The 57,671-nt window shown below is 63.3% G+C and carries 48 protein-coding genes and 1 pseudogene (1 of these 49 running past the window's edge); 26 read left to right on the forward strand and 23 right to left on the reverse strand.

The genetic code is table 11. The annotated features are described in order from the left end of the window. Nucleotides 1-522 precede the first annotated feature (522 nt). On the reverse strand, nucleotides 523-1,755 hold the full coding sequence (locus JQ558_RS21785) for a multidrug effflux MFS transporter (RefSeq protein ID WP_212295005.1): 1,233 nt from the start codon (nucleotides 1,753-1,755) through the stop codon (nucleotides 523-525). A 245-nt stretch (nucleotides 1,756-2,000) separates the two neighbouring features. Beyond that, nucleotides 2,001-3,836, reverse strand: coding sequence for an aminopeptidase P family protein (locus tag JQ558_RS21790; protein WP_212215183.1), 1,836 nt, complete (start codon nucleotides 3,834-3,836; stop codon nucleotides 2,001-2,003). 182 nt (nucleotides 3,837-4,018) lie between these two features. Here JQ558_RS21790 and JQ558_RS21795 point away from each other — a divergent pair, with 182 nt between their 5' ends. After that, a complete protein-coding gene (locus JQ558_RS21795; protein WP_212215184.1) occupies nucleotides 4,019-4,204 on the forward strand; it encodes a hypothetical protein in 186 nt (61 codons plus the stop codon). Between the two features lie 56 nt (nucleotides 4,205-4,260). Here JQ558_RS21795 and JQ558_RS21800 read toward each other — a convergent pair whose 3' ends face one another. Continuing rightward, complete coding sequence (locus tag JQ558_RS21800; protein ID WP_212215185.1) at nucleotides 4,261-5,151, reverse strand: 50S ribosomal protein L11 methyltransferase; 891 nt, start codon at nucleotides 5,149-5,151, stop codon at nucleotides 4,261-4,263. A gap of 453 nt (nucleotides 5,152-5,604) precedes the next feature. Between JQ558_RS21800 and JQ558_RS21805 the strand changes: the two genes are divergently transcribed. Further along, nucleotides 5,605-5,769: a hypothetical protein gene (locus tag JQ558_RS21805; protein WP_212295007.1), complete on the forward strand. Its 165-nt coding sequence runs from the start codon at nucleotides 5,605-5,607 to the stop codon at nucleotides 5,767-5,769. 41 nt (nucleotides 5,770-5,810) lie between these two features. On the opposite strand, the gene JQ558_RS21810 is transcribed toward JQ558_RS21805, so the two are convergent. Continuing rightward, a complete protein-coding gene (locus tag JQ558_RS21810; RefSeq protein ID WP_212295008.1) occupies nucleotides 5,811-7,412 on the reverse strand; it encodes an NAD(P)/FAD-dependent oxidoreductase in 1,602 nt (533 codons plus the stop codon). A gap of 174 nt (nucleotides 7,413-7,586) precedes the next feature. Between JQ558_RS21810 and JQ558_RS21815 the strand changes: the two genes are divergently transcribed. From JQ558_RS21815 to JQ558_RS21825, 3 genes are all read left to right on the forward strand, one after another. Further along, a complete protein-coding gene (locus JQ558_RS21815) occupies nucleotides 7,587-9,872 on the forward strand; it encodes a spermidine synthase (protein WP_212277072.1) in 2,286 nt (761 codons plus the stop codon). Nucleotides 9,873-9,938: 66 nt separating this feature from the next. Then, complete coding sequence (locus JQ558_RS21820; protein ID WP_212295010.1) at nucleotides 9,939-10,364, forward strand: YeeE/YedE family protein; 426 nt, start codon at nucleotides 9,939-9,941, stop codon at nucleotides 10,362-10,364. A 3-nt stretch (nucleotides 10,365-10,367) separates the two neighbouring features. Then, entirely contained in the window at nucleotides 10,368-10,838 is a 471-nt protein-coding gene (locus JQ558_RS21825) for a DUF6691 family protein (protein WP_212295012.1), read from the forward strand. Nucleotide 10,839: 1 nt separating this feature from the next. Here JQ558_RS21825 and JQ558_RS21830 read toward each other — a convergent pair whose 3' ends face one another. From JQ558_RS21830 to JQ558_RS21845, 4 genes are all read right to left on the reverse strand, one after another. Next, on the reverse strand, nucleotides 10,840-11,646 hold the full coding sequence (locus JQ558_RS21830) for a L,D-transpeptidase (protein WP_212295014.1): 807 nt from the start codon (nucleotides 11,644-11,646) through the stop codon (nucleotides 10,840-10,842). 281 nt (nucleotides 11,647-11,927) lie between these two features. Beyond that, on the reverse strand, nucleotides 11,928-12,689 hold the full coding sequence (locus JQ558_RS21835; RefSeq protein ID WP_192738047.1) for an ABC transporter permease: 762 nt from the start codon (nucleotides 12,687-12,689) through the stop codon (nucleotides 11,928-11,930). Beyond that, on the reverse strand, nucleotides 12,686-13,609 hold the full coding sequence (locus JQ558_RS21840; protein ID WP_212277085.1) for an ABC transporter ATP-binding protein: 924 nt from the start codon (nucleotides 13,607-13,609) through the stop codon (nucleotides 12,686-12,688). The genes JQ558_RS21835 and JQ558_RS21840 overlap by 4 nt, the downstream gene beginning before the upstream one ends. A 151-nt stretch (nucleotides 13,610-13,760) precedes the next feature. Continuing rightward, nucleotides 13,761-14,387: an OmpA family protein gene (locus tag JQ558_RS21845; RefSeq protein ID WP_249142586.1), complete on the reverse strand. Its 627-nt coding sequence runs from the start codon at nucleotides 14,385-14,387 to the stop codon at nucleotides 13,761-13,763. 1,371 nt (nucleotides 14,388-15,758) lie between these two features. Here JQ558_RS21845 and JQ558_RS21850 point away from each other — a divergent pair. From JQ558_RS21850 to JQ558_RS21880, 7 genes are all read left to right on the forward strand, one after another. Beyond that, the gene (locus JQ558_RS21850) at nucleotides 15,759-16,568 is read left to right on the forward strand and encodes an ABC transporter permease (protein ID WP_192737218.1); all 810 of its coding nucleotides are present in this window, start codon (nucleotides 15,759-15,761) and stop codon (nucleotides 16,566-16,568) included. Nucleotides 16,569-16,632: 64 nt separating this feature from the next. After that, nucleotides 16,633-17,631 carry an ABC transporter substrate-binding protein gene (locus JQ558_RS21855; protein ID WP_212210533.1) on the forward strand — a complete coding sequence of 333 codons (999 nt, stop codon included), beginning with the start codon at nucleotides 16,633-16,635 and terminating at the stop codon, nucleotides 17,629-17,631. 121 nt (nucleotides 17,632-17,752) lie between these two features. Then, entirely contained in the window at nucleotides 17,753-18,601 is an 849-nt protein-coding gene (locus JQ558_RS21860; RefSeq protein ID WP_212276436.1) for an ABC transporter ATP-binding protein, read from the forward strand. Nucleotides 18,602-18,613: 12 nt separating this feature from the next. Further along, entirely contained in the window at nucleotides 18,614-20,017 is a 1,404-nt protein-coding gene (locus JQ558_RS21865) for a mandelate racemase/muconate lactonizing enzyme family protein (protein ID WP_212295015.1), read from the forward strand. Beyond that, nucleotides 20,014-21,165: a Gfo/Idh/MocA family protein gene (locus tag JQ558_RS21870; protein ID WP_212295017.1), complete on the forward strand. Its 1,152-nt coding sequence runs from the start codon at nucleotides 20,014-20,016 to the stop codon at nucleotides 21,163-21,165. Before JQ558_RS21865 ends, JQ558_RS21870 begins: the two co-directional genes overlap by 4 nt. A 10-nt stretch (nucleotides 21,166-21,175) precedes the next feature. Next, complete coding sequence (locus tag JQ558_RS21875; protein WP_212295019.1) at nucleotides 21,176-22,369, forward strand: dihydrodipicolinate synthase family protein; 1,194 nt, start codon at nucleotides 21,176-21,178, stop codon at nucleotides 22,367-22,369. Then, entirely contained in the window at nucleotides 22,369-23,232 is an 864-nt protein-coding gene (locus tag JQ558_RS21880; RefSeq protein ID WP_212295021.1) for a sugar phosphate isomerase/epimerase, read from the forward strand. The genes JQ558_RS21875 and JQ558_RS21880 overlap by 1 nt, the downstream gene beginning before the upstream one ends. A 161-nt stretch (nucleotides 23,233-23,393) precedes the next feature. Here JQ558_RS21880 and JQ558_RS21885 read toward each other — a convergent pair whose 3' ends face one another. Continuing rightward, nucleotides 23,394-23,882 (reverse strand): hypothetical protein, encoded by a 489-nt coding sequence (locus JQ558_RS21885; RefSeq protein ID WP_212295023.1) that lies wholly within the window; start codon nucleotides 23,880-23,882, stop codon nucleotides 23,394-23,396. Between the two features lie 182 nt (nucleotides 23,883-24,064). Then, on the reverse strand, nucleotides 24,065-24,202 hold the full coding sequence (locus JQ558_RS21890) for a hypothetical protein (RefSeq protein ID WP_211997565.1): 138 nt from the start codon (nucleotides 24,200-24,202) through the stop codon (nucleotides 24,065-24,067). 180 nt (nucleotides 24,203-24,382) lie between these two features. On the opposite strand from JQ558_RS21890, the gene JQ558_RS21895 reads away from it, so the two are divergent. Next, nucleotides 24,383-24,574: a hypothetical protein gene (locus tag JQ558_RS21895; protein WP_211997564.1), complete on the forward strand. Its 192-nt coding sequence runs from the start codon at nucleotides 24,383-24,385 to the stop codon at nucleotides 24,572-24,574. A 12-nt stretch (nucleotides 24,575-24,586) separates the two neighbouring features. Here JQ558_RS21895 and JQ558_RS21900 read toward each other — a convergent pair whose 3' ends face one another. Continuing rightward, nucleotides 24,587-25,825, reverse strand: a complete 1,239-nt coding sequence (locus JQ558_RS21900; RefSeq protein WP_212210547.1) for a cytochrome P450 — start codon at nucleotides 25,823-25,825, stop codon at nucleotides 24,587-24,589. A 373-nt stretch (nucleotides 25,826-26,198) separates the two neighbouring features. Here JQ558_RS21900 and JQ558_RS21905 point away from each other — a divergent pair, with 373 nt between their 5' ends. From JQ558_RS21905 to JQ558_RS21935, 7 genes are all read left to right on the forward strand, one after another. Further along, nucleotides 26,199-26,900, forward strand: a complete 702-nt coding sequence (locus JQ558_RS21905; RefSeq protein WP_212210549.1) for a TetR/AcrR family transcriptional regulator — start codon at nucleotides 26,199-26,201, stop codon at nucleotides 26,898-26,900. Nucleotide 26,901: 1 nt separating this feature from the next. After that, the gene (locus JQ558_RS21910; protein WP_212295025.1) at nucleotides 26,902-28,095 is read left to right on the forward strand and encodes an efflux RND transporter periplasmic adaptor subunit; all 1,194 of its coding nucleotides are present in this window, start codon (nucleotides 26,902-26,904) and stop codon (nucleotides 28,093-28,095) included. Between the two features lie 96 nt (nucleotides 28,096-28,191). After that, nucleotides 28,192-31,287 carry a MexW/MexI family multidrug efflux RND transporter permease subunit gene (locus JQ558_RS21915; RefSeq protein WP_212276443.1) on the forward strand — a complete coding sequence of 1,032 codons (3,096 nt, stop codon included), beginning with the start codon at nucleotides 28,192-28,194 and terminating at the stop codon, nucleotides 31,285-31,287. Nucleotides 31,288-31,413: 126 nt separating this feature from the next. Beyond that, nucleotides 31,414-33,996, forward strand: a complete 2,583-nt coding sequence (locus JQ558_RS21920) for an ATP-binding protein (protein ID WP_212295027.1) — start codon at nucleotides 31,414-31,416, stop codon at nucleotides 33,994-33,996. Between the two features lie 61 nt (nucleotides 33,997-34,057). Then, nucleotides 34,058-34,447 carry a response regulator gene (locus JQ558_RS21925; protein ID WP_212210558.1) on the forward strand — a complete coding sequence of 130 codons (390 nt, stop codon included), beginning with the start codon at nucleotides 34,058-34,060 and terminating at the stop codon, nucleotides 34,445-34,447. Next, a complete protein-coding gene (locus JQ558_RS21930) occupies nucleotides 34,444-35,694 on the forward strand; it encodes an adenylate/guanylate cyclase domain-containing protein (RefSeq protein WP_212276445.1) in 1,251 nt (416 codons plus the stop codon). The genes JQ558_RS21925 and JQ558_RS21930 overlap by 4 nt, the downstream gene beginning before the upstream one ends. 19 nt (nucleotides 35,695-35,713) lie before the next feature. After that, nucleotides 35,714-36,457 carry a hypothetical protein gene (locus tag JQ558_RS21935; protein ID WP_212295029.1) on the forward strand — a complete coding sequence of 248 codons (744 nt, stop codon included), beginning with the start codon at nucleotides 35,714-35,716 and terminating at the stop codon, nucleotides 36,455-36,457. A 117-nt stretch (nucleotides 36,458-36,574) separates the two neighbouring features. Here the strand turns inward: JQ558_RS21935 and JQ558_RS21940 are convergent, their stop codons facing one another. The 12 genes from JQ558_RS21940 to JQ558_RS21995 form a co-directional block, all read right to left on the reverse strand. Next, the gene (locus tag JQ558_RS21940) at nucleotides 36,575-37,462 is read right to left on the reverse strand and encodes an ABC transporter permease (RefSeq protein WP_212210564.1); all 888 of its coding nucleotides are present in this window, start codon (nucleotides 37,460-37,462) and stop codon (nucleotides 36,575-36,577) included. A gap of 3 nt (nucleotides 37,463-37,465) precedes the next feature. Then, nucleotides 37,466-38,407: an ABC transporter permease gene (locus JQ558_RS21945; protein ID WP_192737237.1), complete on the reverse strand. Its 942-nt coding sequence runs from the start codon at nucleotides 38,405-38,407 to the stop codon at nucleotides 37,466-37,468. 232 nt (nucleotides 38,408-38,639) lie between these two features. Continuing rightward, a complete protein-coding gene (locus tag JQ558_RS21950; RefSeq protein ID WP_212295030.1) occupies nucleotides 38,640-40,151 on the reverse strand; it encodes an ABC transporter substrate-binding protein in 1,512 nt (503 codons plus the stop codon). A gap of 16 nt (nucleotides 40,152-40,167) precedes the next feature. Beyond that, nucleotides 40,168-41,274, reverse strand: coding sequence for an ABC transporter ATP-binding protein (locus JQ558_RS21955; protein WP_212295032.1), 1,107 nt, complete (start codon nucleotides 41,272-41,274; stop codon nucleotides 40,168-40,170). After that, entirely contained in the window at nucleotides 41,271-42,260 is a 990-nt protein-coding gene (locus JQ558_RS21960; RefSeq protein ID WP_212210569.1) for an ABC transporter ATP-binding protein, read from the reverse strand. Before JQ558_RS21960 ends, JQ558_RS21955 begins: the two co-directional genes overlap by 4 nt. Next, the gene (locus JQ558_RS21965; RefSeq protein WP_212295034.1) at nucleotides 42,257-42,979 is read right to left on the reverse strand and encodes a DUF1028 domain-containing protein; all 723 of its coding nucleotides are present in this window, start codon (nucleotides 42,977-42,979) and stop codon (nucleotides 42,257-42,259) included. The genes JQ558_RS21960 and JQ558_RS21965 overlap by 4 nt, the downstream gene beginning before the upstream one ends. Nucleotides 42,980-42,988: 9 nt before the next feature. Next, a complete protein-coding gene (locus tag JQ558_RS21970; protein ID WP_212295036.1) occupies nucleotides 42,989-44,794 on the reverse strand; it encodes a gamma-glutamyltransferase family protein in 1,806 nt (601 codons plus the stop codon). 88 nt (nucleotides 44,795-44,882) lie between these two features. After that, nucleotides 44,883-45,881 (reverse strand): ABC transporter ATP-binding protein, encoded by a 999-nt coding sequence (locus JQ558_RS21975; RefSeq protein ID WP_212210572.1) that lies wholly within the window; start codon nucleotides 45,879-45,881, stop codon nucleotides 44,883-44,885. Continuing rightward, nucleotides 45,878-46,876, reverse strand: coding sequence for an ABC transporter ATP-binding protein (locus JQ558_RS21980; RefSeq protein WP_212276453.1), 999 nt, complete (start codon nucleotides 46,874-46,876; stop codon nucleotides 45,878-45,880). Before JQ558_RS21980 ends, JQ558_RS21975 begins: the two co-directional genes overlap by 4 nt. Next, a complete protein-coding gene (locus JQ558_RS21985) occupies nucleotides 46,873-47,844 on the reverse strand; it encodes an ABC transporter permease (protein ID WP_212295038.1) in 972 nt (323 codons plus the stop codon). Before JQ558_RS21985 ends, JQ558_RS21980 begins: the two co-directional genes overlap by 4 nt. Nucleotides 47,845-47,858: 14 nt before the next feature. Beyond that, complete coding sequence (locus JQ558_RS21990) at nucleotides 47,859-48,839, reverse strand: ABC transporter permease (protein ID WP_212295040.1); 981 nt, start codon at nucleotides 48,837-48,839, stop codon at nucleotides 47,859-47,861. Nucleotides 48,840-48,951: 112 nt separating this feature from the next. Further along, nucleotides 48,952-50,547: an ABC transporter substrate-binding protein gene (locus tag JQ558_RS21995; RefSeq protein WP_212276455.1), complete on the reverse strand. Its 1,596-nt coding sequence runs from the start codon at nucleotides 50,545-50,547 to the stop codon at nucleotides 48,952-48,954. A gap of 267 nt (nucleotides 50,548-50,814) precedes the next feature. Here JQ558_RS21995 and JQ558_RS22000 point away from each other — a divergent pair. The 6 genes and pseudogenes from JQ558_RS22000 to JQ558_RS22025 all read left to right on the forward strand — a co-directional run. Continuing rightward, nucleotides 50,815-51,027, forward strand: a pseudogene (locus tag JQ558_RS22000) (NAD(P)/FAD-dependent oxidoreductase); the annotation flags it as partial. 98 nt (nucleotides 51,028-51,125) lie between these two features. Continuing rightward, nucleotides 51,126-51,380: a DUF6489 family protein gene (locus JQ558_RS22005; RefSeq protein ID WP_209843454.1), complete on the forward strand. Its 255-nt coding sequence runs from the start codon at nucleotides 51,126-51,128 to the stop codon at nucleotides 51,378-51,380. A gap of 62 nt (nucleotides 51,381-51,442) precedes the next feature. Next, the gene (locus JQ558_RS22010) at nucleotides 51,443-52,177 is read left to right on the forward strand and encodes a triacylglycerol lipase (protein WP_249119453.1); all 735 of its coding nucleotides are present in this window, start codon (nucleotides 51,443-51,445) and stop codon (nucleotides 52,175-52,177) included. A 103-nt stretch (nucleotides 52,178-52,280) separates the two neighbouring features. Then, nucleotides 52,281-53,825: a wax ester/triacylglycerol synthase family O-acyltransferase gene (locus JQ558_RS22015; protein WP_212295043.1), complete on the forward strand. Its 1,545-nt coding sequence runs from the start codon at nucleotides 52,281-52,283 to the stop codon at nucleotides 53,823-53,825. Between the two features lie 9 nt (nucleotides 53,826-53,834). Beyond that, complete coding sequence (locus tag JQ558_RS22020; protein ID WP_212210592.1) at nucleotides 53,835-54,830, forward strand: alpha/beta fold hydrolase; 996 nt, start codon at nucleotides 53,835-53,837, stop codon at nucleotides 54,828-54,830. A gap of 190 nt (nucleotides 54,831-55,020) precedes the next feature. Beyond that, nucleotides 55,021-57,671: the 5' portion of a bifunctional cytochrome P450/NADPH--P450 reductase gene (locus JQ558_RS22025; protein WP_212295045.1), read on the forward strand. 586 nt of this gene lie beyond the right edge of the window; only the first 2,651 of its 3,237 coding nucleotides appear in the window; its start codon is at nucleotides 55,021-55,023; the stop codon falls past the right edge of the window.

Genomic DNA, 57,671 nt, shown 5'->3' on the forward strand with positions numbered 1-57,671 from the left:
AAGCGTACGGCAAAACCGTGTGGTCCTGGCACCCGTTGCAGGCGTCAAGCTGTCGGAGAAGCGCAAGCGGGAACGGCAGCGACGGAGTCAACCAAGAACTCGTCTCCGGGGAGATCACGGCATAAGCCGTAAAGCCATTGCGCAGGGAAGGCCGGGTGTTCACCGCTGCCCTGTATGCTCGTGTGCACACTTTTCTGTGCTAACCGCACACGGGACCGCGGGTGCAGCGCGCACCCGGTCTTCCCTGCGCCCTCAGTTTTCGAGGGCGGGAAGTTTCTGGCAAAGCTCGGGCGCAATGCGTCGCGAGAATGCGAAGGTGTGTTTTCCAACCACAGCTGTCATCGCCCGGCTTGACCGGGCGACCCAGTATTCCAGAGACGTCAATGATTGAACCGATAGGCCGCGGCGTACTGGATCCCCGCCTGCGCAGGGATGACACGATCAATTGGAGCTACACCATCCGTGTCATTGCGAGGAGCTCCATGGATTGCTTCGCTTCGCTCGCAAATGACGCGGAGGCGCTTACGGCCCCTTCTTTCGCGGCACGATGAAGATCATCGTCGAGGCGCAGGCGAGCGAGATCGCGAAGATCGCGGCGGTGAGTGGCAGCGTCGTGGCGGAATGGCCGCCGAGATAGGCGCCGAATTGCGACACCAGCGAGCCGATCCCCATCTGCAAAAATCCCATCGCGCCGGATGCGGTGCCGGCGGCTTCGGGGCGGACGCTGAGCGCGCCGGCGGCCGAGTTCGACATCACGAAGGCGTTGGCGAACATCACGATCATCTGGGTGCCGAACAGGATGGAAGGCGCCTGGTTGGTTCCCGCAAGACTCCATACCAGATTGAGCAGGCTGCCGCCGAGCTGCAGCGCCAGCCCGAACCAGATCAGCTTCTCCAGCTGATAGCGCGGTGCAAAGCGCACGCAGAAGAGATTGCCGACCAGATAGGCGAAGCCGGTGGTCGCAAACCACGCGCCATATTCGGCGCTGGTGCGGCCCATTTGGGTGACCACGACATAGGGCCCGCCGCCGGCGAAGGCAAAAATGATCTGCGAAGCCAGCACCTGGCACAGCGCGTAACCGATGAATGCCCGCGACGTGATCAGGCCGCCGATGTCGCGGCGAAAGCTGCTGTCGGCGCCGCGCTCGCCGCGGGTTTCCGGCAGCATGAACGCGATGACCACCGTGATGGTCAGCGATGCTGCGGTAATCAGATAGAAGATCGCGCGCCAACCGAACGCGGTTTCCAGGAGGCCGCCGGTCAGGGGGCTCAGCATCTGCGCGATCATCATGACCGCAATGACGAGGCTGATCATGGAGCTGATGCGCTCGCGGCTGTAGAGATCGCGGATAATGGCGCGGCTGACCACCATGCCGGTGGCGCCGCCCAGCGCCTGCAAGAAACGTGCGGCGATCAGTTGCGGCAGGGTTTCGGCGAAGATACAGCCCACGCTCGCCGCGACCATCAGGGCGAGCCCGCACAGCAGCACCGGGCGGCGCCCGAAGCGGTCCGACAGCGGCCCCATGATGATCTGCGAGCAGGCGATGCCGACCATGAACAGCGACACCGTCATCTGCGCGATCGAAATATCGCGCCCGAACGTCGTCGCCAGCACGGGCAGTGCCGGCACCAGCAAGTACAGCGAGATCGGCGCGACGCCCATCATCGCGACGAGCATCAGCAGCATGATCTTCGACGTCGCGACGCCGCCGGTGTCGCCAGCAGCACCGGGCGGCTTGCCCATCACGCCATGCATTCAGATCCGATCCGTTGTGTGAATTGGACTGTAGCGGGATGGCTCCCGGCGAATACGGCCGTTTCGGCATGCGGCTATGCCGGGATCGGGAGGCCACTGCTGTCATCATCCGCCCGAGTGCGCAATTGCGCACGGGGAGCGGATGATCCAGTATTCCAGAGGCCGGAGTTATATGCGGATAAGCCGCGGCGTACTGGGTCCCCCGCTTTCGCGGAGGACGACAGCCTGGGATTGGGGCATCACGCCTACAAAGGCAGCAGCGCTGCCGTCGCGTCGTCCAGCCACAGCTTGGTCGCGTTATCATCGAGGTGCGGGCGCACCTCACGGTTGACGCGCTCGTGGTAGTCGTTCAGCCATTTCAGTTCGGTCGGGCTCAGCATGTGCACGTCGATCAGGCGGCGGTCGATCGGGGCCAGCGTCAGCGTCTCGAACGCGTTGATCGGCTTTTCGGCGCCGGCAACGTCGGTGCCGACGACCAGTTCGAGATTTTCGATCCGGATGCCGTAAGCGTCGGTCTTGTAGTAGCCGGGTTCGTTGGACAGGATCATGCCGCGCTTCAGCGGCGTGGTGCCAAGCTTGGAAATCCGCGCCGGGCCCTCATGCACCGACAGATAGCTGCCGACGCCGTGGCCGGTGCCGTGCTCGAAATCGAGGCCGGCCTGCCAGAGGTACTGCCGCGCGAAACTGTCGAGCTGGGCGCCGGTGGTGCCGTCGGGGAAGACCGCGCGCGCGATCGCGATGTGGCCGCGCAGCACGCGGGTGAAGCGGTCGCGCATTTCGTCCGTCGGCTCGCCGATCGCGATGGTGCGGGTGACGTCGGTGGTGCCGTCTTCATATTGCGCGCCGGAATCGATCAGCAAGAGATCGCCGGACGAAATCCGCCGGTTGCTCTTGCGGGTGACGCGGTAATGCACGATGGCGCCGTTCGGCCCGGTGCCGGCGATGGTCGGAAAGGAAACGTCCTTCAGGGCGCAGGTCTGGCGGCGGAAGGTCTCCAGCGCCTCGACGGTGTCGATCTCGGTCAGCGCGCCCGACGGCGCCTCACGGTCGATCCAGGCCAGAAACCGCGTCATCGCCACCGCGTCGCGCTGATGCGCGGTGCGGGTGCCTTCGATCTCGGTGATGTTCTTCACCGCCTTCAAGAGACTGACAGGATCGTTGCCGCGCACCGGCTTGCCGCCGGCGGCCGCGATCATGCGGCTCAACGCATCGGCGGCGGTGGCGTTGTCGAGGGCGACTGCAGCGCCCTTTTGCGCGAGTTCGGTCAGCATCGGCGTCAGCGCGTCGGGCTCCCGGACGTCGGCGGATTGTTCGAGATGGTCGCGCGTCAGGTTCGAGAGCTTGCGGTGGTCGATGAAGATGGAGGGACGGCCGTCCTTCGGCACCAGCGCGTAGGACAACGGCAGCGGCGTGTGCGAGACGTCGGCGCCGCGGATGTTGAAGGTCCAGGCCACCGCGTGCGAATCCGACAGCACCAGCGCATCGACGCCGAGTTTTGCGATCTCCAGCCGGATGCGCTTGAGCTTCTCGGCTTCGATCTCGCCGGAAAATTGCGCGCCGTGAATCGTGACCCGGCCGAGCGGCGGGGCGGGGCGTTCGGTCCACACCGCGTGGAGCGGGTTGTTGTCCACCGCCACCAGCTCCGCGCCGGCCTTGGCGCAGGCCGCCGCCAGCCGCTCGGCTGCCGCCGACGTGTGCAGCCAGGGGTCAAAACCGAGGCGGTCGCCGGCGGCAAGATGCCTGGCCAGCCAGTGCTCCGGCGGCGGATCGGCCAAGGGCTCGATATGCCAGGCCTTGCGGTCGACCTGCTTGGCGGCCTGCAGCGTGTAGCGGCCATCGACGAAAACAGCGGCTTCCCTGGTCAGGACGGCGGCCATGCCGGCCGACCCGGTGAAGCCGGTGAGCCAGGCCAGCCGCTCTTCCGACGGCGGCACATATTCATTTTGCTGCTGATCGGCGCGGGGAATCACGAATCCCGTCAGCTTGCGCCGCGCCAGTTCCTCGCGGAAGGCGGCCAGCCGTGCCGTCAGGGCTATGCCGCTTTCGGGCTCTTCGAATGTCTGGAAATGGGCTTCGAACATCGCCGGGTTACTCAGGGGTTGGGTGCAGGTCCGCACAACATAGCCATAATTTGGCATAATCTGTGCTTCAATATCCATGTCCGCGTTAGATCGGACGGAACGGTTTGCCGGGCAAGCCGTTCACGTGAGGCTACCAGGGGAAAATCCAGGAGTGTTTCATCTCAACGAAGAGGGGATACACGATGCCTGCTTTTATGTTTGAGAAGATCTCGCCGCCCGTCCGCCGCGGCCCGGCCCCTCCGGTCGCCAACAAGAAGCAACGCGGCGTCATCGTCCAGATGCTGGACCGGTTCGCCCTGGCGCGCGTCAAACGTGAGAAGCAGGAAGAAGAAAAGGGCGTCATCGCCCGCCACAAGCCGTCTGAATAGAGCGTTTTCGAGCGAAGTGGATACCGGTTCGCGTGAAATCAAAACTAAATGAGCTGCTAGCCCGCGTTGCGCAGCAGCAGGCTGCTCCAGCCTTCGATGCGCAGATGACGCACGGGCACCAGGCCGCGCGCACGATAGGCCGCGATCACCGAAGCCGCCTGGGGCGTCAGCAGTCCCGACAGGATCACCAGCGCCGACGGTGCCAGATGCCGTGCCATCGGCGTTGCCAATTGCCGCAACGGGTTGGCGAGGATATTCGCCAGCACCAGATCGAACGGGCCGGCCTGTGCGAATTGCGGCGCCGAGAAGCCGGTGGCAGGGATCGCCTGCACCAGATGCCCGGACACGTTGAGCCGGGCGTTCTCCTGCGCAACCCGCACCGAGAGCGGGTCGATGTCGCTGGCCAGCACGTTCTCCTGCAGCGCCCTGGCCGCCGCGATCGCCAGCACGCCGGTGCCGGTGCCGAGGTCGAGCACGCGCCGCGGCCGGTACGCCTTGAGGACATGATCGAGCAGCAGCAGGCAGCCCCGCGTGGTGCCGTGGTGGCCGGTGCCGAACGCCAGCGCCGCCTCGATCTCGATGCCGATCTTGTTGGACGGCACCCGCGCGCGGTCGTGGTGGCCGTGCACGACGAAACGCCCGGCCGGGACCGGAACGAGGTCCTCGAGCGTGGCCTTGACCCAGTCCTTGGCCTCGACCGTGTCGAAAACGATGGTTTTCGCGGCTGCCTCGCCGGCCGCGTTGGTCACGAGCTGGCGCACCAGCGTCTGATCCGGCGCGACGGCAAAATGCACGGTCACATCCCAGCGGCCGCCCGGACCCTCAAACGCGGCGATGGCGGCCTGCCCCTCAAAAAAGATTTCGGTAAGTATATCGACGACCAGCTTGGCGGCGGTCTCAGTGCCGACCGCGAAAGCCGCACGGGAGGTAGCAGGGGTGGAGGTCATTGGGGAACCACGAGAAAACAGCGGAAAGCTCAAACTTGAGGAAGTTTCAGTTCGTAAGGTCGGGAGAATCTGCCACCGGCAGCGGCCGGCGGAGCTCGGTTCCATAGCCGCTCTGAAGTACCCCAATCATGGCTGATCTAGCCAGCCCCATTTCCAGCAGTTTATCGACCCTTGACGCAACGCCTTTCCACGACGTCATGCACCGGAACATACAGGAGCCTTCCACAGGCCAGCACTGCCGGTTTGAACCGCCAATGCACCGGTTTCTCCACCGGTGGTCCTACGGTTTTCCACACCTTGTCCACGGCGAAACGATCGCAATTTTCAAGGCCTGTTAGCCAATTCACCGCCGATTCACAGCGTTTGCTGATCGGCGCCGATGCGGGAACCGGGCGTTAAACCGGCGCATGCCAGGATCGGTGCCGTTAATAAATATAACAAGGGGGAATTGAAATGACCAAGATTACGGCAGTTATTGCAATCATGTGTGCGTTGTGCGCTTTCGTCAGCTATCCGTCGGCTGAGGAGCGCCATCAGTCCGCAGTGGAGACGATCTCGCCGCTGGCGATGATGCAGATCGCGCGGGTGCTTCCGACCGAAGCCTACGACGCCATCTAACCATTGAGCAGGGCGCGGCACCGGCAGCGGTGTTGCGCCCCTCACCCAAACAGCGCGCGGTGATCGCCCAGGATCACCTTGGCGGCGTTGTGGCCGGGGGCGCCGGTGACGCCGCCGCCGGGATGGGCGCCCGAGCCGCAATGGTAGAGGCCCTTCAGCGGCCCGCGGTAATCGGCATGGCCCAGCATCGGCCGCGCCGAGAACAACTGGTTCAGCGTCAGCGCGCCGTGAAAGATGTCGCCGCCGAGCAGACCGAACTGGCGCTCCAGATCGAGCGGCGACAGCACCTGTCGGCCGACGACGCTTGCCGCGAAGCCCGGCGCATATTTGTCCACCGTCGCGATCATCAGGTCGGCCACTTCCTCAGCGTGGTCATCCCACGATTTTCCGTCCGGCAATTGCGGCGCGACGTGCTGGCAGAACAGGCTCGCGACATGCTGGCCGGGCGGGCAGAGCGAATCATCGAGCGTCGAGGGGATCAGCAGCTCAACCACCGGCTCGCGGCTCCAGCCGCGCTCGCGGGCGTCGTGCCAGGCGCGATCCATGTAATCGAGACTGGGGGCGAGGATGATCCCGGCCGTGAGATGATCGCCTTCGCCCGGCAGCGCCGTGAACGAGGGCAGGGCGCTCAGCGCCACATTCATCCGGAAGGTGCCGGAACCGTTGCGCCAGTGGGTGATGCGATCGAGGAATTCCGGCGCCAGCGCTTCTCGTGGCACGAGGCGCGTGTAGAGCAGTTTCGGATTGACGCCGGAGACGACGTATTTCGCGCGCACGGTCTCGCCATTGTCGAGGACGACACCAACCGCGCGGCCGCCTTCGACGATCACTTCGCGCACGCCGGCATCGAGTTCGATGTCGGCGCCATGGCCGCGCGCCGCGCGCGCCATCGCCTGCGTGATCGCGCCCATGCCGCCGATGGCGTGGCCCCACACGCCCTTCTTGCCGTTCACCTCGCCGAACGCATGGTGCAGCATCACATAGGCGGAGCCTGCCGCATACGGGCTGGCGTAGTTGCCGACGATGGCGTCGAAGCCGAACAGCGCTTTCACCAGGTCGCTCTCGAATCGCTCGTCCAGCATCTCGCCGGCCGAGCGCGTGAACAGATCGAGCAGGCTGCGCTGCTGTTCGAGCGACAGCTTTTTCAGGATGCTTGCGGTGCCGAGCGCGTTGAAAGTCTCGCGGATCACGCCGAGGCTGAAGCCTTCGACGATGTTCGGCGGGGCGCGCAGCACCAGTTGCCGCAGTACATCCGCAATGCCTTCCAGCTCGCGGCCGAACGCGTCGATGCGATCGGCGTCGCGCGGGCTCAATCTGGTGACTGAATCCCGGGTGCGGCCTTCGCCGGTGAGGAGATAGCTGCCATCCGGCGCGGGCAGGAAATTCTGCGCGCGGCGTTCGACGATGCGCAGGCCGTGCTCGGCCAGCTTCAAATCGGTGATGATCTGCGGGTTGAGCAGGCTGACGGTATAGGCTGCCACCGAATTGCGGAATCCCGGGTGGAATTCCTCGGTCACGGCGGCGCCGCCGACCACTTTGCGGCGCTCGACCAGCTTCACGCGCAGGCCGGCCATCGCGAGATAGGCCGCGCAGGTGAGGCCGTTATGCCCCGCACCGATGATGACGACGTCCGTTTCGTTCATGTGCGCTTCAAGAAAGTTTGATTAAGCCGGGCCGTTGCGCCGCCCATGTCCCCTCAATCCACCATTTTGCGGTTCCTTGCTAGCCTTGTTGCCATATGCTCCATTAAACGTCTCTGGCGCTTCCATGCCGGAATTCCGCCCTCCGGCGCCCGCCGGGCCCATGCCGGAGCTCTCATGAGCCTTTCTGAACCGTCCGCCGCCACGGACCTGTCGTCCGATTCCCGGAACCGGATGGTTCTGGTTGTCTACACCGCGGCGATCTTCGTCAGCGCGCTGCTGCTGTTCTCGGTGCAGCCGCTGTTTACCAAGATGGTGCTGCCGCGGCTCGGCGGCTCGCCGGCGGTGTGGTCGGTGGCGATGGTGTTCTTTCAGTCGCTGCTGCTCGGCGGCTATGCCTATGCGCATTTCCTGATGCAGCTCCGCAACCGCGCCGTCCCTGTGGCCGTGCATCTGGTGCTGCTGGTCGTTGCCATGCTGACGCTGCCGCTCTCGATCTCGAGCGGCTGGGGCGAGCCGCCGAGTTCGGGCTATGCGGTCTGGCTACTGGGTCTGTTTGCGGTGTCGATCGGGCTGCCGTTCTTTGCTCTCGCCGCCAACAACCCGCTGCTGCAGGCCTGGTTCGTCCGCACCGGCCATCCCAGCGGGCCGGATCCTTACTTTCTTTATGCGTCCTCGAACATCGGCAGTTTCCTGGCGCTGTTGTCCTATCCGGTGCTGCTGGAGCCGATGTTCACGCTGCGCACGCAAAACCTGATCTGGACCGGCGGGTATGGCCTGCTGATCGTGCTGATCGCAAGCTGCGGCATCATGCTGCTGCGCTCGCCGGCGAAAGCGGCCGAACTCAACATGCCCGCCGACGACATTAATGTGCCGGCGCCGTCGTGGATCCTGCGGGCCCGCTGGATATTCCTCGCTGCCGTACCCTCCGGCCTGCTGATCGCGGTGACCGCGCATATTTCGACCGACGTCGCCGCCGCGCCCCTGCTATGGGTGCTGCCGTTGTCGCTGTATCTGCTGACCTGGGTGCTGGTGTTTCAGTCGCGGCCGCTGCTGCCGCACAAATGGATGTTGCTGGCGCAGCCCTTGGCGATCGCCGGCGTCGTCGTGCTGCTCGCCTTTGGCGGTGAGCAGAATTTGCTGCTGACGCTCGGCGGGCACCAATTGTGTTTCTTCGTCATCGCGATGGCCTGCCATGGTGAACTGGCGCGGACGCGCCCGGCCGCCAAATATCTCACCGGCTTTTATGTCGCGCTGTCGTTCGGCGGCATGGTCGGCGGTCTCTTCGCAGGCCTGATCGCGCCCTTCACCTTTTCCTGGATCGCCGAATACCCGATCCTGCTGGCGCTGGCGGCATTGTGCCGGCCGACGGGCAACGAACGGTTGCCGCGCTGGAGCAATTGGTACTGGCCGCTCCTTGCGGCGCTGGCGGTAGCGCTGATCGCGCCGACCTGGTCGCCTGGCACGGTCATGCACTGGCTCGACGAGCGCCGGGTCTGGATGATCGGCGCGGTCGGAGTCCTTTCCGCCCTGCTGGCACTTGGCCTCAACGCCAGCCGCTGGAAGATCTTTGCCACCGTGGTGGTGGCGCTGGTGCTGCTGCGCGCTTACCCATCCGACGACGGCCGGGTGGAAACCGTGCGCAGCTTCTTCGGCGTCCACAAGATCGTGGTGACGTCGAACGGCCAGTATCATGTGCTGATGCACGGCACCACGATCCATGGCGCCGAAAAATTCAAGAACGATGATGGCACGCCGGTAACCGGCCGGCCCGAGCCGATCACCTATTACCACAAGGATGGCGGCATCGGGCAGGCGATCACGGCGGTGCGCGAGCGGAAAGGAGCGGCGCTGCGGGTTGCGGTGATCGGGCTTGGCTCCGGCACGCTGACCTGCGCCTCGTTGCCAGGCGAGGACTGGAAGTTCTTCGAGATCGACCAGACGATGGTCGATACCGCACGCGATCCGAAATATTTCACCTATATCAGCAAGTGCGAGCCGGACCTGAAGCCGGTGATCGGCGATGCGCGGCTGACCTTCGCGCGCGAGCCGAACGGTGTCTACGACCTGATCATCGTCGATGCCTATTCGTCGGATGCGATCCCGATTCATCTGGCGACCGAAGAGGCGATGGAGATCTACAAGGAAAAGCTCGCGCCGCAGGGTGTGGTCGCGATGCACGTCTCCAACCGGCATCTCGAGCTGTCCAGTGTCGTCGTCGGCATTGCGGATGCCAACGACCTGAAGAGCTGGGTCTACAGCGAGGATTCCGGCCGCGACGCTGAATACATCTTCTCGACCTCGGTGGTGGTGTCGGCGCGGCACGAGGCGGATGTTGGCGCGCTCGCCTCGTCGGACAAGTGGGCCGAGACCGAAGCCGAAGACCATCAGCGGGTCTGGACCGACGATTACTCCAACGTGCTGGGGGCCGTTTGGCGCCGGATGCGCGACGGCGACCAATAGGCCCATTGCGATAATTCGTTGCGGGTCTATGGTTTGGCACGTCCGCAACAGCAACGGAATTTCGCGATGGCCAATTTCACTCCGGTGTCGGCTGCGATCGGCGGGGCCCTGATCGGCTTTTCCGCCGTGCTGATGATGCTGCTGACCGGGCGGATCGCGGGCGTCAGCGGCATCTTCGCAGGGCTCCTGAATTTTCGCAGCGAGGACAAGGCCTGGCGCATCGCCTTCATCGCGGGGCTGATGCTGATTCCCGTCATTGCCGGATGGATCGGCTACGGCATGGCGCCGCCCAAGCTGCCGGCCAACTGGGCCGTCATCGTGGTGGCGGGATTATTGGTCGGCTTCGGCGCGCGGCTCGGCGGCGGCTGCACTTCCGGACACGGCATTTGCGGCATCGGACGGCTGTCGCCGCGCTCGATCGCGGCGACCATCGTCTTCATGGCGACCGCGGTGATCACCGTCGCCGTCACCCGCCACGTGCTGGGAGGCTGAGCGATGGACCTCATATCGCGGATCATCGCGCCATTGTTGTGTGGCCTGATCTTCGGAGCCGGCTTGCTCGTCTCGGGAATGGTGCAGCCGACCAAAGTGCTCGCCTTCCTCGATATCTTTGGCGCGTGGGATCCAAGCCTGGCCGTGGTGATGGCGGCGGCATTGGCTGTCGCCACTCCCGGCTTCATGCTGACAAGGCAGCGCGCGCGGCCGGTGCTGGCCGGGCAGTATTTCCTGCCGGGCAAATCGGAGATCGATGCGCCGCTGGTGCTGGGAGCAGGACTGTTCGGCGTAGGGTGGGGTCTCGTCGGATTGTGCCCAGGGCCGGCGCTGGAGAGCCTGGCGACGCTGTCGCCGGGCGTGGTTGTGTTCGTCGTGGCTATGGCCGGCGGGATGATTCTGCACGACAAATGGCAGGCGTCGCGGCCAATCGTTCCCCGCGACGCACCCGTTGTCCGTGCCGCGGACGGCTAAATCAATCCTGGTAGGTGAACAGCCCGCGCCGCTGGTAATAGGGTTGCGGCTGCTGCTGGTAGTAATAGCCCTGCGGCGCCGGCGCGTAGCCGCGGTTGTCATAATATTGCTGCTGCGGCTGCGGATAGGCCTGGGCGCCGTAGAGGCGGCGGTCGCGCGGCGCCGGATAACGCGCCTCGCTGGAACTGCCATCGGCCGGATAGATATAGCCGTCGTCCGCGCGACCCTGCGGCGCCATTCCAGCCTGCGGCGCCATGCCGGGCTGCGGCGTGATCACGATGGGATCACCGGCGGCGTTGCTTTGCTGCTCATATTGCTGCGCCGGAGCACGGCGTGCGACGGCGTTGGTGCGCGGCCGCGGATTGCGCGCCAATGCCACCTGGGATGAGCCGGTCAGCGTCACCGTGGTGTTGAGCACGCCTTGCTCCTGCACCAGCGCATAGAGCTTCGCGGCGTTGTCGCGCGACAGCCGCACGCAGCCGTGCGACGCCGGGGAGCCGAGCCGGTTGACGGAATCGGTGCCGTGAATGGCGTGGCCGACCTTCGTGAAGAAGATCGAATGCGGCATCGGCGCCTCGTCGAATTCCTTGGAATAATGATCCGCTTCCATGCGGAAGGCGCGGAAGCTGCCGTTCGGCGTCTCATACGATGGAAGACCGCTCGACACCGGCCAGCGATAGCGCTCGACGCCGTCGACGGCGACGGTCATCTGCTGGCTATCCTTGTCGACGGTGATGGCGACTTTGGCCTGCGCGGTGCTGGCCATGAACAGCACCAGGCAGGTAGCGGCAACGAGGAAGGAACGCATTTTACCTTTGGCCTCCAGGCCGTTTCACCAAAGCGCCATGAATGCAGGCGCCGCAGCTCTCCGTCCCCCGGCATCCAATATGCCCGGAATCCGGTCGCCGTTCCAGCGGCCTGCGGACCCATCGTTAATGCGCCCCACGGCGCAAACAAGGCGGAGAGGGGGCTGAATCCGGCTGATAGGGTTGACTTTTTCGCGAGCAGGCGGGCTCGAAGAGGCGAGCCCAGGATCTCGAGATCCCCGGTTCGCGCTAAGCGCGCCCGGGGATGACCCGCTTTCGCGGGTCAATTCTTCAACCGGTACCCCGTCCTGAAGATCCACCACACCATCACCATGCACACCGCGAGGAAGCCGAGCGTCATGCCGAGGCTCAGGGCGACGCTGACGTCGGCGATTTCGTAAAAGCTCCAGCGGAAGCCCGAGATCAGATAGACCACCGGATTGAGCAGCGTGATGGTGCGCCAGCCCGATGGCAGCATGCTCACCGAATAGAAGCTGCCGCCGAGGAAGGTCAGCGGCGTCACCACCAGCATCGGGATCATCTGCAGTTTTTCGAAACCGTCGGCCCAGATGCCGATGATGAAGCCGAACAGGCTGAAGGTCACCGCCGTCAGCACCAGGAAGGTCAGCATCCACCACGGATGCATGATGTGCAGCGGCACGAACAGCGCGGCGGTGGCGAGGATGATCAGCCCGAGGATGATCGATTTGGTAGCGGCGGCGCCGACATAACCCAGCACGATCTCGAAATACGACACCGGCGCCGACAGCAATTCATAGATCGTGCCGACGAATTTCGGAAAGTAGATGCCGAACGAGGCGTTGGCGATGCTCTGCGTAAGGACCGACAGCATCACCAGCCCCGGCACGATGAAGGTGCCGTAGCTGACGCCGTCGACCTCGGTGATGCGCGAGCCGATCGCGGCGCCGAACACCACGAAATACAGCGAGGTGGAAACGACCGGCGAGACGATGCTCTGCAGCAGCGTGCGCCAGGTGCGCGCCATTTCGAACAGGTAGATGGCTTGAACGGCGCGCCAGTTCATGGTGCCCTCACCAGGCTGACGAAGATGTCTTCGAGCGACGATTGCGTGGTGTCGAGGTCGGAGATGCGGATGCCGGCGTTGCGGAGGTCGCTCAAGAGACTGGTGATGCCGGTGCGGTCGCCCTTGGTGTCGTAATCATAGGTGATCTCGCGGCCGTCCTCGGACAGTTCGAGATTGTAGGCGGCCAGCGCTGGCGGGATCGCATCGACCTTGCTCTGCAGATACAGCTTGAGATGCTTCTTGCCGAGTTTTTGCATCAGCCCGGCCTTGTCCTCGACCAGGATGATCTCGCCCTTGTTGATGACGCCGATGCGGTCGGCCATCTCCTCAGCCTCTTCGATGTAATGCGTGGTCAGGATGATGGTGACGCCGGAGGCCTGCAGGGTGCGCACCACTTCCCACATGCCCTTGCGCAGTTCGACGTCGACACCCGCGGTCGGCTCGTCCAGGAACAGGATCTGCGGCTCGTGCGACAGCGCCTTCGCAATCATCACGCGGCGCTTCATGCCGCCGGAAAGCGTGATGATCTTTGCGTCCTTCTTGTCCCACAGCGACAGGTCCTTGAGCACCTTTTCGATATGGGCCGGATTCTTCGGCTTGCCGAACAGGCCGCGGCTGAAACTCACGGTTGCCCACACCGTTTCAAAGGAGTCGGTGTGCAGTTCCTGCGGCACCAGCCCGATCAGCGAGCGGGCGGCGCGGTAATCCTTGTTGATGTCGTGGCCGTCGACAGTGACGCGGCCTTCGCTCAAATTCGCGATGCCGCAGATGATTGATATCAGCGTGGTCTTGCCGGCGCCGTTCGGTCCCAGCAGCGCAAAAATCTCGCCGCGGCGGATATCCAGATTGATGCCGTTCAGCGCCTTGAAGCCCGAACCATAGGTCTTGGACAGGTTGGCGACGGAAATGATCGGGGACATGGAGAGCATGGTCGCAGTCTGATCTGAAATTGTGGCACGGCGCTGCGGCCGCGTTAGTGCGGGCGGGGGCAGCGGGAACTTTCAGATAGGAATGCGCTGTTCGTTTCGCAATCGGCGAATAGAATTATTATCTCTTGCTGGTGCTTTTTCTCTATTGCTTTTTCTTGGCCGGCTTTTTCGCAGCCGCGCCTTTTGCCGCCGCCGGCTCGGCCTGCTCGGGCACTTTCGCCAGCGTCATGATCTGCGTCTGCGCATTGACGGGTCCGTTGGGACGGGCGGGATCGAGCAGCTGTTCCTCACCCAGTCCGACCGACTGCAGCCGCTTCGCCGAGATCTTGAAGGTGTTGACCAGGATATCGCGGACCGCGTCGGCGCGGCGCTGGCTGAGGAAGACGTTGTGGTCGCGCCGGCCGGTCGATTCGACATGGCCGACGATCAGGAACGTGTAGTTCAGCAGTGCGGAATTGACCAGCGTATCGGCCAGCCGCCCGATGGTCTGATAGGATTCCGGCCGCACGATCGGGGTGTCGGTGTCGAACTGGATGTCGACATTGAAGCTCGGCAGCTTGTTCAGTTCGGGCGCGATCGGCGGCCTTTTGTTCGGCGGCGGCTCGTTCTTGCCCCTTAGTTTCGAGCGCTCGAGGACCTGCTGGCGCAGCGCGGGGATATCCAGCTCCAGCGGTGTTTCCAGCCCGCTGAGCCTGGTCGCGACGTCGTCCTGCGCCCGGTATCCGACATCGGCGATGGACTTGGTGCATCGCGCGCTCACGGTCGGCAACGCCAGCAGGCAATCCAGGGACTTGAAGACCTCGCGTCCCTTGCCGCCGCACTTCTTGACGACTTCGAACTCGCATTCCCGCCCGACGGTGGCGCGCGCCGCAATGCGTTTCTGGATCGCATCGAACGCCCGGGGATAATCGGTCTTGCACGCCGCCGACATCACGTCCTGGTTGCGGTAGAGGCACTCCTTCAGGCGGGTGGAGTCGATATTGACGCCGCGGCAATTGGCGGTGATGTCGGGGGCGCAGCTCTTGCCGAGGATGGCGGCCCCTTCGCCAAAGCTGATGGTCTGCGCCGACGCCAGCGACGGCGCCGTGAGCGCAAGGATCAGCAGGATGGATTTGCCCCGGAACATGGCTGCATCTCAACCGATGAATCCGCCGCTGGTCAAGGGCTTGGGCGAACGGAATGCCGTTCTGTCATGTTGTCCTTTGACCATCGTCTCTTCCTTCGCTCGGCAATTCGGCCCGGCGTGGTCCCTGGGCTGGAATATGGGGCCGGGAGGTCGAGCCCGACCGGCCCGGGGTCTCTGTGTCTCTGTGATTCGGTCTCATATGTTGGACAGCGAGAGGATGTGAATCCGCATTCTCGCGGCGCGATACGCCCGAGGTTTGCGTCCGTTGGACCCTCCGAGCAATCAGAGGGCGCAGGGAATGCCGGGTGCGCGCTGCACCCGCGGTCTCGTGTGCGAATAGTGCAAAGAAAGCTGCACACGAGCATACAGGGCAGCGGAGGCACCCGACATTCCCCGCGCAATGGCTTTACGGCTTATGCCGTGCTCTCCCCGGAGACGAGTTCTTGGTTGACTCCGTCACTGCCGTTTCCGCTTGCGCTTCTCCGACAGCTTGACACCGGCAACGGGTGCCAGGACCACACGGTTTTGCCGTACGCCTCTGTCGCGTTACGTCTTCGCAACGTCAGCGTCCACCGCAACCCGCCCAACGTCCGTGACGACGGCCGACGCCCTCTGAGTGGGACGGGATGGCGAAAGATATGCACCTGATTTTCATTCTGGTAAACAGAAATATTTTTTACTTTGGGGCTTGACGCGGTTTCCGTAAATCGGAAGTGATTTGCCCGTCGGGTCAGAATGTCGCACTCAGCCGTCATTGCGAGCGGAGCGAAGCAATCCATTCCTCGGCTGGGCGCGCCATGGATTGCCTCGCTTCGCTCGCAATGACGAGGAGAGGGCAGCGTCAAATTTGGCTGTCATTCCGTGGCTCGCGCCAAGTGGCGCGCCCTCAGATGCGCAATTCCGCATCGGGGAATGACCGCGGGACGAGCCTCAAAATGTCACAGGGAAGCCACTGGACAGTATTTATCCAACGGGTTAATTTCTCTCCGACAAAACCTGATCAGGGAGCGAGACGTGGCCGAACCGAAGGGCCCCAGCGGCGTGACCAAAGCGCTTAACGCGGCGTGGGTGCGGCCGTTTTTGTTCCTGATTTTCATCGTCGTGATCTGGGACCTGACCATCCGCGTGTTCCGGATTCCCGCCTACCAGATCCCGGCGCCCGGCGATGTCGTCGCCGTGCTGTGGACCGACTGGCCGGAACTGCTGCGGCAGGCCTGGCCCACCACCTACGCCACCATTTGCGGGTTCCTGCTCTCGGCCGTGTTCGGCATTCCCGTCGCCATGCTGATCGCGGGATCGAAGACGGTGGAAAGCTACGTCTATCCGCTGCTGGTGTTCTCCCAGTCCGTGCCGAAGATCGCGATCGCGCCGCTGTTCGTGGTCTGGTTCGGGTTCGGCATCATCCCGAAAGTGATCTCGGCGTTTCTGTTGGGATTCTTTCCGGTGGTGGTGTCGGCGGTGCAGGGCTTCAAATCGGTCGACCCTGATATGGTCGATCTGGCGCGCGCGATGCAGGGCAGCCGCTTCAGGGTATTCTGCGCCGTTAACCTGCCGCATGCGATGCCGGCGATTTTCTCCGGCCTGAAAGTGTCGATTACGCTGGCCGTGGTCGGCGCCGTGGTCGGTGAGTTCGTCGGCTCCAATTCCGGGATCGGCTATGTGCTGCAGCGCTCGATCGGCACCTTCGATCTGCCGACGATGTTCGCTGCGCTGGTGATTCTCGCGCTGATGGGCGTGATCCTGTTCTGGATCGTCGACCGGATCGAAAGCCTCGTCATTCCCTGGCATGTCAGCCAGCGCGAGGACATCATCTTTGCTTCGTAAACTGTAACCCAAAAAGAAGCGACCCATCCAAGGGCCGCAAGCCAACACCAACGGGAGGACGACAATGATACGAGCTATGACTGCGGTTTCGGCCGCGTTGATCTGGACCGCGCTTTCAGTGCTTCCCGCATCCGCCGCCGACAAGGTGGTGCTGATGCTGAACTGGTACGTCTATGGCGAGCACGCGCCGTTCTATTACGGCAAGGCCAAGGGCATCTATGCCGCCGAGGGCATCGATCTCGAAATCCAGGAAGGCCGCGGTTCGGCGGCGACCACGCAGGCCGTTGCGGCCAAGACCGCCAATTTCGGCTATGTCGACGTGCCGACCATGATGCGCGCGGCGGTCAAGGGTGCGCCGATCGTCGCTACCGGCGTGCTGCTGCAGACCAGCCCGATGTCGGCGATGGGTTTTGTCGAGAAGAACATCAAGAAGCCCGAGGACATCAAGGGCAAGACGGTGGCGATCACGCCCGCCGATTCCATGACCCAGATCTGGCCGCTGTTCCTGAAGAAGACCGGCCTGAAGGAAAGCGATTTCCAGACGGTCGCCGGCGACGGCCAGACCAAGCTCAACGCCGTCATCAACGGCCAGGCTGATTTGCTGCTCGGCTACGTCATGGACCAGTCGATGAAGATCAAGGACGCCACCGGCAAGGACGTCAACGCGATCAAGTTCGCCGACTACGGCATCAACATGGTCTGCTCGGGCGTCGTCGCCAACACCGAGTTCGTCAAGTCCAATCCCGACCTCGTCAAGCGTTTCATGTCGGCGACCACCAAGGCCGTCGAAGCCGCCGAGAAGGATGCCAAGGGTGCAGCACAATCGATCCTCGACGCCAACCCCAAGGGCGGCAAGATCGAAACGCTGACGCAGGGCTTTGAACTGACGATCCCGCTCTATCGCACGGCGGAAACCAAGGGCAAGCGGCCGTTCGAGGTGACCGACCAGAACATGACCGACACGGTCAATCTGATGGTCGAGTATGGCGGCCTCGAAGCCAAGGCCAAGGACAATCCGAAGGCGTTTTATACCAATGATTATCTGCCGAAGGGTGGGTCCTGATCTCGTCATTGCGAGCGAAGCGAAGCAATCCATGGTGCCGCAAAGCAAGTATGGATTGCTTCGTCGCTTTGCTCCTCGCAATGACGAACGGCTCCCACTGCATTCGAACGGAATTAACTGAATGAGCGCAGCCACCAAAGCAACCAACGCCGATCAGCCCGCCGCGCATCTGCGGCTGGTGTCCGATCGGGCGGGCGCGGGCACGCCGGGGATCACGCTATCGGGCGTGTCGAAGACCTACCGCTCGCGCGACGGCGATGTGCCGTCGCTGAAGCCGCTGGATTTTCATATCAACGAGGGTGAGTTCTTTGTCGTGGTCGGTCCGTCCGGCTGCGGCAAGTCCACGCTGCTGAAGATGATCTCGGGCCTGCTGGCGCCGTCGACCGGGGAAATCCTGGTCGAAGGCGAACAGGTGACAAAACCGCACGGCAATGTCGGCATCGTGTTCCAGAACGCGCTGCTGCTGCCGTGGCGCAATATCCTCGGCAACGTGATGCTGCCGATCGACATGAAGCAGCTGCCGCGCGAGGAATATCTCGTGCGCGCCAAGGCGCTGCTCAAGATGGTCGGGCTCGAAGGTTTTGAGAAGAAGCTGCCCTGGCAGCTTTCGGGTGGCATGCAGCAGCGCGCCTCGATCTGCCGGGCGCTGGTGCACGACCCAAAAATCATGCTGATGGACGAGCCGTTCGGCGCGCTCGATGCCATGACGCGCGAGAAGATGAATGTCGAACTGATGCGGATCCAGCGCGAGACCGGCAAGACCGTGCTGCTGATCACGCATTCGATACCGGAAGCGGTGTTCCTGGCCGACCGCGTGCTGGTCATGACCGAACGCCCCGGCGCGATCGCGGCGATCTACGACGTGCCGCTGCCGCGCCCGCGTTCCCTGGATTCGATGGCCGATCCCGCTTTCACCGAACTTGTGCAGCGAATCCGCAAGCACTTCTTCACCCAAAGCGCGCTGGACTAAGGGGGTACCGCCATGCCTCCTCGCATCGCCGTGCGGGATATTTCGTTCTTCGAGCGGCCGATCCCGTTCGCGAAGCCGTTCCGGTTCGGCAGCGTGGTGATCACGTCGTCGGTGCAGGTTTTCGTACGCGCCGAAATCGAGATCGAAGGCAAGGGCGCTTCGATCGGCGCCGGCGCCGAAATGATGGCCTCGAAATGGTTCGACAAGCGCGCGCATCTTTCGCCGCAACAAACCATCGACGGATTGCGCCGCGCGCTTGCGATCGCACGCGAGCTTTATCTGGCGCGATCCGGCCTTGACACCGCGTTCGGACACCACGCCGCCATCATCGCCGCGCAGGTCGAAGCCTGTGCGAATGAGGATATCCCGCCGCTCGCTGCCGGCTTTGGGCCGGCCGAGATCGACAAGGCGATCCTGGATGCGCTGCTGCGCGGGCTGGGCGCCAATTTCTTTGACGGCATGGCCGCAAATGTGGCCGGGATCGATGCGCGGCTGGCGCCCGATCTGGGGGATGACGCCATCGCGCAATTCCTGGCAGGACGCCGGCGGCTGGAGCGCGTCGCGATCCGGCACACGGTCGGCATGGACGACACGGTCGAAGGCGAGGGCGGCGTCGCCGACGCACACGAAAACGCCGGCGCGCGTTATTTCAAGCTCAAGCTGAACGGCGATCCCGCGGCGGATGCGGCCCGCTTGATCCGGATCGGCAATGAACTTGCGAAGCTGCCGTATGCGTACAAGGTGACGCTGGACGCCAACGAGCAATATGCCGATCTCGACGCGCTGGGCGCGCTGGTCGAGCGCCTCGACCGTGACAGCGCGTTGAAGCCGATCGCGGAAAAACTTCTGTATATCGAGCAGCCGATGCCGCGCGACATCACGCGGCAGTCGCCGCTCGGTGCGCTCACCGGCCGCGATTTCATCATCGACGAAGCCGACGATTCCTACGACGCCTTCCCGGCCGCCCGCGCGCTGGGCTATCGCGGTATCTCCTCGAAGTCCTGCAAGGGCATCTACAAGTCGGTCATCAACGCCGCTCGCGCGGCCAAATGGAGCGCCGACGGCGGACGGTATTTCATCTCGGGCGAGGACCTGACCTGTCAGGCCGGGCTCGGTGTCCAGCAGGATCTGGCGCTGGGAGCGCTGATCGGCGTCACCCATGCCGAGCGCAACGGCCACCATTATGTCGATGGATTTGCCGAGACGCCCGCTGCCGAGGCCGACGCGTTTCTTGTCGCGCATCCCGATCTCTACATCCGCGACGGCAATATCATCCGCCTGTCGATCCACGACGGCGACCTGTTGACGGGATCGCTGGCGGCGCCGGGCTTCGCGACATCAGTACATCCGGAGTGGTCGGAGTTGCCGCCGCTCCATCAACCAAAAGCAAGAACCTTGCAGGAGCAAGCGATATGACGACCAAACGCCTCGGCCTGATCATGAACGGTGTGACCGGCCGCATGGGGCTCAACCAGCATCTGATCCGCTCGATCGTCGCGATCCGTGACCAGGGCGGCGTGGTGCTTGGCAATGGCGACCGCATGATGCCAGACCCGATCCTGATCGGCCGTGATGCAGATAAAGTGGAACGTCTCGCCAGGCGCTTCAACGTCGAGCGCTGGTCGACCGACCTCGACAAGGCGCTGGCCGACAAGAACGACACCATCTTCTTCGACGCCGCGACCACGCAGGCGCGGCCCACGCTGCTGACCAAGGCGATCAATGCCGGCAAGCACGTCTATTGCGAAAAGCCGATCGCGACCAATCTCGATGAGGCCGTTGCGGTGCTGCGCCTCGCTGCTGCAAAAGGCGTCAAGCACGGCACGGTGCAGGACAAGCTGTTCCTGCCGGGCCTCAAGAAGCTCGCCTTCCTGCGCGACTCCGGCTTCTTCGGCCGGATGCTCTCGGTGCGCGGCGAGTTCGGCTATTGGGTGTTCGAAGGCGGCTGGCAGGAGGCGCAGCGGCCGTCCTGGAATTACCGCAGCGAGGATGGCGGCGGCATCATCCTCGACATGGTCTGCCACTGGCGTTACGTGCTCGACAATCTCTTCGGCGAGGTCGAGAGCGTGAGCTGCACCGGCACCACTGATATCCCCGAACGTTTCGACGAGAAGGGCAAGCAGTACAAGGCGACCGCCGACGATTCCGCCTACGCCACCTTCCGCCTCAAGGGCGGGGTGATTGCGCATATCAATATGTCCTGGGTGACGCGGGTCTATCGCGACGACCTCGTCACCTTCCAGGTCGACGGCACCCATGGCTCGGCGGTGGCGGGGCTGACCGATTGCGTCATCCAGGCGCGGCAGGCGACGCCGCGGCCGGTGTGGAATCCGGACGAGAAGCGCACGCATGATTTCTACGCCGACTGGCAGACGCTCCCCGAGAACGTCGTCTACGACAACGGCTTCAAGGAGCAGTGGGAAATGTTCATTCGCCACGTTTGCGAGGACGCGCCCTACAAGTATACGCTGCTGGAAGGCGCCAAGGGCGTGCAGCTTGCCGAATGCGCACTTCAGAGCTGGCGCGAACGGCGCTGGATCGACGTCGCTCCGATCAAGGTGTGAGGTTAAGGCCATGAACAAGCCGGTAATGCCTGTCTCGTCGCTGTCGCTGAAACTGCCGACCCCGAACGGCAACATCGAAAGCTATCGCCTGGCGGCGTCGCGGGTATTTCCCGCAAAACTCGAAGGCACGCTGAATCGCGTCGCGTTCTCGGCGGCGCATGTGGTGGCCGATCCCTTTGCCGACAATGATCCGTGGCTGACGGCGGCGATCGACTGGGACAAGACCATCGCGTTCCGCGAACATATCTGGGACCTCGGTCTCGGCGTTGCCGAGTCGATGGACACCGCGCAGCGTGGCATGGGACTGGACTGGCCGACCTCGCTGGAATTGATCCAGCGCTCGGTGAAGGCTGCCAGGGCGAGGGGCAATGCGCTGGTGTTTTCCGGCGCCGGCACCGACCACCTCGCGGTCGAGGATGCCAAGAGCATCGACGACGTGATCCGCGCTTACGAAGAGCAGATCGCCGCTGTTGAAAAGGCCGGCGGGCGCATCATCCTGATGGCCTCGCGCGCACTCGCAAAGATCGGCCGCAATGCCGACGATTACGGCAGGGTTTACAACCGCGTGCTGTCGCAGGTCCGCGAGCCCGTGATCATCCACTGGCTCGGTGACATGTTCGATCCGGCGCTGGCGAATTACTGGGGCACATCGAGCCTCGATGAAGCCATGGACATTGCGGTCGGCATCATCAATGCCAACGCCGCCAAGGTTGACGGCGTCAAGGTCTCGCTGCTCGACAAGCAGCGCGAGATCGACATGCGCCGCCGGCTCGACAAGAATGTGAAGATGTATACCGGCGACGACTTCAACTATGCCGAACTGATCGCCGGCGACGACAAGGGGTTTTCGCACGCGCTGCTCGGCATCTTCGATGCGATTGCGCCGGCGGCGTCCTACGCATTGTCGCGGCTGGCGGCCGGCGACGAAGCCGGCTTCCACGACGTGCTGGGGCCGACGGTGCCGTTGTCCCGGCACATCTTCAAAGCGCCGACGCGGTTCTACAAGACGGGAATCGTGTTCATGGCCTATCTCAACGGCCACCAGGATCACTTCGCCATGGTGGGCGGGCAGGAGAGCACGCGCTCGACGCTGCACCTGGCTGAATTGTTCCGGCTGGCCGACCAGGCGGGGCTGCTGGCCAATCCGGAACTGGCGACACGGCGGATGAAGACGGTGCTGGCGACACGGGGTGTCGAGCCCTGATGCGGGATTTTTCGAAGGATCACCGCTGGCTGTCGCTGAACACCGCAACGGTCCGCAAGCAGGGCGATCTCGTTGCGATCATCGAGGCCTGCGCGCGGCATGGCATCCGCGCCATCGACCCGTGGCGCGATCAGGTCGCCGCCGTCGGCCTCGAGCGTGCCGCGCGTGCGGTGCGCGACGCCGGGCTGGAACTGACAGGCTATTGCCGCGGCGGCATGTTCACATCGGATGCCGCGCATCGCATCGAGGCGCGCGACGATAACCGCCGCGCCGTCGATGAAGCCAAGGCGCTGGGCGCGCCCTGCATCGTGCTGGTCGTCGGCGGACTGCCGCAATATTCGCGGCCGGGCAGCGCGGTCTCAAAGGACATTTTGGCGGCCCGCAGCCAGGTCCACGACGGCATCGCCGAGATGATGGAATATGCTGATAGCGCCAACATGCCGCTGGCGATCGAACCGCTGCATCCCGCCTATGCCGGCGACCGCGCCTGCGTCAACACCACCAAACAGGCGCTCGATATCTGCGACGCGCTCGATCCGAAGCGATCAGGCGCGCTCGGCGTCGCGCTCGACGTCTATCACATCTGGTGGGATCCGGAATTGCTGCCACAGATCGCGCGCGCCGGCAAAGATCGGCTATTGGCGTTCCACGTCTGCGACTGGCTGGTGCCGACCAAAGACATCCTCAACGACCGCGGCATGATGGGTGACGGTGTGATCGACATCAAGTCGGTGCGATCAGCCGTCGAGGCGCAGGGCTTTGCGGGCTATTCCGAGATCGAGATTTTTTCGGAGGAGTGGTGGAGCAAGCCGATGGATGAGGTGCTGCAGACCTGCATCGAGCGGCACCGGTCGGTGGTTTAGGTTTATGTCGTCCCGGCCTAGTGCGCAATCGCGCACGGGGGCCGGGACCTATAGCCACGAATGTTGATTGTTGAGAAAGGCTGGAGCGCCAGCTTGGTCTAACCACGAAAGCCTGTGGTTATGGGTCCCGGCCTTCGCCGGGACGACAGCAGGAGAGAATCTCAAACAAGCCGCTTGCGGATCATGTCTTCGATGGCGGCGAGTTCGCGGTTGGCTTTGTGCAGCTGGGCCTCGGCGGCCTGTGCGCGGAACTCGGCGGCGATCGCATGATCCTCGGCGCTGACGATACGCTTTTCGGCCCGCTGCATGGCCTTCGCCATTTCCTCGAGCCGGGCATTGAAATCATTGATCAGTTCGCGGCGCGAGCGCTCGGAAGTGTCGCGCTGCTTTTCGGCCAGCCGCAGCCGCTCGGTGGCGCTCTTGCACAGCGACTGGGCGCGGGCTTCGGTCTCGCGGGCCTGGTTTTCGATGCCCTCGAACATCTCGGTGGCCTGCTGCATCAGGCTGAGCGCTGTCGTGCCGGGTCCTTTCGCGGGTTGCCGGGCAAAACTGACGACTTTCTCTTCTTCGTCGGGCAGCGGGGCGGGCGCGGTGGGATAGCGGTAATCCCAGATGTCCTCACGAAGCTGCTGATTTGCGCGGTACGCCATACGGGAGGCCCTTTTTCGAAACGCCGGTTGCGAAAAAAGGTACGCAAACATGGTAAACCGCGGGTTAATTACCGGCCAAGCTTGGCGACAGGGAGCAAGCGACAGGCGGGAACCCGAGCGGCGAACAGAGCCGCCCCCTTATCCCGTTCAGGATGACCCGCTTGGTCAGACGGATCGGAAAGCTATTTCTTTTTGCCCGAGGCAAAGCCCGATTGCAGGTTGCCGACGCCCTTCTGGCTCGGCGCCGCGGCGATGGTCTTGATCTTTTCCTTCTTCGGCTTCTTGGTTTCGCGATTGCTGCGTTGCTCACCCTTGGCCATGCCGGTCTCCCGTCGATTTGATGATGTTAAGCGGCTCTGAGGGTAGCGATTTGCCGAAGGATAGATACAGGGCCGCTTCGGCCAAACCCGATTTATTTCACGGAAGCGGGCTCGCCATGCCGTAAGGTCACGCAGCGATTCCCGGCAAAGCCTGATACCCCAACAGCAAAGCGAGCCCGCATGAGCGACCGACTGGACAATTTGAAGAAGGCGAGGGATCGCATGCTCGAAGACCGCGATGCGCACGCCAAGGTGCTCGCGGCGCCGTTCGACCGCGACAAGGCCGAGCGGGCGCGCGCCAAATTCCTGGAGATGCAGGTGTTGATCGATGCGATCGACCGCGCGATCGCAGGCGAACCGGCGACGGCATAAGCAGGCTGCCGCCTACGACGCCCGCGTGGTTTCGCCGACCAGACACGGCACGCTCAGAAATCCGCGGAAGCGCACCCGGCCGCCGCGCACCGGCTCGCCGTTCAGCGCATAGTCCGGAAACCGCGCCAGGAAGCGCGAGATCGCGATCGCGCCTTCTAATCGCGCCAGCGCCATCCCGGCGCATTGATGCGCCCCGGTACCGAAGGCGAGATGCCGGTTCGGCGTGCGGCCGATATCGAGGTTTTCGGGATCGGCAAACTGGGCAGGATCGCGGTTGGCGGCGCCGATGCACAGCGTCACCGGCGTGCCTGACGGCATGGCTACGCCGCCGAGCTCGACCGGCTCGACCGTCATGCGGTTGCCGAGCTGGTTCGAACTTTCGAACCGCAGCATCTCCTCGACCGCGGTCTTGATCATAGCGGGATTTTCGATCAGCCGCGTCTTCTGGTGCGGGTAATGCGACAGCGCCACCAGCCCGTTGCCGATCAGATTGGTGGTGGTCTCATGGCCGGCGTTGAGAAGGAAGATGCAATTGTGCAGCAGTTCCTTCGAGGTCAGCCGCTCGCCATTGTCCTCGCCAAAAATCAGCCGCGTCAGCACGTCGCGTTCGGGGTTGCCGGGGTTCGCGCGCCGCCGCTCGACCAGGATTTCGAGATAGCCAAGAAAATCCTTCACCGCCTCGTTGCCGCGCGCAAACACTTCCCTGCTGATCACGGGCTCCAGCGCGCCGAGAATGGCGAGCGACCAGTCGCGCAGCGGCTCGCGTTCCTCGTGCGGGACGTCGAGCAGGTTGCCGATCACTTCAATCGGGATGGCGGCGGCAAAGTCGTCGATCAGGTCGACCCTTTCCTTGGCGGCGAGACCGTCGAGCAGCCCGTCGACCAGCCCGATCAGGTCGCTCTCCATCGCGGCGATCGCGCGCGGTGACAGCGCGCCCATGATCAGCCGCCGCACCCTGGTGTGGGCGGGCGGATCGTTGAAGACGAGGCTGGTGGTGTGGTGCTCGTAGAGCAGGCTGTCGCCATATTTCGGAAGAAACTCCTTCTTCTTGTCGGACGAAAACACCTTGGTCGCCTTGTAGGCCGCGACCAGATCGTCATAGCGGGTCAGGAAGTAGGAGCCGTTGCGCAGCCGCTTGACCGGCTCGTTCTCGCGCAGGGCACGATAGGTCGGATAAGGGTTGGCATAGAAGTCCGGCGTCAGCTTCTCCAGGTCGAAATCCGCCGACAGCTCCCGTGCATCACAATTCATGGCGCGTCATGCTCTTTGCGAAGGTGGACAAGACTGGCGCGGTCGCGTCAGTTTAAATTAGTCGCAGTTGCAACTAATTTAAACTCCGTCCCCGGGCCGGGGTCAACTCCAATTGAAGCCGTTGCACGGTTTTCGCGCCTTTGGCAGGCGGCGTGCCGTGTACCGTCCAGCCCAAAGCGCTCCCGCGCCCCGAGTGAATGCGAACGCCGCGCTGAGCGACGGCTCCAATCTGGAGCGGTAGCTCCAGCCGGGATGCCGATTTCATTATCGCCTTCGCGGCGCGTTGGGATTGCAGCCGATCTGGGCCGAAATGTCCGGTTTGCGCTGCAATAAAACCTTGACTTGGTCAAGGTGAGTGATTACTCACACGCCCATGTCCAGCCTTCGCATGACGAGTGATTTACGGCGTCAATTGATATTGAGCGCCGCCAAGCGGTGCTTCGCCCGCAATGGCTTTGCCGGCACCACGACCAAGAGCGTGGCGGCGGCGGCTGCCATTTCGGAAGGGCTGCTGTTCAAGCATTTCCCCTCCAAGGCCGCGCTCTATGCGGAAATCCTGGCGGAAGAGTGCGAGGCCGACCCGGATCTGGTGCATCTGCTGGGCCAGGCGCCGTCGACCGCGACCTTGGTCGAACTGATCAAGGGCATGGTCGGGCACTTCATGCAGGTCTCTGACGGCCCCGACGAGGAAGAGGCGCAGCGGCTGCGGCTGATGACGACGAGCCATCTCGACGACGGCGAATTCGCCCGGCTGCTTTACGCCAAGGTCAGCGAGCTGATCGGCTCGGTGTTCACCGCCTCGCTCGAAAGCGCGATTGCCGCGGGGGACGCGTCGAAGATCGGCAGCGAGCCGCTCAACCTGTTCTGGTTTGCGCATCACACCGTGCTGATGGCCGCGCTGTCGCGGCTTCCTGCGGTGCCCTGTCTCACCTACGGCAACGCCGCCGATGTCGAGCGGCAGCTTTGCCAATTCATCCTTCGCGGCATCGGACTAAACGAGGCTGCAATCACCAGGCATTTGGACCACGAGCCGTCGCCGAATTCGGGACAATCGGTAACTGCAGAAAGTGCATGAAATGAATATCGTAACCGAAAGCCACCTCAAGGGTCAGCCGATCGGCGACAAGGCGCGCAAGCGTCCGGTCCGGATGGTGCGCTGGTTCATCGTCGTCGGGCTGTTGCTGAGCCTGCTGGTCGGCGGCCTGGTCTGGTTCAACTATTTCCGCGGCAAGATGATCGCGCAGTTCTTTGCCAACAACAAACCGCCGCCGACCAGCGTCAGCGTTGCCGACGCGAAGTCCGAAGTCATACCCAACCTGTTGACCGCGGTCGGCGATCTCGCCGCCGTGCATCAGGTCAATGTCACCTCGGATTTGAACGGCCGTATCACCGAGATCATGTTCACCGCGGGCACCACCGTGAAGGAAGGCACCCCGCTGGTGCAGTTGTTCGATGGTCCCGAGCAGGCCGACCTCGCCAGCTTCAAGGCGCAGGCGACGATGGCGCAGCTCTCGCTCGAGCGCGCCAAGCAACTGGCAAGCCGCCAGTTCGGGCCGCAGGCAACCGTCGACCAGGCGCAATCGGCGTTCGACCAGGCCAATGCCGGCATCGCCAAGACCCAGGCCATCATCTCGCAAAAGCAGGTGCGGGCCCCGTTCGACGGCGAACTCGGCGTTCGCAGGGTCGAGGTCGGTCAGTACCTGACGGCGGGAACGCAGATCGTTTCGTTGACCGATCTGTCGCGGCTGTTTGCCAACTTCACCGTGACGGAGAAGGACTCAGGCGCGCTCAAGGTCGGACAGATCGTTCGTATCGGGGTCGACGCCTATCCGGGCCGGAAGTTCGAGGGCAAGATCACGACCATCGAGCCGCAGATCGCTACCGACACGCGCAACATTCGCGTGCAGGCGACGATCGACAACCCCGAACGCATCCTCAAGCCGGGCATGTTCGCGACCACCACGGTGGTGCTGCCGGACAAGCCGCCGGTCATCACCATTCCCGAGACCGCGGTCGATTACACGCTCTATGGCGACTCCGTCTATCTCCTGACCGAGAAGAAAGAGGATGACGGCAAGACCAGCCTGACGGCGGTGCGCACCTTCGTGCAGACCGGCAACCGCATCGACGGGCGTGCCGAGATCCTGAAGGGGCTGAAGCCCGGCGATCGTGTCGTTGCGGTCGGACAGCTCAAGCTGCAATCGGGTGCGGCGGTGACGGTTTCGGCCGATCCGGCGCCTGTGATTCCGGCGAAGCCGCCGCGCTATTGAACGTGACGCGGCCGCAGGGCCGCGTTGCAACATCAGGATTCAGGCGTCGGTCTCGTGGAGGGACCGTGCCCATACGTTTGAACTGGATAACCAGCGATGGCCTTAACTGATATCTTCATCAAGCGCCCGGTTTTGTCGGTCGTCGTTAGTTTGCTGATCCTCTTGCTCGGTCTGCGGGCCGCCAGCGTCTTGCCGATCCGGCAGTATCCGAAGCTGTCGAACACGGTGATCAACGTCACCACCGTCTATCCGGGCGCGTCGGCGAATTTGATTCAGGGCTTCATCACGACGCCGATCGAGCAGGCGATCGCCTCCGCCGAAGGTGTCGACTACATCACGTCGTCGTCGGTGCAGGGCACGAGCACGATCCAGGTCTACATCAAGCTGAATTTCGATCCGAACCAGGCGCTGACCGAAGTTCTCGCCAAGACAAACTCGGTCAAATATCTGATCCCGAAAGAATCCAACGATCCGATCGTGACCAAGACAACCGGCCAGACAACGGCCGTGATGTATCTCGGCTTCTCCAGCGAGGAGTTGTCCGGTTCGGCGATCTCGGACTATCTGACGCGCGTGGTTCAGCCGGTGCTGTCGACCGTCGACGGCGTGGCGTCGGCCGACATTCTGGGCGGCCAGACGTTTGCGATGCGGCTGTGGCTTGATCCGGTCAAGATGGCCGGGCGCGGCGTATCGCCGAGCGATGTCCAGGCGGCGATCCAGGCCAACAACTTCCAGGCCGCCGCCGGCCAGGCCAAGGGCTACTTCATCGTCTCCAACATTACGACCAATACCGACCTGCGGAGCCTCGATCAGTTCAAGCGGATGATCGTCAAGTCCAAGGACGGCGGCTTTGTTCGGGTCGAGGATATCGCGACCGTCGAGCTGGCGGCGCAAAGCACCGACGCGAGTGTCGCGTTCAGCGGCGAGCGCGCGATCTTCATCGGCGTGCAGGCGACCCCGCAAGGCAATCCGTTGACGCTGGTCAAGGGCGTGCGTGCGCTGTTTCCGGAACTGGAACGCAACTTGCCGCCTTCGATGAAGATGAAGGTGGCCTACGATTCCACCAAGTTCATTCAGTCATCGATCGACGAGGTGCAGAACACGCTGATCGAGGCGATGCTGATCGTCGTGGTCGTGATCTTCCTGTTCCTGGCCTCGTTCCGTTCGGTCATCATTCCCGTCGTCACAATTCCGCTGTCGCTGATCGGCGTCTGCAGCCTGATGCTGGCGCTGGGCTTCAGCTTCAACCTGCTGACGCTGCTGGCGATGGTGCTCGCCATCGGGCTCGTGGTCGACGATGCCATCGTGGTGGTCGAGAACATCCATCGCCATCTGGAAGAGGGAAAAACACCGGTACAGGCATCACTGCAGGGTGCGCGCGAAATCGTCGGTCCCGTGATCTCGATGACGATCACGCTGGCGGCCGTGTATGCACCGATCGGATTCCTCGGCGGCTTGACCGGCTCGCTGTTCCGCGAATTCGCCTTCACGCTCGCGGGCTCGGTGATCGTGTCCGGCGTGATTGCGCTGACGCTGTCGCCGATGATGTGCTCGGTGCTGCTCAAGAGCGCTGAAGAGGGGCGTTTCGCCAGGATCGTCAACCGGGTGTTCGGCGCGATGACGCGCTGGTACGGAAGGCAACTCGATCGCTCGCTCGACTATCGTCCGATCACCGGCGTGTTCGCGCTGACGATCCTCGGTCTGGTCGGGTTCCTCTATATGAACACGGCCAAGGAACTCGCGCCCGAAGAGGATCAGGGCATCGTGTTCTCGGTGACCAAGGCGCCGAAATACGCCAACATCGACTATGTCGACTTCTACGGCGACAAGCTCGACAAGGCGTTTGCCAAATTTCCCGAAACCGACCTGCGCTTCGTCCTGAATGGCATCAATGGGCCGCAGGGCGGCATCGCCGGCATGCTGCTCAAGCCGTGGGACGAGCGTGAACGTTCCTCGATCAAGCTGAAGCCGCTGGTACAGGCGGAGATCAGCAAGATCGAAGGTGTCCAGGCGTTCGCGTTCAACCTGCCGCCGCTCCCGGGCGGGCCCGGCGGCTTGCCGATACAGATGGTGATCAATTCGACCGCCGGCTTCCAGGCCGTCTATGAGGAGATGAACAAGCTAAAGGACGCGGCGCGCAAGAGCGGCCTGTTCATCGTCTCCGACAGCGACCTCGACTTCAATCAGCCGGTGGTGCGGGTCAACATCGACCGTTCCAAGGCAAGCGATCTCGGCATCAACATGGCGCAGGTTGGCGCCACGTTGCAGACTCTGCTCGGCGGCAATTACGTCAATCGCTTCAACCTCGAGGGGCGCTCGTATCAGGTGATCCCGCAGGTGCCCCGCGGCATGCGGCTGTCGCCGGAATCGCTCGGCGGTTACTACGTCCCGACCAACACCGGGCAATTGGTGCCGCTGTCGACCATCGTGTCGATCGAGACCGCGACCGATCCAAATTCGCTGACGCATTACAACCAGCTGAACTCCGCGACCTTCCAGGCGGTGCCGATGCCGGGTGTGACGGTTGGGCAGGCGGTGGACTTCCTCGAAGGTGAAGCCAAGAAGCTGCCCGCCGGCTTCGGTCACGACTATCTGGCCGATTCCCGCCAATATGTGCAGGAAGGCAACCAGCTCGCGATCACCTTCGGTTTCGCGCTGATCATCATCTTCCTGGTGCTGGCGGCGCAGTTCGAAAGCCTGCGCGATCCGCTGGTGATCATGATCAGCGTTCCAATGGCGATCGTCGGCGCGCTGATCCCGCTGTTCTTCGGCGTAGCGACGATCAACATCTACACCCAGGTCGGATTGCTGACCTTGGTCGGCCTGATCACCAAGCACGGCATCCTGATGGTGGAGTTCGCCAACGAACTGCAGCTCAAGGAAGGCCTCGACAAGCGTTCGGCGATCGAGATGGCGGCCCGGATCCGGCTGCGTCCGATCCTGATGACGACGGCGGCGATGGTCACCGGCCTGATCCCGCTGCTGACCGCAACGGGCGCAGGTGCGGCGAGCCGCTTCTCGATTGGTCTCGTCGTGGTCTCCGGCATGTCGATCGGTACGCTGTTCACGCTGTTCGTGCTGCCGGCGGTCTATGTCTGGATGGCGACCGACCACCAGGCCAAGGCCGGCTCGCAGCGGACGAAGGAAATCGCGGATTTCGATCTGGGAACGCCTGGGCTCAAACCGACCTGAGCATGGCGGGCGAATAGGACGAAGTCGGCGGCGGTCCTGATCGCCGCCGTTTTCGTTATGAGCTCCGGCCGGTTTGCCGCGGTGCGGCAAGGGACAAGCTCAAGGCTTCTTGATAGCTTGGCCGGCATGAGCATTTCCCTGCATCCCGGCACCCCAGAGGGGCGCACGCTGGCGGCTGCTTCGCCCGCGGAGAATGCTGTGCCCGCGCAGGGGGCGCCCGGGACCAGAACCCGCAACCGGCTGTTCACCAAATACGTCGCGCTGTTCGTTGCCGTGGTGGGCGTCGCGCTGCTTTCCAACGGGATTTTCGAGGTTTTCTTCTACTATCGGGAGCACAAAACTTCCCTGATCCGGATCCAGCACGAGCAGGCCGAAGCCGCCGCGGCCAAGATCGGCCAGTTCATCAAGGAAATCGAAAGCCAGCTGGGTTGGACCACCCAGTTGCCCTGGTCGGCCGGATCGCTGCAGGATCGCCGGTTCGACGCGCTCCGCCTGCTGCGGCAGGTGCCGGCGATCACCGAACTGTCGCAGATCGATTCCACCGGCAAGGAACGCCTGCGGGTGTCGCGGCTGGCAATGGATGTCGTCGACTCCGGCCTCGACCTTTCCAAAGACCCGAAATTCACGGAAGCCGTCGCCAACAAGGTGTTTTACGGGCCGGTGTATTTTCGCCGGGAGTCCGAGCCCTACATGACGCTATCGCTGGCCGGCACCCGCAAGGATGCCGGTGTCAGCATCGCCGAGGTCAATCTGAAGCTGATCTGGGACGTGGTCTCGCAGATCAAGGTCGGCGAACGCGGCCACGCCTATGTCGTCGGCCCGACGGGACGCCTGATTGCCCATCCCGATATCAGCCTGGTGCTGCGCAACACCGACATGTCGAAGCTCAGCCAAGTGCAGGCCGCCCGCACCGGCAGAACCAGCGAAGCCGTTGAATTGCAGGGCGCGCTGAACATCCAGGGGCAGGAGGTGCTGACGGCATCCGCGCCGATCGCCCCGCTGGGATGGACGATGTTCGTCGAACTGCCGGTCAAGGAAGCCTACGCCTCGCTGTACCAGGCGCTGCAGCGGCTTGCCTTGCTGCTCGCGGCGGCATCGATCCTTGCGGTGCTCGCCGGAATCTTCCTGGCACGCCGCATGGTCGGCCCGATCCAGGCATTGCGGGCCGGCGCCGAACGCATCGGCGGCGGCGATTTCGCCCAGCGCATCACCATCAAGACCGGCGACGAACTCGAAGGCCTCGCCAACCAGTTCAACGACATGGGCGCGCGGCTGCAGGAGTCCTATGCGGATTTGGAGAAGAAGGTCGAATTGCGGACCGCGGAACTGAGAGAGACGCTCGAACAGCAAACCGCGACATCGGAAGTATTGGAAGTCATCAGCTCATCTCCGGGCGAACTGGATCCGGTGTTCCAGAAGATGCTCGAAAACGCCACCCATATCTGCGGCGCGCATTTTGGCACGATGAATCAGTACGACGGCAACTGCTTCCGCAACGTTGCACTCTTCAACGTACCGCAAGCATATGTCGCGCAGGCGGATGAGCCGATCTATCCGCATCCGAAGAGCGGTCTTGGCATGATTGTAAGAACGCATCAGGCGGTCCAGATCGAGGATCTTCGGACACAACAGCCCTATCTCGAAGGCCATCCAGCCGTTGTTGCGATGTCCGATCTTGCGGGGGCCAGAACCATTGTCATCGTTCCGCTGCTCAAGGAAAACGAGTTGATCGGAACGATTGCGATCTATCGCCAGGAGGTCCGGCCGTTTACCGACAAGCAGATCGCACTTGTCAGCAGTTTCGCCAACCAGGCCGTGATCGCCATCGAGAATACGCGGCTGCTCCGAGAATTGCGCGAACGTACCAAGGATCTGAGCGAGTCTCTCGACGATCTCCGCACCGCGCAGGACCGCCTGATACAGACCGAGAAACTGGCTTCGCTCGGCCAGCTCACCGCGGGGATCGCCCACGAGATCAAGAACCCGCTCAATTTCGTCAACAATTTCTCGGCGCTGTCGGCGGAACTGATCGACGAGCTGAACGATGTGCTGAAGCCCGCCGCGCTCGACGGCAAGACCCGCGAGGAGATCGACGAACTCACCCATATGCTGAAGGGCAATCTCGAAAAGGTCGTGCAGCACGGCAAGCGCGCCGACTCGATCGTCAAGAACATGCTGCTGCATTCGCGCGAGGGATCAGGCGAAGTCCGGTCCGCCGACATCAATGCGATCATCGAGGAAAGCCTCAACCTCGCCTATCACGGCGCGCGGGCGGAAAAATCCGGATTCAACATCACGCTCAAGCGCGATCTGGATCCCGAGGCCGGCATGATCGATCTCTATCCGCAGGAAATCACGCGGGTATTCCTCAACCTGATCTCGAACGGCTTTTACGCCGCGACCAAGCGCAAGGAGAAGGGCGAGGCGGGCTTCGAGCCTGTTCTGACGGCGACGACGAAAAACCTCGGCAACAAGGTGGAAATCCGGATTCGCGACAACGGTACCGGTATCCCCTTGGAAGTGAAGGAAAAAATGTTCAATCCCTTCTTCACGACGAAACCCGCTGGCGAGGGAACCGGGCTCGGATTGTCGATGAGTCACGACATCGTGGTGAAACAGCATGGCGGCAAGATCGACGTACGGACGGAGCCTGATGTATTCACCGAATTCATTATTACGCTGCCGCGAAAAGGCGTAGCGCTGGCATGATCCCGAAAACTGGAGACCGATTTTCGGATAAGATCATGCCCAACGATACTGGAGGCAAAAATTGAGCGTTTACATCCTCGTTGTGGATGACGAGCCCGATGTCGAGGCGCTGTTTCGGCAGCAGTTCCGGCGCGATCTCAAGTCCGGTCGCTTTACCATGGAATTTGCGCCGTCGGCGCCTGCGGCACTGGAGCGTGCTGCGGAAGTTCGTGACCCGTCGCTGATCCTGATCCTGTCCGACATCAACATGCCCGGCATGAGCGGGCTTGAAATGCTGCCGAAGGTGCGCGCGGCGCGGCCTGATGTGCCCGTCATCATGATCACCGCCTATGGCGATGCCGAAACCCGCCGCAAGGCGATCGAGCGCGGCGCGATCGGCCTCTTGACCAAGCCGATCGATTTTGCGCTGCTGCGCCACGAGATCGATACCCGGCTCGGGCAAGCCGCATGACCGCAACGATCCTCGTCGTCGACGACGAGCCCGATCTCGAGGCTCTGGTGCTGCAGAAATTCCGTCGCCAGATCCGCGACGGCAGCGTGACCTTTGTGTTCGCCCATGACGGAATCGAAGCGCTGGCCTCGATCGAGCAGAACCCGCATGTCGACATGGTGGTATCCGACATCAACATGCCGCGCATGGACGGCCTGTCGCTGCTCGCCAAGCTGCAGGAGGCCGAAGACAAGAAATCCACCATCATCGTGTCCGCCTATGGCGACATGAGCAACATCCGTACCGCGATGAACCGCGGCGCGTTCGATTTCCTGACCAAGCCGATCGATTTCGGCGATCTGGAAATGACGATCGACAAGACCATCCGCCATGTCGAGATGATGCGCGAGGCGCGCCGCCGCCAGGCCGAGGCCGAGCGCGCGCACGCTTCGCTGTCGCGCTATTTCTCGCCGCAGATTGCGAGCCGTCTTGCCGCCATCGGCGACAGCGACGGCATGGAGGTGCATTGGCGCGAGGTCGCGGCGATCTTCACCGACATCACCGGTTTCACCTCGCTGGTCGAAACCGCCGCACCCGACGTGCTGGGGACGCTGCTCGGCGACTATGTGGGCGGCATGACCGACGTGGTGTTCGCCCATGAGGGGACGGTCGCCAAGATCATCGGCGATGCGATCCAGGTTCTGTTCAATGCGCCGGGAGATCAGCCTGATTACGCCAGGCGCGCGATCGCCTGCGCCCACGATCTCGATAGCTGGGCGCAGGAATTCCGTCTGCGCTGGAAGAAAAAGGGTGTGAGTTTCGGGGCCACGCGCGTCGGTGTCCACGCCGGTTCCGCGCTGGTCGGCAATTTCGGTGGCAGCAGGTTTTTCGATTACACCGCCTATGGTGACACCATCAACACCGCGGCGCGGCTGGAGGCCGCCAACAAGCACCTGGGCACGCGGATTTGCGTCAGCGCGGTCGTCGCTGATGGCGCCGGAGATTTCCGCGGCCGGCCGGTCGGCGACCTCGTGCTGCGCGGGCGCAGCGAGCCGCTGCGCGCCTATGAGCCGTTGACGGCAGCGGCGTTTGAGAGCCCAGCGACGTCGCAATACTCCGAAGCCTTCGCCAAGCTCGAGGCCGGTGACCCGGCGGCAATGCCGGCCTTTGCGGCGCTGGTCGGCGCGCATGCCGACGATGCGCTCGCCGGCTTTCATTTGAAGCGGCTGCTCAACGGCGCCAAGGGCGTCCGCATGCAATTGGAATAACGGGAAACGGAGAGCGGATATGACGACCGATTTTGTGGCAGGCAATTACCGGTTCATCCCGGCGGTGTTTCAGTATTCCGCCGGGGCTGCGGCCAACCCCGGTTTCGAGATCGAGCGGGTGCGGTTCGACAAACCGGTGGCGCTGGCCGAAGGCTTTGCGCAGATTGCCAAGTATATTCAGGCCGAGGGCAGGCCGTTGACGTCGTTTTGCGCCTGCGAGCTGCGTTCGCCGGCGGCCTTCACCGATGAAGGATTCCGGAACTTCAACCTGCACTACGTCAAGACGCTCGCCGAATGGGATATCTATGACGGCACCACCAATCCCGTGGCGCGCAGCAATGTCTGTCCCGAGATCGACCCGCCCGCCGAGCCGTCGTTCTATGCCTTCTCGTTCACGCGCCCCAGCGGGAACATGACGCCGAGTTTCGTGATCGCGGGCAGCGGCGAATCGCTGGAAGGTGGCGCAACCTATGCCGAGCGCACCGTGCGTTACCGCGACCTCAGCCCGGAGGGGATGAAAGAGAAAGTGAGCTACGTGGTCGGCGCCATGGAAAAGCGCATGGCCGAATTCGGCTTCGGCTGGAAGGACGCGACGGCGGCGCAGACCTACACGATCCACGACTTCCATCCGATGTTTGCCGAAGAGCTGGTCCGCCGCGGCGCCGCGCGTTCGGGCCTGACCTGGCATTTTGCAAGGCCGCCGGTGATTGATCTCGAGTATGAGATGGATTGCCGGAGGGTGTTGCGGGAGCTGGTGATTTAGGGGTCGAGTTCTGCCGTCATTGCGAGGAGCTCTTGCGACGAAGCAATCCATCCATCCGTTACGCCGCGAGATGGATTGCTTCGCTACGCTCGCAATGACGGGGTTAGAGCGGTGTACCTACCGCTCCCTTGGATCGAGCGCGTCGCGCAGGCCGTCGCCGACCAGGTTGAACGACAGCACCACGAGGAAGATCGCCAGTCCCGGCCAGATCGCCATCCAGGGCGCGTTGGTCAGGAAACGTTGCGCGGCGTTGAGCATGCTGCCCCAGGACGGCGAGGGCGGCTGCTGGCCGAGGCCGAGGAACGACAGTGCGGCCTCCGCAATGATGGCGGCCGCGATCGACAGCGTTGCCTGCACCAAAAGCGCCGGCATGATGTTCGGCAGGATATGGAACAGCGCGATGCGCCAGCGCGGATTGCCCATCGCGCGCGCCGCCTCGACATAATCCTCGACCTTGACGCTCATCACCTGGCCGCGGGTCAGCCGCACGAAGATCGGCGTCGCCGAGATGCCGATCGCGATCATGGCATTGCCGAGGCTCGGGCCGAGAAATGCCGCCAGCGCAATGGCGAGGATCAGGAACGGGCAGGCCAGCATCGCATCGGTGATGCGGCTGATCAGGCTGTCGATGAAACCGCCACGATAGCCCGACAGCAAGCCGAGCGGCACGCCGATGCCGAGCGCAATCCCGACCGAGATCGCGCCGGCCATCAGCGAGGCCCGGGCGCCATAGACCACGCGGGCCAGGATATCGCGCCCGAGATCGTCGGTACCGAACCAGTGCTGCCACGTCGGCGGCTTGCGTACCAGCGACCAGCTGGTTGCAATCGGGTCATAGGGCACGATCAGCGGCGCGAACAGCGAGAGCACCACGAACAGCGCGATGACGACGAGGCCGACCACGGCGCCCTTGCGCTTGAACAGCCGCCGAAGCGCACGCCGCGCCGGACTCTCCAGTTCATCGGAGGCGACTTTTGGAAGGGGGCCGAGGGCGACGTCGGTCATGGGTTACGCCCTCAGCCGCGGATTGACGAGGACGTAGGCGATATCGGCGACAAGGTTCAGCGTGATGTAGATCGTCGCCGTCGTCAGCACGACGCCTTGCACGACCGCGTAGTCACGGTTGAATACCGCGTCGACGATCAGCTTCCCGAAGCCCGGAATCGAAAAAATCTGCTCGGTCAGCACCGCGCCCGACAGCAGTGTGCCGAGTTCGAGCGCACCCAGCGTGATCACCGGCGTCAGCGCGTTGCGCATCGCATGCTTGAGGATCACCGAGCGTTCGGAAAGGCCCTTCGCGCGCGCCGTCCGCACGTAATCGCTCTCCAGCACCTGCAGCATGGCGCTGCGGGTATGCCGCATCAGGATCGCGGCGATGGCGTTGCCGAGCACGAAGGCGGGCATGATGGTGGAGGCGAGGCTGGCGCGCCAGTTTTCCGACAGCGGCACATAGCCGGAGGCCGGAAGCCAGCCGAGCTCGATCGAGAACAGGAAGATCAGCATGATACCGAGCCAGAAATTCGGCGTCGAGATGCCCCACAGCGCGAACAGGTTGGCGCCGTAGTCCCACGCCGTGCCTTTCTTTACGGCCGATACGATGCCGGCGGGAATGCCGATCAGGAAGGCGATCACGATCGCCATCGAGCCGAGCTGGATCGTCACCGGCAGTTTCTGCGCGATCAGGCTCAGCACCGGCACCTTGATGCGCAGCGACTCGCCGAAATCGCCCGACAGCACGCCCTTGACCCAGTAGACGTACTGGATCGGGATCGGCTGATCGAGCCGGTATTGCGCGCGGATCTGCGCGATCACCTCGGGATCGCGCTCCTCGCCGGCCATGACCAGCGCGGGATCGCCGGGCAACAGGTGCTGCAGCGAAAAGATCAGGACCGACACGAAGAACAGCGTCGGGATCAGCTGCAGGATACGCTGGCCGAGGAAGTTCAGCATGGCAGCCGTGTTGTCTGGAGTAAGGGCAGTTTGGATTGTGCTGACGGTGCCAGCCGCACGGTTCCCTCCCCCCTTGCGGGGGAGGGACAGGGAGAGGGGTGGCTTCGGGCGAGCGGGTCATGATCGGCCAACGGTGCTCGCAACTCACCGGCACCACCGCTGTGGCACCCCTCTCCCCAACCCTCCCCCGCAAGGGGGGAGGGAGCAGAGCGGTGCGCTCGGCTAAACATCCTCACTTCAGCGTCAACCCGGTCACGCGCACCAGCCCGTCCGGCATCTGCTTGTAGCCCTCGAGTTTTGTACTGTGCGCGATCAGGATCTTGCGGTGATAGATGTAGAGCAGCGGCTTTTCTTCCAGCACGAGCTTGGCCAGCTTCTCATAGATGGCCTTGCGCTGCGCCTGATCCGTCACCAGACGCCCGTCGTCGAGCGCCTTGTCGGCATCGGGATTGGACCAAGCGCTGTAGTTCTGCGGCGCGTTGGATTTCTGGAACACGTAGGAATTGCCGTCGGGATCGATCCGTCCGCTCCAGGCCAGCATGAAGGCCTGGTATTCGCCTGATTCAGCCAGCTTCAGCGAGGTTGCGAATTCGGTGACCCTGATCTTCATGTCGAAGCCGGCTTCGGAAGCCATCGACTGGATCACCTGTGCCACCGCTTCGGTTTCCGCGCCCTTCGGCACCATGAAATCGACGCTGACGGGCGCCGTGACGCCGGCTTCCTTCAGCAGCGCCTTGGCCTTGGCGATATCCCGCCCACGGACCGGAAAGGCCTTCTGGTAATAGGGGTGATCGGGATTGACCCATTGGTTGCCGGGCTTGAATTCGCCGTTGAACACCACCTGGTTGATCGCCTCGCGGTCGAGCGACAGATCGAGCGCCTGCCGGACCTTGGCGGACTGGCTGAGCGGCCCCTTGGCCTTGTCCTTGCCGACGTTCAGCGTCACGCCCTGATAGCCGAGCTCGATGGCGCTGGACAATTTCAGCTTCGGGTCGCTCACCACCGCCTTGATGTCGGTGGCGAGCAGGCGTTCGATCAGATCGAGGCCGCCGGATTTGAGATTGGCAAGGCGCACGGTGGCGTCGACCAGCGGCAGATAGACGATGCGGTCGATCTTGATCGCGTCCTTGTTCCAGTAGTCGGCGAATTTCTCGAACACGATGCGGTCCTGCTGCACGCGCTCGACGAATTTGTAGGGGCCCGCGCAAACCGGCTTCAGGCCGAATTTATCGCCTTCGGCTTTCGCCGCCTTCGGCGATACCATCATGCCGGCGCGGTCGGTGAGCTGGGCGATCAGCGGCGAGAACGGCGTCTTCAGCACCAGCTTGATGGTGAGGGGATCGACCACCTCGACGCGGTCGAGCTGCGCCAGCTCCGGCTTGCGGAACGAGGTCGCCATCGTCATGTGGCGGTCGAGCGAGAATTTTGCGGCCTCGGCGTCCAGCGGCTCGCCGTCGTGGAATTTCACGCCCGGCCGCAGCTTGATGATGACCTCCTTGCCGTCGGCCGAGGTCTGGTGCGACAGCGCGAGCTGCGGCACGATGTTGATCTTCTCATCGATGTCGAACAGCTTGTCGCAGAAGCCGGCGAACACGATGCGGCCGACATAGGTACGCGCCAGGGTCGGATCGAGAATGTCCGGATCCTCGGCCAGGCCAATGCGCAGCGTGGTCTGGGCCTGCACACTCGCCTCGAACGACAGCAACAGAGCCGCCGCGGTCACCGCCAAACGCAAGATTTTCATCGCACCCATCCTCTGATTACACTGCTGTTGGTCGTGTTCCTGATATATCAACCCCGTTGCGGCCCGCGCCTTCCGCCCGTCCAAAGGCGGCGACCAGTTTTTCCAGCACCGGCGAGAAGCCACCGCCCGAGGGAACGATGCTGTCAGGCGTCGGCAGTTCCGCCATCCGGTGGCAGGCGGTGGCGTGCCCCGTGTTGTCGGCCAGGAGCTGCGGCACTTCGGTGCGGCAGCGCTCGACCACATAGGGGCAGCGGGTATGAAAGCGGCAGCCGGACGGCGGATCGAGCGCGCTCGGCATCTCGCCCTGCAGCACGATGCGGCTGCGTTTGGCTTGCGGCTTGGGTACGGGAATAGCTGACAATAGAGCCCGGCTATAGGGATGCCGCGGGGCAGCAAACAGCGCCTGCGCGTCCGCGGTCTCGACGATGACGCCGAGATTCATCACTGCGACGCGGTCGGCGATGTGTTTTACCACCGCCAGATCGTGCGAGACGAAGATGTAGGCAAGGCCGAGCCGGTTCTGCAAATCGCGCAGCAGGTTCAGGATCTGGGAGCGGATCGAGACGTCGAGCGCCGACACCGGCTCGTCGCAGATGATCAATTTCGGTTCCACCGCCAGCGCCCGTGCGATGGCGATGCGCTGGCGCTGGCCGCCGGAAAATTCATGCGGATAACGCCGCGCAAAGCGCGGCTCCAGCCCGACCAGCCGCAGCAATTCCTCGACCCGTTCGCGGCGGCGCGGCGCCGGCACCAGGTCGTGCAGCGCCAGCGGCTCGGTCAGGATCTGGCTGACGGTCATGCGCGGGTTGAGCGAGGCGTAGGGATCCTGAAAGATGATCTGCGCGTCGCGTCGGAAGTTGCGCAGCTCATTGGCGCCCAGCGCGAGGAGATCGCGGCCCTCGAAGCGAACGCTGCCGGCGTCCGGCTCGATCAGCCGCAGCACCAGCCGGCTCACGGTGGATTTGCCGCAGCCGGATTCGCCGACCAGCGCCAGCGTCTTGCCGGCCTCGACACGGAAGCTGACGCCGTCGACGGCCTTGACGAAGGCGGTGGTGCGGCCGAACACCGAACGTCCCGCGACGAAATGTTTTACGAGTCCTTCGACTTCGAGCAGCGCGGTCATGACACCAGCCGCTCCAGCGGCGCCCTGATGCAACGCGAGGCGTGGCCGGGGCTGAGGATCGCCAGCGGCGGCGGCGCCGCGACGCAGATGTCGGCGACAAAAGGACAGCGCGCCGAGAAGCGGCAGCCGGGCGGCGGATTGGCCATGTTCGGCACCATGCCCTCGATGGTCGCGAGGTGCGATGCGCGGCGACCGAGCCGCGGGATCGAACCGAGCAGGCCGACGGTGTAGGGATGCTGCGGATTGGCGAACAGCTCATCGACCGGCGCGCGCTCGACGATTTCGCCGGCATACATGACAGCGACTTCGTCGCAGACTTCGGCAACCACGCCGAGATCGTGCGTGATCAGAATGATAGCGGCGCCGCTCGCAGCTTTCAGCTCGCGCATCAGATCGAGGATCTGCGCCTGCAGGGTGACATCGAGCGCGGTAGTCGGTTCGTCCGCGATCAAGAGGCGGGGATCGCAGGCCAGCGCCATCGCGATCATCACGCGCTGGCGCATGCCGCCTGAAAGCTTGTGCGGATATTCGTCGATTCGCTTGTCGGGTGAGGGGATGTGGACGCGGCGCAGCAGTTCGATGGCGCGCTCGCGCGCCTGGCGCTTCGATCCGCCGCGATGGCGCAGGATGGTCTCGATGATCTGGTCGCCGATCGTGAAGCTCGGGTTGAGCGAGGTCATCGGTTCCTGAAAAATCATTGCCAGCCGGTTGCCGCGCAGGTCGCGCAGGGTCTCGTCGGGGACGTCGAGCAGATCAAAACCATCGAAGCGGATCGAGCCGGAGACTACCGCCGAATGCTTTGACAGCAGTCCCATGATGGCCAGCGAGGTCACGCTCTTGCCGCAGCCGGATTCGCCGACCAGTCCAAGTGTCGCGCCATTGGCCACGCTGAGATCGACGGCATCGACCGCATGGGTCGCGCGGCCATCGTCGCCATGGAAGACGACGCGGAGTCCCTCGATTTCGATCAGCGGGCTTGAAGTCATGCCTTGCCTGCAGCCGCCGCTTTGATGCTGGCCTCGATGCCGGCGTCGATGGTCGCGCGATCGGTAATCCCTGCAGGATTCTTGCGCGTCGGCATGAATGCGCGGAAATGCACCCAGCGCTCGCGGCTCACTTCTTCAAGCCGCTCGAGCTCGCGCAGCGGATCGGTATGGTCGTCGACGCGCAGATTGAGCTCGGACCATTCCTCGTCGCCGTGGATCAGCAGTGCCGCGGATTGCTTGCCGCGCTTGTCGCCGCCCGCGGCTTCACCTGCATGCATCGCGGCGATCAGCCGGCGGGGAAAGGGCAAGCCGGCATTAGCCACATAGGCTTTCGCGGTGTCATCGAGCACGGCGGCGCCCGCCAGCATATTGCCCGCGATCGAAAAACCGTCGCCCTGAATGTGTCCGCGCCAGTCGACGCAATCGCGGCCGGTATGCGCGGCAATGCGGCCCCTCGCATCCATGATGTGCAATTGCCGGCTTTCGCGGCCGTCGTCGGTGGCGATCAGGGTCTTGAGGATGTCGTCCGGCGCACGTCCCTCTCTCAACAGCTTGACGCCGTCGATGCCGTAATAGGGATTGACCAGCGCCTGGGTCGCGATGCCGCCGATGCCGGCCACGATATGCGGCACGCGCGCGCCGACCGCGAAGAATTTGGTCGCGACGGCTATGCCGAACTGGCCGGTTGCGGGATCGCGCGCGATGATCGACCAAGTCATCTGAAGCCCTTATCGTCCTGCCGCGTAGCCTTGCATGCCCCGGGGATTGGCGGCCGCGCGGCGGCGGCGGCCGACCTTGGAGGCGGCGGTAAGGCGGCCTTCCGACCAATCGGGGCCGATCTCGACAACATGGCCGCGGCCCTTCAAGGTATCGATCGTGGCCTTCGGCACGCGGTTTTCAACGACGAGCACGCCGGGCCGGGCGGTGCGCGGCCAGAACGAGATCGGGAAATGTTCGGAGTGCCATGCCGGCGCGTCGATCGCTTCCTGCAGGTTCAGATTGGCGTGGACGTGGCGCAGGAAGAATTGCGTGGTCCATTGATCCTGCTGGTCGCCGCCGGGCGAACCCCAGGCCATGTACGGCTCGCCGTCGCGTAGCGCCATGGTCGGCGACAGCGTGGTGCGCGGACGCTTGCCCGGCGCCAGTGCGGCGGGATGGTCTTCTTCGAGCCAGAACATCTGGGCGCGGCTGCCGAGACAGAAGCCGAGTTCGGGAATCACCGGCGAGGATTGCAGCCAGCCGCCGGACGGCGTCGCCGAGATCATGTTGCCGGCCTGGTCGATGATGTCGAAATGCACGGTGTCGCCACGCACCTCGCCGAAGCGGCCGACGGTCGGCTCGCCGGCGCCCATGGCGCCGACCGCCTCGCGATGGCCCTCGGCGCGGCGCATTTTTACGACCGAACCGAAACCTTCCACCGAGCCGGGGAGAAAATCGAGCGAGGCTTTGTCCCTCGAGATCAGCTTGCGGCGTTCGTCATTGTAAGCGTCCGACAGCAAGGTCGCGATCGGGATGTCGGTAAACTTTGGATCGCCGTAGAATTTCTCGCGGTCGGCAAAGGCAAGCTTGGCGCATTCGATCTGCAGGTGGATGAATTCCGGCCCAGTTGGATCGAGCCCGTCGAGTTCAAAACCCTTAAGCAACGCCAGCTGCTGCAGCATGACAGGGCCCTGGCTCCAGACACCGGGCTTGCACACGGTGTAGCGGCCGTAATCATAGGTCAGCGGCGCCTCGACGGTCGGCTGCCAGCGCGCCATGTCGTCGGCGCGCAGCACGCCGCGATGCGGCGAACCGCTGACGTCCATGATGTCCTGGGTGCGGCAGAACTTGTCGATCGCCTCCGCAACGAAGCCGTGCGACCAGGCCTTGCGCGCGGCCTCGATCTGGGCTGTGCGGTCACCGCCGGCGCTCTCGGCTTCTTTCAGGATGCGGGCGTAGGTTTCCGAAAGCTGCTTGTTGGTGAAGAGCGTACCGGGTTTCGGAACTTCATTGTTCGGCAGATAGACCGCGGCCGAGGTCTTCCAGTGATTGCGGAACAGCTTTTCGACGATCTGGATCGTCGCCGCGGCGCGCTCCACCAGGGGATAGCCGTCGCGGGCATAGGCGATCGCGGGTTCGAGCACGTCGCGCAGCCGCATCGTGCCGTAATCGCGCAAGAGCAACATCCAGGATTCGAACGTGCCGGGCACGCAGGCCGCGAGCAGCCCGGTGCCGGGCACGATCTCCAGCCCCTCGCTGCGGTAATGCGCGATGGTCGCGCCGGCCGGCGCCGGGCCCTGGCCGCAAATCACCTCGGTGCGGCCGCGCTTGGTGTCATGCACAATGATCGGTACGTCGCCGCCGGGGCCGTTGAGATGCGGCTCGACCACCTGCAGCGTGAAGGCGGTGGCAACACCCGCATCGAACGCGTTACCGCCCTTTTCCAGGATTCCCATCCCGACCGCGGTGGCGATCCAGTGCGTCGAGGTCACGACCCCGAACGTGCCTTCGATTTCCGGCCTGGTCGTGAACGGATCGGGATTGATGTTGCTCATGGGAATCCGGTGCTGCGCTGGTATTTGGTGCGCCACTTGACCACAGGCGAGGCCTGCTGCCAACCGTTTGGTTGACCCATCCCTGTGATCAGGCTGGCACGGCTTCGGCCGGCGAATTGACCGCGTGGCAGGCGACACCGTTGATCAGCGCGGGCGCCTGTTGACGGCAGAGATCATAGGCCAGCGGGCAGCGCGGGTTGAAGGCGCAGCCGGGCGGCGGATTGATCGGATTGGGGATCTCGCCCTTGACCGGAATCCGCTGGCGGCCGGACATCGCCAAATCAGGAACCGCTCCCAGCAGCATCTTGGTGTAGGGCATCCGCGGATTGTTGAAAAGTTCGCGCCCCTCCGCGATTTCGACGATGCGGCCGAGATACATCACGCCGATGCGGCTCGCCATGTGGCGCACCACGGCAAGGTTATGGCTGATGAAGAGATAAGTCAGGCCAAACTTGTCCTGCAAATCGCGCATCAGATTGAGGATCTGCGCCTGCACGGAAACATCGAGCGCCGAGGTCGGCTCGTCGCAGACGATGAATTCGGCTTCCGAGGCCAGCGCGCGGGCGATCGCGATGCGCTGGCGCTGGCCGCCGGAAAACTCATGTGGAAACTTCAGGCCGTCGTCGGCATGCAGGCCGACGAGGCTCAGCAATTCACCGACGCGCGCAGCGATGTCGCGCTCGCCCGCGATCAGGTCGAAGGCTCGGATCGGCTCGGAGACGATGGCATCGACCCGGAAGCGCGGATTGAGGCTCGCATAGGGGTCCTGGAAGATCATCTGGATGCGGCGGCGCAGTTTTTGCCGCACCTGCGCCTGCCTCGCATCGGTCATCGAGACGCCGTCGATGACGACTTCGCCCGAGCTCGGTGGCAGCAATCCGACCACCATCCGTGCCACGGTGGTCTTGCCCGAACCGGATTCGCCGACGAGGGCGAACGTCTCGCCCTTCTTGATGCCGAAGGTGACGCCGTCGACCGCTTTCAGGAATTCGAGGTGGCCACCTTCGAGCACGCGGTTGAGCCACGGTTTGGAAACGTCGAACTCGCGGCGTAAATTCCTGACGTCGATGAAGGGTGCCGCGCTCATGCCGCGGTCTCCTTGATCGTTGCCTTGGGCGCGGCATCATAGAGATGACAGGCCACGGCCTGCGTACCGTGCGCTATCGGCTCCGGACGCTCGACGCGGCAACGGTCGAAGACGAAGCCGCAGCGCGGGTTGAACGAGCAGCCCTTCGGGATCGCCGACAGCCGCGGCATCGAACCGGGTATCTGCACCAGCCGCTTGTCTTCGCCCGCCAAAGTCGGGATCGCGCCCATCAGGCCCTTGGCGTAGGGATGCAGCGGGTTCTGCACGACGTCCTGAACCGGGCCGATCTCGGCAATCCGGCCCGAATACATCACCGCGACGCGGTCGGAAGTTTCGGCGATCACGCCCATGTCGTGCGTCACCAGCATCACGGCGGTGCCATGGTCGCGGCCAAGGCGTTTGATCAGCGAGATGATCTGCGCCTGCACGGAGACGTCAAGGGCCGTGGTCGGCTCGTCGGCGATGATCAGATCCGGTTCGGCACAGATCGCAAGCGCGATCACGACGCGCTGGCGCATGCCGCCGGAGAATTCATGCGGATAGGCGTCGATGCGTTTTTCCGGCGCGGGAATACCGACTTCCGCCAGAAGATCGATGGCGCGCTTGCGCGCCGCGGTCTCCGACAGATTGAGATGGGTCCGGATGGTTTCGACGATCTGGTCGCCGATCTTGTAGAGCGGATTGAGGCTGGTGAGAGGATCCTGGAAGATCATCCCGATGCGTTTGCCGCGGATGCGGCGGATTTCTTCCGGCGGCAGATGATCGATCCGCATCCCCGACAGATGGATCTCGCCGCCTGCGATCCGCCCCGGCGGATCGATCAGGCCGATCACGGCAAGGCCCGTCACGGATTTTCCCGCGCCGGATTCGCCGACCACGCCGAGCACCTCGCCCTTGGCGATGTCGAAGGAGATGCCGTTGATGGCGTGCAGGACGCTGCGGCGGGTGTGGAACTCCACCTCGAGGTTACGCACGGAAAGGACAGGACTGGTCATCGGAGTTTCGGGTTGAGCGCGTCGCGCAGCCAGTCGCCGAGCAGATTGATGGAAAGGATCAGCCCGGCCAGCGCAAAGCCCGGGAAGGCCACGATCCACCATTCGCCCGCGAACAGATAATTGTTGCCGATCCGGATCAGCGTGCCCAGCGACGGCATGGTATCGGGCATCCCGGCGCCGAGGAACGACAGCGTGGCTTCCGTAATGACGGCGAGCGCCAGGTTGATGGTGGCGATCACCAGGATCGGACCCATCGTGTTCGGCAGCACGTGACGCAGCATGATGATGGGGGCGGGGAGCCCGATCAACTGGGCGGCCGCGACATAATCCTTGTTCTTCTCGACCATGACGGAGCCGCGCACGGTGCGGGCATATTGCACCCAGAAACTCAATCCGATCGCGACCACCAGCACCACCAGCGTACTCATGGCGTCCAGCCGGTTGCCGAACACCGACTTGGCGACGCCGTTGACCAGCAGCGCGATCAGGATGGCCGGGAAGGTGAGCTGCACATCGGCGATGCGCATGATCAGGCCATCGACCGCGCCGCCGACATAGCCCGCAATCAGCCCGAGCGTAATTCCGAGCGCGCCGGCGAAGACGACGCCGAGCACGCCGACGACGAGCGAGATCCGGAGCCCGTAGAGGATGGCGGAGAACACGTCGCGGCCCTGTTCGTCGGTGCCGAGCAGGAACGGGCTCTGGCCGTCGGCGGTCCATAGCGGCGAAATGCGCGAATTCATCAGCTGCAGCTGCGCCGGATCGAACGGGTTCTGCACCGAAAGCACCGAAGCAAAGATCGCCAGCAGGAAAAACAGGATGGTGACGGCTGCCGCCACCATCGTCAGCTTGGAACGGCGGAACGAATAGAAGATGTCGCTGTCGAGCGCGCGTCTGAGCCAGCCTGTGCCGGCGCGCGCAGCTGCTGCGCTCGGTTCGGCTCGGTGGGGGACGACGGCGTCGGACATCTCTGATCTTTCTTTCAAGCCGGACGGCGGATGGTCGAGCGCAGCCGCGGATCGACGACGGTATAGAGGATATCGACCACCAGGTTGATGGTGACGAAGATCAGCGACACCATCAACAGGTAGGCCGCCATGATCGGGATATCGACGTTTTGCACTGCCTGCACGAACAGCAACCCCATGCCCGGCCACTGGAAGACGGTTTCGGTGATGATGGCGAAAGCAATAACCGAGCCAAATTGCAAGCCGGCCACGGTGATGACGGGAACCAGCGTGTTCTTGAGCGCGTGACCGAAATGGATCGCGCGGGTGGTCAGGCCACGCGCCCGCGCGAAGCGGATGTAGTCGGTGCGGAGCACTTCCAGCATTTCGGCGCGCACCAGCCGCATGATCAATGTCAGCTGGAACAGGCCGAGCGTGATGGACGGCAGGATCAGCGCCTTGAGGCCGGAGAGGGTCAGCAGGCCGGTGGTCCACCAGCCGATGCGCACGACCTCGCCGCGGCCGAACGAGGGCAGCCAGCCCAACGTCACCGAGAACAGATAGATCAGGAGAATACCGATCAGGAAGGTCGGCAGCGAGATTCCGATCAGCGATACGGCCTGGAATATTTTGGCAAGCACGGTGTCGCGTTTGAGCGCCGAGTAAACCCCCATCAGAATGCCGAACACCATCGCGAAGATGGTAGCGCAGATCGCGAGCTCCAGCGTCGCCGGCATCCGCTCCGCGAGCAGGGTCGAGACCGGCTGGCGGAACTGATAGGACACGCCAAACTTGAACTGGGCGGCGTTGCCGAAATAACGCGCGAACTGCACCGCAACGGGATCGTCCAGACCGAGCGATTTGCGGACCGCCTCGCGTTCGGCGGCGGGTGTGTCCAGCGAGACGATCTGGTTGACCGGGTCACCTGCGAAGCGGAACATCGAGAACGAGATGACCCCGACCGCAATCATGACGCCGATGGCCTGAATCGCCCGGCGAAGAGTGAAAGCGAGCATGTATTCCTTTCACTTTCTTCCGGTGCGACGTCTTCTTGGCCGACGTCGCTGTCAGCCGGAAAGGAAAGGTCCCGGAAGCATCAGGCTGCCGGGACCTTGATAGACGAAGTGCTTAGTCCTGTTTGGTCGCCCAGTACAGCAGCACCTGATTGTCGGCACGCTGCGAGAGCTTCACCTTTTTCGATACGCCCCACGCCAGCGCCTGCTGATGCAGCGGGATGTAGGCGAAATCCTTGGCCGCGATCTGGAACGCTTCCTTGATCAGCAGATCGCGCTTGGTTGTATCCGTTTCGACCAGCACCTTGTCGGTGATTTCGTCCATCTTCTTGTTGCAGTAGCCGCCGAGATTGGCCTCACCGCGCGCGACCTTCGGGTCGTCGCGGCAGCCCATGATGTCGTACAGAACATTGTGCGCGTCGGAGGTGCCGGGCGTCCAGCCGAGCAAATAGAACGACGTCTGGTAACCGCCGGGCTTCAGAACCTTGGCGAAATACTGCGCCTTGGGTTGGGCCAGCAGGTTCACCTTGACGCCGATGCGAGCCAGCATGCCGACCACCGCCTGGCAGATCGCGGCGTCGTTGACGTAGCGGTCGTTCGGGCAGTCCATCGAAACTTCGAAGCCGTCGGGATAACCGGCTTCCGCCAGCAGCTTCTTGGCGCCTTCGGGATCGACTTTCGGACGGGTGAAATCGCCGGCGAGCTTGTAGAGCTGCGGCGCGATCATCAGCGCGGAAGGCGTCGAAAGGCCGCGCATGACGCGGGTCTTGATCAGTTCGACATCGATCGTCTTGAAGAACGCCTCGCGGACGCGGACATCCTTGAAGGGGTTCTTGCCCTTGATGTTCGAATACAGCAGTTCGTCGCGGACCTGGTCCATGCCGAGGAAGATGGTGCGGATTTCCGGCCCCTTGAGCACCTGCGCGGTCGGCGTTGAATCCACGCGCGAGATGTCCTGCAGCGGAACCGGTTCGATGACGTCGACTTCACCCGACAGCAGCGCGGCAACGCGGGTGGCGTCGGAGCCGATCGGGGTAAAGATGATTTCCTTCAGATTATGTTCGGGCTTCTGCCACCAGTTCGGGTTGGCCTTGAACACGGTCTTGACGCCGGGCTGGTGGCTTTCGATGCTGAAGGCGCCGGTGCCGTTGGCGTTGAGCGAGGCATAGCTCGGCGTGGTTGCCGCGGCGGGCGTCGGGGCGACGACATTGTTCGCCTCGGCCCACTTCTTGTCCATGATGTACCAGGTATCCCATTGCGAGTTCAGGATGGGATTTGGCGAAGTCAGGATGAAATCCACGGTGTAGTCGTCGATCTTGACGACCTTCGCATCCTTGGGAATGCGGGTCTGCAGGTTGGAGCCGGCGGCGCGAACGCGGTCGGCCGAGAACACCACGTCGTCGGCGGTGAAGGGGTCGCCGTTCTGGAACTTGACGTTCTTGCGCAAATGAAAGCGCCAGCGGGTCGGCTCGGGGGTCTCCCAGCGCTCCGCCAGTCCTGGAATGATCTTCAGGTCCTTGTCGCGCGCGATCAGGCCTTCATAGACCTGTCCGAGGTGGGCGTGGGTCGTGCTTTCGTTAAGCGTATATGGATCCAGCGATTTGAGATCGCCTTGATTGGCGTAGCGCAGGGTCTGGGCCGATGCCGGCGCAACCGCAAAGCCGAGCATTGTAACCGTAGCCGCTGCAAGCAAACTCCGACGTAAAGACATTTGTTCGATTTCCCCGCTTTGATCAGCCTAATTCCGCAATATCGGCGGATATTGCCGATCCCTGTTGCCAAAGTCCAGCCGCCGCGCAGGCGCGATCCCTCTCTGTGGATCGGTTTGCACCGCGATGCGGCAATGGCTAGCTTTACCTTAGGCTGTGGGCGCGAATTCGTTACATTAAAAAACTTTTGGAGCGCCGGTGGCGGAACTGAGGGCCGACGTTCTGGTGTTGGGGGCGGGCATGGTCGGCGTTGGCGCTGCGCTGCACCTGCCCAGCCGTGGAAGGGGGCGCGGCCCTGTTTGCCGGACATGCTGCCGGTGATCGGGAAGGCGCCCCGCCATCCCGGTTTGTGGTTCGATTTCGGCCACCAGCACCACGGCCTGACGCTCGGACCTGCAACCGGCCGGCTGCTGGCGGAAATGATGACCGGCGAGACCCCGTTTGCCGATACTACCCCTTTTGCTGTCGAACGTTTTGGTTGACCATAGGGGGCGAACGGGGGCCCGGAAGGCGGTCTTGTCCTTGCGTGACTCGGCCGGTCACGGTGATACTGCGGCAAGCCATTAATGAAGGAGCGGCCATGAAGGTAAACGTCGAAATTGATTGCACGCCGCTCGAGGCCCGGCAGTTCTTCGGACTTCCGGACGTTCAGCCGATGCAGACCGCGGTCATGGACAAGTTGCAGCAGCAGATGATGGCCAACATCGACAAGGTCTCGCCGGAATCGCTGATGCAGTCCTGGTTCACCTTCGACCCCAAGATCGCTGAACGCTTTCAGGACATGTTCGTGACCATGGCCGGTCTCGGCGGCATGGCCAAGAAGGACAAGAAATAGTGGCCGTCGCGGAGGGCGCGCCGACGGCAGAACGCAAGCTTCGTCCGCCGAGCCTGTTCCTGATGCTCGCCGAAGCCAGAAGCGTGTTCGAACTGAATTCGAGCCTGCTGCTGTCGCCGCTGTTGATGCGCGCCCCGAAGGGCGACGGTCATCCGGTGCTGACGCTGCCGGGATTTCTCGCCAGCGATTTGTCGATGGCGCCGATGCGGCGCTACCTGAAGGAGCTTGGCTACGACAGCTATGCCTGGAACATGGGCCGCAATTTCGGCGGCGTCGCCAGCAAGCGCGGTGCGTTACGCGACCTCGTCAAGCGAATCCACGAGACCACGGGACGAAAGGTCAGCATCATTGGCTGGAGTCTCGGCGGCGTCTACGCACGCGATCTCGCGCTGCAACTGCCGGACATGGTGCGATCGGTGATCACGCTCGGCAGCCCGTTCGCCAACGACATCACAGCGACCAATGCGACGCGATTGTACGAAGCGCTGTCGGGGGAAAGCATCCACGACAACCCGGAGATCAGGGAGGCGATCGCCGGCGACCTGCCGGTGCCCGCGACCTCGATCTATTCTCGCACCGATGGCATCGTGAACTGGCGTACCAGCCTGCTGCGCCCCTCCAGCACGGCCGAAAATATCGAGGTGCATCTCGCAAGCCATATCGGCCTCGGCGTCAACCCGGCCGCCTTGTGGGCGGTGGCCGACCGGCTGGCGCAAAGGGAAGGCGAATTTAAGCAATTTGACCGTTCGGGCCCGTTTGCCATTGCATATGGGACCCCGGAAAATGCACTATCCTGACCAATGTCGTTGAAGACCGGGGACCACCCAACCCCCGTCTTCAGGACCATCTGAACGCCAGAAGCGCCATCAAGGCGTCGCGTGATCTCTGCGGGAGGAAAACATGACTGACGCCAAGAAACTGTCTTCGATGGACGCGTCGTTTCTGTACCTGGAAACGCCTGAGATGCCGATGCATGTCGGAAGCATGGCGATCTTCCGCCTGCCCGAGAACTACAACGGCAACTTCTTCGAGGATTTCAAGGCGATGATCGGCTCGCGGCTGCATCTTGCGCCGATCCTGAAAGCGCGCCTGGAAAAGGCGCCGCTCGACATCGATCATCCGTCCTGGGTCGAGGACGACCAGTTCGACATCGACCGCCACATTTTCCGCGGCAGCCTGCCGGCCCCCTACGATCGCGCGACGCTGGAGCGCCTCGTCGGCTGGATGCATGCCAAGCTGCTCAACCGCGCCCGTCCGCTCTGGGAGTTCTACGTCTTCGAGGGCATGAAGGACAACGAGATCGGGCTTTATTCCAAGATGCACCACGCCTGCATCGACGGCGGCGCCGGTGCGGCGCTCACCAACATGATCTACGATCTGACTCCGGTGCCGCGCCAGGTCGAACCGCCGACGGCGCGCAAGGTCGCGCAGGAGCCGCGCGACATCGCCGCCAATTTGATCGATTCCTATCAGCAGCTCTGGCGCCAGCCGTTCGATTCATCGTCGGCGCCGAAGAGCCTGGAATTGCCGCGCTCGGGCAAGAGCGATCTCGGATCGATTCTGTTCGACAACGCCATGTTCCAGATCGAGAGCGCGGTGAAATTCGCCGCCAGCGTGCCGACGATGCTCAAGAGCGTTTCCGAAGTGGTCGGCAAGATTTCCGATCCGAAGTCGCGCGACAGCATCGCCAGCATGGTTTCGCCGCCGACCATCCTGAACAAGGCGATCTCGTCGGAGCGCAGCTTTGCCGGCACCTCGATCTCGCTGTCGCGGGCCAAGGCGGTGGCGAAAGTCTCCGGCGGCAAGCTCAACGACGTCGTGCTGGCGCTGTCCTCCGGCGTGGTGCGGCGCTATCTGCTGCAGCAGGGCGCGCTGCCGACCAAGTCGCTGACCGCGGCGGTGCCGATTTCGCTGCGCGAGGAAGGCAACACCGAGGCCAACAACCAGGTGTTCGGCATGATCTGCTCGATCGCCACCAACCTCGAGGATCCCAAGGGGCGGCTGGAGGCGATCATCGCGCAATCCACCAAGTCCAAGGAGATGTCGCATCCGCTGCGAGCCTTGATGCCGCAGGTCTCCAACATCTCGATGCTGGGCGCGCCGATCCTGGTTCAGATCCTGGCGCTGCTCTACAGCCGTTCCGACCTCTCGAACGTGCTGCCGCCGGCGGCCAACATCACGGTGTCCAACGTGCCGGGACCGCGACAGACTTTGTACGCCGCCGGCGCGGAGTTGCTGCATATCTTCCCGGTGTCGATCTCGACCCACGGGCTCGCGCTCAACATCACCGTGCAGAGCTATCGCGATCAGCTCGATTTCGGCTTCATCGCCGGCGCCAACATCATTCCGCATGTCCAGGTCTTGTGCGACATGCTTCCGCTGGAGTTTGAAGCGCTGGAGGCGGCCTATGCGCCGCCGCCGAAGATGACCAGCGCGGCTGAATAGGGTGTTGCGATGATTGAAATGCCGCCGCTGCAGTTCGCCGAGACGAACGGCATTCGCATGGGTTACTACGAGGCCGGGCCGAAGACCGACAAGCCGCCGGTGATACTGTGCCACGGCTGGCCGGAGATCGCGTTCTCCTGGCGTCACCAGATCAAGGCGCTGAGCGAGGCCGGGATCCGGGTGATCGCGCCGGATCAGCGCGGCTATGGTTCGACCGACCGGCCTGAGCCGGTCGAGGCCTATGACATCGAGCACCTCACCGGCGATCTCGTCGGCCTGATGGACCATCTGAAGATCGACAAGGCGATCTTCGTCGGCCACGACTGGGGCGGCTTCATCATCTGGCAGATGCCGCTCCGCCACATTGACCGCGTTGCCGGCGTGGTCGGCATCAACACGCCGCATCACGATCGCGCGCCGGCCGATCCGATCGAGCTGTTCCGCAAGCGGTTCGGCGACAGCATGTACATCGTGCAGTTCCAGGATCCGGCCCGCGAGCCCGACAGGATCTTCGGCAGCCGGGTCGAGCAGACGTTTGACGCCTTCATGCGCAAGCCTGTGCCGCGGCCCGCCGACACACCTGCCGACCAAGTGGTTGCCGGCGTCGGTGCTTCCCCGCGACTCAATTTGGCGTTTCCGCAGATGATCGCGGGTTACGACGCCAAGCATGATCCGCGCACACCAATCCTGTCGCCGGAAGAGAAAAAGGTGTTCGTCGATACGTTCACGAAGTCAGGTTTTACCGGCGGCATCAACTGGTACCGCAACATGTCGCGCAACTGGCAGCGTTCGGCGCAGATCGATCACACCGTGAAAGTACCGGCGCTGATGATCATGGCCGAGAACGACCACGTGCTGCCGCCGTCGTCGGCTGATGGCATGGAAAAGATCGTTCCCGATCTCGAAAAATATCTGGTGCGCGACAGCGGCCATTGGACGCAACAGGAAAAGCCGGACGAGGTCAGCGCCAAACTGATCGAATGGCGCAGAAAGCGGTTTGGCTAGAGCGAGTGATGCTGCGGCTCTCTCCGGTCGTCATTGCATGCAACAAACGCGAGCGTTTGTGCAAGGGAGCGAAGCGACGAAGCAATCCATTCTTTCTTTTCGTCGTGAGATGGATTGCTTCGCTTCGCTCGCAATGACGCGGTGAGAGCGCGGTTGTTCAAGGCAATTTGAGGCAGGGGTAATATCGACAATGGCGTCACCGAACAAACTCAGTCCGATCCCGCATCCGCCGAAAAAGCCCGTTGTCGGCAACATGCTGTCGCTGGATCCGAACGCGCCCGTTCAGCATCTGGTGCGGCTGACCAAGGAGCTCGGGCCGATCTTCTGGCTCGACATGATGGGCGCGCCGCTGGTGATCGTGTCGGGCCACGATCTGATCGACGAACTCTCCGACGAGAAGCGTTTCGACAAGGCGGTGCGCGGCTCGCTGCGCCGGGTGCGCGCGGTCGGCGGCGACGGGCTTTTTACCGCCGACACGTCGGAGCCGAACTGGAGCAAGGCGCACAACATCCTGCTGCAGCCGTTCGGCAACCGCGCGATGACGTCCTATCATCCGAGCATGGTCGATATCGCCGAGCAGCTGGTCAAGAAGTGGGAGCGGTTGAACGGCGACGAGGAAATCGACGTCGTCCATGACATGACCGCATTGACGCTCGACACCATCGGCCTGTGCGGCTTCGACTACCGCTTCAATTCGTTCTACCGCCGCGACTATCATCCGTTCGTGGAATCGCTGGTGCGCTCGCTCGAGACCATCATGATGACCCGCGGCATCCCGCTCGAAGGCCTGTGGCTGCAGAAGCGCCGCAAGGATCTGGCGCTGGACGTCGCCTTCATGAACAAGATGGTCGACGAGATCATCGCCGAGCGCCGCGGCAACGCGGAAGCCGCCGAGGGCAAGAAGGACATGCTCGGCGCCATGATGACCGGCGTCGACCGCGCCACCGGCGAGCAACTCGACGACGTCAACATCCGCTACCAGATCAACACCTTCCTGATCGCGGGCCACGAGACCACCAGCGGTCTCTTGTCCTGCACGCTCTATGCGCTGCTCAAGCATCCCGACGTGCTGAAGAAGGCCTATGAGGAAGTCGACCGCGTGCTCGGCCCCGATATCGACGCGCGGCCGACCTATCAGCAGGTCACGCAGCTGACCTACATCACGCAGATATTGAAGGAGGCGCTGCGGCTGTGGCCGCCGGCGCCCGCCTATGGCATCGCGCCCCTTGCCGACGAGACCATCGGCGGCAAATACAAGCTGAAGAAAAACACCTTCGTCACCGTGCTCGTGATGGCGCTGCACCGCGATCCCAGCGTGTGGGGACCGAACCCGGACGCGTTCGATCCGGAGAATTTCAGCCGCGAGGCCGAGGCCAAGCGCCCGGTCAACGCCTGGAAACCGTTCGGCAATGGCCAGCGCGCCTGTATCGGGCGTGGATTTGCGATGCACGAGGCGGCGCTGGCAATCGGCATGATCCTGCAGCGCTTCAAGCTTATCGACGTCAACCGCTACCAGATGCATTTGAAAGAGACGCTGACGATCAAGCCGGACGGATTCAAGATCAAGGTGCGCCCGCGCGCCGACAAGGAGCGCGGCGCGTTCGCCGGTCGCGCGGCTGCCGCCGTGGCGGCCTCGAACACGGCCGCAGCGCCGGCCCGGACCCGCCCCGGCCACAACACGCCGCTGCTGGTGCTCTATGGCTCCAACCTCGGCACCGCCGAAGAACTCGCCACCCGCGTCGCCGACCTTGCCGAGGTCAACGGATTTGCGACCAAACTCGGCGCGCTCGATGACTACGTCGGCAAGCTGCCGGAGCAGGGCGGCGTCCTGATCTTCTGTGCCTCCTATAATGGCGCAGCCCCCGACAACGCCACGCAATTCGTCAAATGGCTGGACAGCGGCTTGCCGAAGGACGCGCTGGCCAAAGTCCGTTACGCGGTGTTCGGCTGCGGCAACAGCGACTGGGCGGCGACCTATCAGTCGGTTCCGCGCATGATCGACGAACAAATGACCGCGCATGGCGCGCGCAGCGTCCATGGGCGCGGCGAGGGCGATGCCCGCAGCGATCTCGACGGCCAGTTCGAAAAATGGTTTGCCGCCGCCGCCGCCGCGGCCACCAAGGAGTTCGGCCTCGCGTCGACCTTCACCCGCAGCGCCGACGATGCGCCGCTGTACACGATCGAGCCGGTGGCGCCGACCGCCGTCAACGTGATCGTGGCGCAGGGCGGGGTTTCGCCGATGAAGGTGCAGCTCAATTCCGAGCTGCAGAACAAGGCCGGCGCCAATCCGTCCGACCGCTCGACGCGGCATATCGAAGTGCAACTGCCGCAGGGGACTTCCTACCGCGTCGGCGATCATCTCAGCGTGGTGCCGCGCAACGATCCGGCGCTGGTGGATTCGGTCGCGCGCCGGTTCGGCTTCCTGCCCGCCGACCAGATCAGGCTCGCGGTCGCCGAAGGCCGCCGCGCGCAACTGCCGACTGGCGACGCCGTGTCGGTCGGACGTTTGCTGACCGAGTTTGTCGAGTTGCAGCAGATCGCGACCCGCAAGCAGATCCAGATCATGTCGGAAAACACGCGTTGTCCGATGACCAAACCGAAGCTGCTGGCCTATATCGGCGACGATGCCACCTCCACTGAGCTCTATCGCACCGACGTTCTGGCGAAGCGCAAATCGGTGTTCGACCTGATGGAAGAGTATCCGGCCTGCGAGCTGCCGTTCCATGCTTATCTCGAAATGCTGTCGCTGCTGGCGCCGCGCTATTACTCGATCTCGTCGTCACCGGCGGGCGATGCCTCGCGTTGCAGCGTCACCGTCGGCGTGGTCGAAGCGCCCGCAAG

It is taken from the genome of Bradyrhizobium sp. AUGA SZCCT0160 (genome assembly GCF_018130105.1).
Lineage (GTDB): Bacteria > Pseudomonadota > Alphaproteobacteria > Rhizobiales > Xanthobacteraceae > Bradyrhizobium.

Coding starts and splice junctions, on each gene's coding strand:
- JQ558_RS21785 (WP_212295005.1), bottom strand. CDS start 1,755: ATGCATGGCGTGATGGGCAAGCCGCCCGGTGCTGCTGGCGACACCGGC.
- JQ558_RS21790 (WP_212215183.1), bottom strand. CDS start 3,836: ATGTTCGAAGCCCATTTCCAGACATTCGAAGAGCCCGAAAGCGGCATA.
- JQ558_RS21795 (WP_212215184.1), top strand. CDS start 4,019: ATGCCTGCTTTTATGTTTGAGAAGATCTCGCCGCCCGTCCGCCGCGGC.
- JQ558_RS21800 (WP_212215185.1), bottom strand. CDS start 5,151: ATGACCTCCACCCCTGCTACCTCCCGTGCGGCTTTCGCGGTCGGCACT.
- JQ558_RS21805 (WP_212295007.1), top strand. CDS start 5,605: ATGACCAAGATTACGGCAGTTATTGCAATCATGTGTGCGTTGTGCGCT.
- JQ558_RS21810 (WP_212295008.1), bottom strand. CDS start 7,412: ATGAACGAAACGGACGTCGTCATCATCGGTGCGGGGCATAACGGCCTC.
- JQ558_RS21815 (WP_212277072.1), top strand. CDS start 7,587: ATGAGCCTTTCTGAACCGTCCGCCGCCACGGACCTGTCGTCCGATTCC.
- JQ558_RS21820 (WP_212295010.1), top strand. CDS start 9,939: ATGGCCAATTTCACTCCGGTGTCGGCTGCGATCGGCGGGGCCCTGATC.
- JQ558_RS21825 (WP_212295012.1), top strand. CDS start 10,368: ATGGACCTCATATCGCGGATCATCGCGCCATTGTTGTGTGGCCTGATC.
- JQ558_RS21830 (WP_212295014.1), bottom strand. CDS start 11,646: ATGCGTTCCTTCCTCGTTGCCGCTACCTGCCTGGTGCTGTTCATGGCC.
- JQ558_RS21835 (WP_192738047.1), bottom strand. CDS start 12,689: ATGAACTGGCGCGCCGTTCAAGCCATCTACCTGTTCGAAATGGCGCGC.
- JQ558_RS21840 (WP_212277085.1), bottom strand. CDS start 13,609: ATGTCCCCGATCATTTCCGTCGCCAACCTGTCCAAGACCTATGGTTCG.
- JQ558_RS21855 (WP_212210533.1), top strand. CDS start 16,633: ATGATACGAGCTATGACTGCGGTTTCGGCCGCGTTGATCTGGACCGCG.
- JQ558_RS21860 (WP_212276436.1), top strand. CDS start 17,753: ATGAGCGCAGCCACCAAAGCAACCAACGCCGATCAGCCCGCCGCGCAT.
- JQ558_RS21865 (WP_212295015.1), top strand. CDS start 18,614: ATGCCTCCTCGCATCGCCGTGCGGGATATTTCGTTCTTCGAGCGGCCG.
- JQ558_RS21870 (WP_212295017.1), top strand. CDS start 20,014: ATGACGACCAAACGCCTCGGCCTGATCATGAACGGTGTGACCGGCCGC.
- JQ558_RS21875 (WP_212295019.1), top strand. CDS start 21,176: ATGAACAAGCCGGTAATGCCTGTCTCGTCGCTGTCGCTGAAACTGCCG.
- JQ558_RS21880 (WP_212295021.1), top strand. CDS start 22,369: ATGCGGGATTTTTCGAAGGATCACCGCTGGCTGTCGCTGAACACCGCA.
- JQ558_RS21885 (WP_212295023.1), bottom strand. CDS start 23,882: ATGGCGTACCGCGCAAATCAGCAGCTTCGTGAGGACATCTGGGATTAC.
- JQ558_RS21890 (WP_211997565.1), bottom strand. CDS start 24,202: ATGGCCAAGGGTGAGCAACGCAGCAATCGCGAAACCAAGAAGCCGAAG.
- JQ558_RS21895 (WP_211997564.1), top strand. CDS start 24,383: ATGAGCGACCGACTGGACAATTTGAAGAAGGCGAGGGATCGCATGCTC.
- JQ558_RS21900 (WP_212210547.1), bottom strand. CDS start 25,825: ATGAATTGTGATGCACGGGAGCTGTCGGCGGATTTCGACCTGGAGAAG.
- JQ558_RS21905 (WP_212210549.1), top strand. CDS start 26,199: ATGTCCAGCCTTCGCATGACGAGTGATTTACGGCGTCAATTGATATTG.
- JQ558_RS21910 (WP_212295025.1), top strand. CDS start 26,902: ATGAATATCGTAACCGAAAGCCACCTCAAGGGTCAGCCGATCGGCGAC.
- JQ558_RS21915 (WP_212276443.1), top strand. CDS start 28,192: ATGGCCTTAACTGATATCTTCATCAAGCGCCCGGTTTTGTCGGTCGTC.
- JQ558_RS21920 (WP_212295027.1), top strand. CDS start 31,414: ATGAGCATTTCCCTGCATCCCGGCACCCCAGAGGGGCGCACGCTGGCG.
- JQ558_RS21930 (WP_212276445.1), top strand. CDS start 34,444: ATGACCGCAACGATCCTCGTCGTCGACGACGAGCCCGATCTCGAGGCT.
- JQ558_RS21935 (WP_212295029.1), top strand. CDS start 35,714: ATGACGACCGATTTTGTGGCAGGCAATTACCGGTTCATCCCGGCGGTG.
- JQ558_RS21940 (WP_212210564.1), bottom strand. CDS start 37,462: ATGACCGACGTCGCCCTCGGCCCCCTTCCAAAAGTCGCCTCCGATGAA.
- JQ558_RS21945 (WP_192737237.1), bottom strand. CDS start 38,407: ATGCTGAACTTCCTCGGCCAGCGTATCCTGCAGCTGATCCCGACGCTG.
- JQ558_RS21950 (WP_212295030.1), bottom strand. CDS start 40,151: ATGAAAATCTTGCGTTTGGCGGTGACCGCGGCGGCTCTGTTGCTGTCG.
- JQ558_RS21955 (WP_212295032.1), bottom strand. CDS start 41,274: ATGACCGCGCTGCTCGAAGTCGAAGGACTCGTAAAACATTTCGTCGCG.
- JQ558_RS21960 (WP_212210569.1), bottom strand. CDS start 42,260: ATGACTTCAAGCCCGCTGATCGAAATCGAGGGACTCCGCGTCGTCTTC.
- JQ558_RS21965 (WP_212295034.1), bottom strand. CDS start 42,979: ATGACTTGGTCGATCATCGCGCGCGATCCCGCAACCGGCCAGTTCGGC.
- JQ558_RS21970 (WP_212295036.1), bottom strand. CDS start 44,794: ATGAGCAACATCAATCCCGATCCGTTCACGACCAGGCCGGAAATCGAA.
- JQ558_RS21975 (WP_212210572.1), bottom strand. CDS start 45,881: ATGAGCGCGGCACCCTTCATCGACGTCAGGAATTTACGCCGCGAGTTC.
- JQ558_RS21980 (WP_212276453.1), bottom strand. CDS start 46,876: ATGACCAGTCCTGTCCTTTCCGTGCGTAACCTCGAGGTGGAGTTCCAC.
- JQ558_RS21985 (WP_212295038.1), bottom strand. CDS start 47,844: ATGTCCGACGCCGTCGTCCCCCACCGAGCCGAACCGAGCGCAGCAGCT.
- JQ558_RS21990 (WP_212295040.1), bottom strand. CDS start 48,839: ATGCTCGCTTTCACTCTTCGCCGGGCGATTCAGGCCATCGGCGTCATG.
- JQ558_RS21995 (WP_212276455.1), bottom strand. CDS start 50,547: ATGTCTTTACGTCGGAGTTTGCTTGCAGCGGCTACGGTTACAATGCTC.
- JQ558_RS22005 (WP_209843454.1), top strand. CDS start 51,126: ATGAAGGTAAACGTCGAAATTGATTGCACGCCGCTCGAGGCCCGGCAG.
- JQ558_RS22010 (WP_249119453.1), top strand. CDS start 51,443: ATGCTCGCCGAAGCCAGAAGCGTGTTCGAACTGAATTCGAGCCTGCTG.
- JQ558_RS22015 (WP_212295043.1), top strand. CDS start 52,281: ATGACTGACGCCAAGAAACTGTCTTCGATGGACGCGTCGTTTCTGTAC.
- JQ558_RS22020 (WP_212210592.1), top strand. CDS start 53,835: ATGATTGAAATGCCGCCGCTGCAGTTCGCCGAGACGAACGGCATTCGC.